The 52,906-nt window shown below is 63.5% G+C and carries 61 protein-coding genes and 6 pseudogenes (1 of these 67 running past the window's edge); 31 read left to right on the forward strand and 36 right to left on the reverse strand.

Going from position 1 to position 52,906, the window contains the following annotated elements; translation table 11 throughout:
• From ABIE57_RS14950 to ABIE57_RS14970, 5 genes are all read left to right on the forward strand, one after another.
• On the forward strand, positions 1–1,010 hold the 3' portion of the coding sequence (locus tag ABIE57_RS14950; RefSeq protein ID WP_354539836.1) for an amidohydrolase family protein. The gene continues 397 nt to the left of window position 1, outside the view; the window shows 1,010 of its 1,407 coding nt (coding positions 398–1,407); the start codon falls outside the window, past its left edge; the stop codon is at positions 1,008–1,010.
• A 15-nt stretch (positions 1,011–1,025) separates the two neighbouring features.
• Entirely contained in the window at positions 1,026–1,784 is a 759-nt protein-coding gene (locus tag ABIE57_RS14955; protein ID WP_354539837.1) for an ABC transporter permease, read from the forward strand.
• Positions 1,784–2,608, forward strand: coding sequence for an ABC transporter ATP-binding protein (locus ABIE57_RS14960; RefSeq protein WP_354539893.1), 825 nt, complete (start codon positions 1,784–1,786; stop codon positions 2,606–2,608). The genes ABIE57_RS14955 and ABIE57_RS14960 overlap by 1 nt, the downstream gene beginning before the upstream one ends.
• 27 nt (positions 2,609–2,635) lie before the next feature.
• Entirely contained in the window at positions 2,636–3,607 is a 972-nt protein-coding gene (locus ABIE57_RS14965) for an ABC transporter substrate-binding protein (RefSeq protein WP_354539838.1), read from the forward strand.
• A 66-nt stretch (positions 3,608–3,673) separates the two neighbouring features.
• Positions 3,674–4,420, forward strand: coding sequence for a sulfite exporter TauE/SafE family protein (locus ABIE57_RS14970; protein WP_354539839.1), 747 nt, complete (start codon positions 3,674–3,676; stop codon positions 4,418–4,420).
• On the opposite strand, the pseudogene ABIE57_RS14975 reads toward ABIE57_RS14970, so the two are convergent.
• Positions 4,418–4,609: pseudogene (locus ABIE57_RS14975) on the reverse strand (IS6 family transposase); the annotation flags it as partial. The gene ABIE57_RS14970 and the pseudogene ABIE57_RS14975 overlap by 3 nt on opposite strands.
• A gap of 1 nt (position 4,610) precedes the next feature.
• Entirely contained in the window at positions 4,611–4,865 is a 255-nt protein-coding gene (locus ABIE57_RS14980) for a hypothetical protein (protein WP_354539840.1), read from the reverse strand.
• A gap of 25 nt (positions 4,866–4,890) precedes the next feature.
• Here ABIE57_RS14980 and bla point away from each other — a divergent pair, with 25 nt between their 5' ends.
• On the forward strand, positions 4,891–5,775 hold the full coding sequence (bla, locus tag ABIE57_RS14985; RefSeq protein WP_354539841.1) for a class A beta-lactamase: 885 nt from the start codon (positions 4,891–4,893) through the stop codon (positions 5,773–5,775).
• Between the two features lie 34 nt (positions 5,776–5,809).
• Here the strand turns inward: bla and ABIE57_RS14990 are convergent, their stop codons facing one another.
• The 4 genes from ABIE57_RS14990 to ABIE57_RS15005 are packed head-to-tail and all read right to left on the reverse strand — an operon-like array spanning position 5,810 to position 10,286.
• Positions 5,810–6,127: an AtuA-related protein gene (locus ABIE57_RS14990; RefSeq protein WP_354539842.1), complete on the reverse strand. Its 318-nt coding sequence runs from the start codon at positions 6,125–6,127 to the stop codon at positions 5,810–5,812.
• Positions 6,114–7,457, reverse strand: a complete 1,344-nt coding sequence (locus tag ABIE57_RS14995; RefSeq protein ID WP_354539843.1) for an acyclic terpene utilization AtuA family protein — start codon at positions 7,455–7,457, stop codon at positions 6,114–6,116. The genes ABIE57_RS14990 and ABIE57_RS14995 overlap by 14 nt, the downstream gene beginning before the upstream one ends.
• The gene (locus ABIE57_RS15000; RefSeq protein ID WP_354539844.1) at positions 7,454–9,313 is read right to left on the reverse strand and encodes a TRAP transporter permease; all 1,860 of its coding nucleotides are present in this window, start codon (positions 9,311–9,313) and stop codon (positions 7,454–7,456) included. Before ABIE57_RS15000 ends, ABIE57_RS14995 begins: the two co-directional genes overlap by 4 nt.
• A 10-nt stretch (positions 9,314–9,323) precedes the next feature.
• On the reverse strand, positions 9,324–10,286 hold the full coding sequence (locus ABIE57_RS15005) for a TAXI family TRAP transporter solute-binding subunit (RefSeq protein WP_354539845.1): 963 nt from the start codon (positions 10,284–10,286) through the stop codon (positions 9,324–9,326).
• Between the two features lie 98 nt (positions 10,287–10,384).
• Between ABIE57_RS15005 and ABIE57_RS15010 the strand changes: the two genes are divergently transcribed.
• Positions 10,385–11,326: a LysR family transcriptional regulator gene (locus ABIE57_RS15010; protein WP_354539846.1), complete on the forward strand. Its 942-nt coding sequence runs from the start codon at positions 10,385–10,387 to the stop codon at positions 11,324–11,326.
• Between the two features lie 479 nt (positions 11,327–11,805).
• Here ABIE57_RS15010 and ABIE57_RS15015 read toward each other — a convergent pair whose 3' ends face one another.
• The 16 genes and pseudogenes from ABIE57_RS15015 to ABIE57_RS15090 form a co-directional block, all read right to left on the reverse strand.
• A complete protein-coding gene (locus tag ABIE57_RS15015) occupies positions 11,806–12,351 on the reverse strand; it encodes a carboxymuconolactone decarboxylase family protein (RefSeq protein WP_354539847.1) in 546 nt (181 codons plus the stop codon).
• Positions 12,352–12,402: 51 nt separating this feature from the next.
• Positions 12,403–13,611: an ABC transporter substrate-binding protein gene (locus ABIE57_RS15020; RefSeq protein WP_354539848.1), complete on the reverse strand. Its 1,209-nt coding sequence runs from the start codon at positions 13,609–13,611 to the stop codon at positions 12,403–12,405.
• A 46-nt stretch (positions 13,612–13,657) separates the two neighbouring features.
• Positions 13,658–14,560: a branched-chain amino acid ABC transporter permease gene (locus ABIE57_RS15025; protein WP_354539849.1), complete on the reverse strand. Its 903-nt coding sequence runs from the start codon at positions 14,558–14,560 to the stop codon at positions 13,658–13,660.
• Positions 14,557–15,420, reverse strand: a complete 864-nt coding sequence (locus ABIE57_RS15030) for a branched-chain amino acid ABC transporter permease (RefSeq protein ID WP_354539850.1) — start codon at positions 15,418–15,420, stop codon at positions 14,557–14,559. The genes ABIE57_RS15025 and ABIE57_RS15030 overlap by 4 nt, the downstream gene beginning before the upstream one ends.
• The gene (locus ABIE57_RS15035; protein WP_354539851.1) at positions 15,417–16,133 is read right to left on the reverse strand and encodes an ABC transporter ATP-binding protein; all 717 of its coding nucleotides are present in this window, start codon (positions 16,131–16,133) and stop codon (positions 15,417–15,419) included. Before ABIE57_RS15035 ends, ABIE57_RS15030 begins: the two co-directional genes overlap by 4 nt.
• Positions 16,126–16,899: an ABC transporter ATP-binding protein gene (locus ABIE57_RS15040; protein ID WP_354539852.1), complete on the reverse strand. Its 774-nt coding sequence runs from the start codon at positions 16,897–16,899 to the stop codon at positions 16,126–16,128. The genes ABIE57_RS15035 and ABIE57_RS15040 overlap by 8 nt, the downstream gene beginning before the upstream one ends.
• Positions 16,896–17,552 (reverse strand): TetR/AcrR family transcriptional regulator, encoded by a 657-nt coding sequence (locus ABIE57_RS15045; RefSeq protein ID WP_354539853.1) that lies wholly within the window; start codon positions 17,550–17,552, stop codon positions 16,896–16,898. Before ABIE57_RS15045 ends, ABIE57_RS15040 begins: the two co-directional genes overlap by 4 nt.
• A 261-nt stretch (positions 17,553–17,813) precedes the next feature.
• Positions 17,814–18,068, reverse strand: a pseudogene (locus ABIE57_RS15050) (hypothetical protein); the annotation flags it as partial.
• 240 nt (positions 18,069–18,308) lie between these two features.
• Positions 18,309–19,352 carry a patatin-like phospholipase family protein gene (locus ABIE57_RS15055; RefSeq protein ID WP_354539854.1) on the reverse strand — a complete coding sequence of 348 codons (1,044 nt, stop codon included), beginning with the start codon at positions 19,350–19,352 and terminating at the stop codon, positions 18,309–18,311.
• Between the two features lie 42 nt (positions 19,353–19,394).
• The gene (locus ABIE57_RS15060; protein ID WP_354539855.1) at positions 19,395–20,138 is read right to left on the reverse strand and encodes an acetoacetate decarboxylase; all 744 of its coding nucleotides are present in this window, start codon (positions 20,136–20,138) and stop codon (positions 19,395–19,397) included.
• A gap of 198 nt (positions 20,139–20,336) precedes the next feature.
• On the reverse strand, positions 20,337–20,594 hold the full coding sequence (locus ABIE57_RS15065) for an alpha/beta fold hydrolase (protein WP_354539856.1): 258 nt from the start codon (positions 20,592–20,594) through the stop codon (positions 20,337–20,339).
• Between the two features lie 53 nt (positions 20,595–20,647).
• A complete protein-coding gene (locus ABIE57_RS15070) occupies positions 20,648–21,088 on the reverse strand; it encodes a DUF6789 family protein (protein ID WP_354539857.1) in 441 nt (146 codons plus the stop codon).
• Positions 21,089–21,248: 160 nt separating this feature from the next.
• Positions 21,249–21,422 (reverse strand): CsbD family protein, encoded by a 174-nt coding sequence (locus tag ABIE57_RS15075; protein WP_354539858.1) that lies wholly within the window; start codon positions 21,420–21,422, stop codon positions 21,249–21,251.
• Between the two features lie 2 nt (positions 21,423–21,424).
• Positions 21,425–21,583 (reverse strand): hypothetical protein, encoded by a 159-nt coding sequence (locus ABIE57_RS15080; RefSeq protein ID WP_354539859.1) that lies wholly within the window; start codon positions 21,581–21,583, stop codon positions 21,425–21,427.
• 121 nt (positions 21,584–21,704) lie between these two features.
• A complete protein-coding gene (locus tag ABIE57_RS15085; RefSeq protein WP_354539860.1) occupies positions 21,705–21,896 on the reverse strand; it encodes a Thivi_2564 family membrane protein in 192 nt (63 codons plus the stop codon).
• Between the two features lie 95 nt (positions 21,897–21,991).
• The gene (locus tag ABIE57_RS15090) at positions 21,992–22,204 is read right to left on the reverse strand and encodes a DUF3185 family protein (protein ID WP_354539861.1); all 213 of its coding nucleotides are present in this window, start codon (positions 22,202–22,204) and stop codon (positions 21,992–21,994) included.
• 177 nt (positions 22,205–22,381) lie between these two features.
• Between ABIE57_RS15090 and ABIE57_RS15095 the strand changes: the two genes are divergently transcribed.
• The 3 genes from ABIE57_RS15095 to ABIE57_RS15105 all read left to right on the forward strand — a co-directional run bounded on the left by ABIE57_RS15095 (position 22,382) and on the right by ABIE57_RS15105 (position 23,324).
• Positions 22,382–22,567, forward strand: coding sequence for a hypothetical protein (locus ABIE57_RS15095; protein ID WP_354539862.1), 186 nt, complete (start codon positions 22,382–22,384; stop codon positions 22,565–22,567).
• An 88-nt stretch (positions 22,568–22,655) separates the two neighbouring features.
• Complete coding sequence (locus tag ABIE57_RS15100) at positions 22,656–22,931, forward strand: glycine zipper domain-containing protein (protein ID WP_354539863.1); 276 nt, start codon at positions 22,656–22,658, stop codon at positions 22,929–22,931.
• Positions 22,932–22,934: 3 nt separating this feature from the next.
• Positions 22,935–23,324: a hypothetical protein gene (locus ABIE57_RS15105; protein WP_354539864.1), complete on the forward strand. Its 390-nt coding sequence runs from the start codon at positions 22,935–22,937 to the stop codon at positions 23,322–23,324.
• A gap of 467 nt (positions 23,325–23,791) precedes the next feature.
• On the opposite strand, the gene ABIE57_RS15110 is transcribed toward ABIE57_RS15105, so the two are convergent.
• Positions 23,792–24,139, reverse strand: coding sequence for a hypothetical protein (locus ABIE57_RS15110; protein WP_354539865.1), 348 nt, complete (start codon positions 24,137–24,139; stop codon positions 23,792–23,794).
• Between the two features lie 128 nt (positions 24,140–24,267).
• Entirely contained in the window at positions 24,268–24,789 is a 522-nt protein-coding gene (locus ABIE57_RS15115; protein ID WP_354539866.1) for a hypothetical protein, read from the reverse strand.
• A gap of 631 nt (positions 24,790–25,420) precedes the next feature.
• Between ABIE57_RS15115 and ABIE57_RS15120 the strand changes: the two genes are divergently transcribed.
• Positions 25,421–26,845 carry an OmpA family protein gene (locus ABIE57_RS15120; protein ID WP_354539867.1) on the forward strand — a complete coding sequence of 475 codons (1,425 nt, stop codon included), beginning with the start codon at positions 25,421–25,423 and terminating at the stop codon, positions 26,843–26,845.
• A gap of 119 nt (positions 26,846–26,964) precedes the next feature.
• On the opposite strand, the gene ABIE57_RS15125 is transcribed toward ABIE57_RS15120, so the two are convergent.
• Positions 26,965–28,170 carry an AI-2E family transporter gene (locus tag ABIE57_RS15125; RefSeq protein ID WP_354539868.1) on the reverse strand — a complete coding sequence of 402 codons (1,206 nt, stop codon included), beginning with the start codon at positions 28,168–28,170 and terminating at the stop codon, positions 26,965–26,967.
• A gap of 94 nt (positions 28,171–28,264) precedes the next feature.
• Complete coding sequence (locus ABIE57_RS15130; RefSeq protein WP_354539894.1) at positions 28,265–28,498, reverse strand: hypothetical protein; 234 nt, start codon at positions 28,496–28,498, stop codon at positions 28,265–28,267.
• Between the two features lie 159 nt (positions 28,499–28,657).
• Between ABIE57_RS15130 and ABIE57_RS15135 the strand changes: the two genes are divergently transcribed.
• Complete coding sequence (locus ABIE57_RS15135) at positions 28,658–29,401, forward strand: Crp/Fnr family transcriptional regulator (RefSeq protein ID WP_354539869.1); 744 nt, start codon at positions 28,658–28,660, stop codon at positions 29,399–29,401.
• A gap of 56 nt (positions 29,402–29,457) precedes the next feature.
• On the opposite strand, the gene ABIE57_RS15140 is transcribed toward ABIE57_RS15135, so the two are convergent.
• Together ABIE57_RS15140 and ABIE57_RS15145 are read right to left on the reverse strand one after the other, a co-directional pair.
• Positions 29,458–29,652: a hypothetical protein gene (locus tag ABIE57_RS15140; RefSeq protein ID WP_354539870.1), complete on the reverse strand. Its 195-nt coding sequence runs from the start codon at positions 29,650–29,652 to the stop codon at positions 29,458–29,460.
• 360 nt (positions 29,653–30,012) lie between these two features.
• Positions 30,013–30,753, reverse strand: a pseudogene (locus tag ABIE57_RS15145) (hypothetical protein); the annotation flags it as partial.
• On the opposite strand from ABIE57_RS15145, the pseudogene ABIE57_RS15150 reads away from it, so the two are divergent.
• The 5 genes and pseudogenes from ABIE57_RS15150 to ABIE57_RS15170 form a co-directional block, all read left to right on the forward strand.
• Positions 30,748–31,163, forward strand: a pseudogene (locus tag ABIE57_RS15150) (DUF6927 domain-containing protein); the annotation flags it as partial. The pseudogenes ABIE57_RS15145 and ABIE57_RS15150 overlap by 6 nt on opposite strands.
• On the forward strand, positions 31,117–31,614 hold the full coding sequence (locus tag ABIE57_RS15155) for a type II toxin-antitoxin system PrlF family antitoxin (RefSeq protein WP_502950137.1): 498 nt from the start codon (positions 31,117–31,119) through the stop codon (positions 31,612–31,614). The pseudogene ABIE57_RS15150 and the gene ABIE57_RS15155, both read left to right, overlap by 47 nt.
• Positions 31,611–32,129, forward strand: a complete 519-nt coding sequence (locus ABIE57_RS15160) for a type II toxin-antitoxin system YhaV family toxin (RefSeq protein ID WP_354539871.1) — start codon at positions 31,611–31,613, stop codon at positions 32,127–32,129. Before ABIE57_RS15155 ends, ABIE57_RS15160 begins: the two co-directional genes overlap by 4 nt.
• A gap of 146 nt (positions 32,130–32,275) precedes the next feature.
• A complete protein-coding gene (locus ABIE57_RS15165; RefSeq protein ID WP_354539872.1) occupies positions 32,276–32,422 on the forward strand; it encodes an antitoxin PaaA2 family protein in 147 nt (48 codons plus the stop codon).
• 93 nt (positions 32,423–32,515) lie between these two features.
• Positions 32,516–32,698 (forward strand): AbrB/MazE/SpoVT family DNA-binding domain-containing protein, encoded by a 183-nt coding sequence (locus ABIE57_RS15170; protein ID WP_354539873.1) that lies wholly within the window; start codon positions 32,516–32,518, stop codon positions 32,696–32,698.
• A 211-nt stretch (positions 32,699–32,909) separates the two neighbouring features.
• On the opposite strand, the gene ABIE57_RS20610 is transcribed toward ABIE57_RS15170, so the two are convergent.
• Entirely contained in the window at positions 32,910–33,473 is a 564-nt protein-coding gene (locus ABIE57_RS20610) for a hypothetical protein (protein ID WP_454283752.1), read from the reverse strand.
• Between the two features lie 18 nt (positions 33,474–33,491).
• Between ABIE57_RS20610 and ABIE57_RS15180 the strand changes: the two genes are divergently transcribed.
• From ABIE57_RS15180 to ABIE57_RS15190, 3 genes are all read left to right on the forward strand, one after another.
• Entirely contained in the window at positions 33,492–33,740 is a 249-nt protein-coding gene (locus ABIE57_RS15180; RefSeq protein WP_354539874.1) for a hypothetical protein, read from the forward strand.
• Positions 33,741–33,862: 122 nt separating this feature from the next.
• A complete protein-coding gene (locus ABIE57_RS15185; RefSeq protein WP_354539875.1) occupies positions 33,863–34,882 on the forward strand; it encodes a nucleotidyltransferase family protein in 1,020 nt (339 codons plus the stop codon).
• 255 nt (positions 34,883–35,137) lie between these two features.
• Positions 35,138–35,791 carry a hypothetical protein gene (locus ABIE57_RS15190; protein WP_354539896.1) on the forward strand — a complete coding sequence of 218 codons (654 nt, stop codon included), beginning with the start codon at positions 35,138–35,140 and terminating at the stop codon, positions 35,789–35,791.
• An 804-nt stretch (positions 35,792–36,595) separates the two neighbouring features.
• On the opposite strand, the pseudogene ABIE57_RS15200 reads toward ABIE57_RS15190, so the two are convergent.
• Positions 36,596–37,075 (reverse strand): annotated as a pseudogene (locus tag ABIE57_RS15200) (transposase); the annotation flags it as partial.
• A gap of 81 nt (positions 37,076–37,156) precedes the next feature.
• Between ABIE57_RS15200 and ABIE57_RS15205 the strand changes: the two are divergent.
• Positions 37,157–37,339, forward strand: a pseudogene (locus ABIE57_RS15205) (transposase); the annotation flags it as partial.
• A gap of 185 nt (positions 37,340–37,524) precedes the next feature.
• Here ABIE57_RS15205 and ABIE57_RS15210 read toward each other — a convergent pair.
• From ABIE57_RS15210 to ABIE57_RS15230, 5 genes are all read right to left on the reverse strand, one after another.
• The gene (locus ABIE57_RS15210; protein ID WP_354539876.1) at positions 37,525–39,249 is read right to left on the reverse strand and encodes a SulP family inorganic anion transporter; all 1,725 of its coding nucleotides are present in this window, start codon (positions 39,247–39,249) and stop codon (positions 37,525–37,527) included.
• A gap of 71 nt (positions 39,250–39,320) precedes the next feature.
• A complete protein-coding gene (locus tag ABIE57_RS15215; protein ID WP_354539877.1) occupies positions 39,321–41,003 on the reverse strand; it encodes a bifunctional protein tyrosine phosphatase family protein/NAD(P)/FAD-dependent oxidoreductase in 1,683 nt (560 codons plus the stop codon).
• Between the two features lie 22 nt (positions 41,004–41,025).
• A complete protein-coding gene (locus ABIE57_RS15220) occupies positions 41,026–41,910 on the reverse strand; it encodes an MBL fold metallo-hydrolase (RefSeq protein WP_354539878.1) in 885 nt (294 codons plus the stop codon).
• A 23-nt stretch (positions 41,911–41,933) separates the two neighbouring features.
• Positions 41,934–42,146, reverse strand: a complete 213-nt coding sequence (locus ABIE57_RS15225) for a YgaP family membrane protein (RefSeq protein ID WP_354539879.1) — start codon at positions 42,144–42,146, stop codon at positions 41,934–41,936.
• 132 nt (positions 42,147–42,278) lie between these two features.
• Positions 42,279–42,749: an RrF2 family transcriptional regulator gene (locus ABIE57_RS15230; RefSeq protein ID WP_354539880.1), complete on the reverse strand. Its 471-nt coding sequence runs from the start codon at positions 42,747–42,749 to the stop codon at positions 42,279–42,281.
• 228 nt (positions 42,750–42,977) lie between these two features.
• On the opposite strand from ABIE57_RS15230, the gene ABIE57_RS15235 reads away from it, so the two are divergent.
• From ABIE57_RS15235 to ABIE57_RS15280, 10 genes are all read left to right on the forward strand, one after another.
• Entirely contained in the window at positions 42,978–43,604 is a 627-nt protein-coding gene (locus ABIE57_RS15235) for a peroxiredoxin (RefSeq protein ID WP_354539881.1), read from the forward strand.
• A 57-nt stretch (positions 43,605–43,661) separates the two neighbouring features.
• The gene (locus ABIE57_RS15240; protein ID WP_354539882.1) at positions 43,662–45,071 is read left to right on the forward strand and encodes a cytochrome ubiquinol oxidase subunit I; all 1,410 of its coding nucleotides are present in this window, start codon (positions 43,662–43,664) and stop codon (positions 45,069–45,071) included.
• A 12-nt stretch (positions 45,072–45,083) separates the two neighbouring features.
• Positions 45,084–46,088, forward strand: a complete 1,005-nt coding sequence (cydB, locus tag ABIE57_RS15245) for a cytochrome d ubiquinol oxidase subunit II (RefSeq protein ID WP_354539883.1) — start codon at positions 45,084–45,086, stop codon at positions 46,086–46,088.
• Complete coding sequence (locus ABIE57_RS15250; protein ID WP_354539884.1) at positions 46,088–46,189, forward strand: DUF2474 family protein; 102 nt, start codon at positions 46,088–46,090, stop codon at positions 46,187–46,189. Before cydB ends, ABIE57_RS15250 begins: the two co-directional genes overlap by 1 nt.
• A 21-nt stretch (positions 46,190–46,210) precedes the next feature.
• Positions 46,211–46,639, forward strand: a complete 429-nt coding sequence (locus ABIE57_RS15255; RefSeq protein ID WP_354539885.1) for a DsrE family protein — start codon at positions 46,211–46,213, stop codon at positions 46,637–46,639.
• Positions 46,640–46,748: 109 nt separating this feature from the next.
• Positions 46,749–47,972: an HlyD family efflux transporter periplasmic adaptor subunit gene (locus ABIE57_RS15260; RefSeq protein WP_354539886.1), complete on the forward strand. Its 1,224-nt coding sequence runs from the start codon at positions 46,749–46,751 to the stop codon at positions 47,970–47,972.
• Positions 47,969–49,141, forward strand: coding sequence for an FtsX-like permease family protein (locus ABIE57_RS15265; protein ID WP_354539887.1), 1,173 nt, complete (start codon positions 47,969–47,971; stop codon positions 49,139–49,141). Before ABIE57_RS15260 ends, ABIE57_RS15265 begins: the two co-directional genes overlap by 4 nt.
• Before the next feature lie 9 nt (positions 49,142–49,150).
• Positions 49,151–49,843, forward strand: coding sequence for an ATP-binding cassette domain-containing protein (locus ABIE57_RS15270; protein WP_354539888.1), 693 nt, complete (start codon positions 49,151–49,153; stop codon positions 49,841–49,843).
• A 148-nt stretch (positions 49,844–49,991) separates the two neighbouring features.
• Complete coding sequence (locus tag ABIE57_RS15275; protein ID WP_354539889.1) at positions 49,992–50,864, forward strand: MBL fold metallo-hydrolase; 873 nt, start codon at positions 49,992–49,994, stop codon at positions 50,862–50,864.
• Positions 50,865–50,867: 3 nt separating this feature from the next.
• On the forward strand, positions 50,868–51,809 hold the full coding sequence (locus ABIE57_RS15280; protein WP_354539890.1) for an MBL fold metallo-hydrolase: 942 nt from the start codon (positions 50,868–50,870) through the stop codon (positions 51,807–51,809).
• Positions 51,810–51,812: 3 nt separating this feature from the next.
• Here the strand turns inward: ABIE57_RS15280 and ABIE57_RS15285 are convergent, their stop codons facing one another.
• Positions 51,813–52,838 (reverse strand): YeeE/YedE family protein, encoded by a 1,026-nt coding sequence (locus tag ABIE57_RS15285; RefSeq protein ID WP_354539897.1) that lies wholly within the window; start codon positions 52,836–52,838, stop codon positions 51,813–51,815.
• Positions 52,839–52,906: the final 68 nt, after the last annotated feature.

The following is a 52,906-nucleotide window of genomic DNA, read 5'->3' on the forward strand; positions in this document are numbered from 1 at the left end:
TGCTAGACGGCGAAAAGGCTGCGGCGCTGCACCAGGCGGCGGTGGATGTTGGCATCAGGCTGGTATCGGCCACCGGGGCCGCGCTGCCGCTCGACGGAGTGCAGACGCCCCGCCCCTGCGACATAGCCACTGCGACCGAGGCGGCGCTGCGCCGCGCCGAGGCGCATATCGCCGCCTGCAAGGCTCATCCCCTCATCACGCCATCGCTGTGCGTCCCCGCCGTGCAGTCCGCCCCCGGTGCGATGCTGCGCGCGCTCTCGGATTACAGCGCCGAGACCGGCGTGCTCTTCCAGATCCACACCAACGAGCACCATGTCGAGGTGCATTGGAGCGTCTGCACCCACGGCATGAGACCGCTGGAATTCTTTGCCGAGCACGGCGCGGTGGGGCCGCACACGCTGCATCATCATTGCACGCTGGTGACCGATCGCGAGATCGAGATCCTGCGCGAAACCGGCTCGGCGGTCAGCTACAATCCGCTGGCGAGCGCGTGGAAGGGCGACCGGGTCGCCCCCGCACTGGCCTTTGCCGCGCGTGGTGTGCGTTTCGGCATCGGCACCGACAGCACGCGCTCGGACGCTCTGCGGCTGCTCGAAAGCGCCGAGACCGCGCAGCGGTTGTCGCAGGGTATGCAGAACGCCGATTTTTCCTGTGGTGCGGCCTGGACATGGATCGACGCCGCCACCCGCGGCAGCGCCGACGCGGCGGGCCTCGCGGGTGTGACCGGCGAACTCAAGCCTGGGTGGCGCGCCGATTTCCTCGTGCTCGACCGCCGCCAGCCCGAGGTCATCCCGTCATGGGATTTCGAATGGGAACTGGTCCGGCTCTATAATCGCGACCAGATCGAGGCGGTGATCATCGACGGCAAGACCGTCATGGAACATTCGCAGCCCGTCGGCTGGGATTCGACGGCATTTCTCGAAGCCAACAGGAAACGCGCGCACAACGCCGTCAGCAGCGCACCTATCGTCCGCTGTCATGGCCGTTCGACCGAGTTCCGCAATAAATGAAGGGAGGTATCCGGGATGGAAGCGCAGCTTAAAAAATACGCCCAGCTCGTCATTTCGCTGTCGGGCGTGGTGGCGGTCTGGTGGATGGTATCGGGCTTCGGCCTGGTCAACCCGACGCTGTTCCCGGCCCCGCCGCAGGTGCTGGCGGCGGCGGTTGAGCTTTACCGCGACGGCGTGCTCATCAGTGACCTGAAAATCTCGCTCACGCGGGCGGCCATCGGCTTTGCGATCGGCTCCACGCTCGGCGTGCTGATCGGGCTTCTGACGGCACGGGTCTTTGTCTTCTCGCTGGCGCTTGAGCCGTTCCTGACACTTCTGCGTCCGATCCCGGCCATCGCGCTGGTGCCCATCGCCATCGTCTGGTTCGGGATCGGCGAGGGGTCGAAGTATTTCGTCATCTCCTACACCGTGTTCCTTGCCGTCTGGCTCAACACCCATGCCGGAGCGGCGGGCGTCGCCGAGACCTATATACGGGCCTCACGCTCGCTCGGGGCCAACCGGTTCCGTGAGTTCTTCGAGGTCGTGGTGCCCGCCGCCGCGCCGCATATCGTGGTCGGGCTGCGGCTCGGCGCGGCGCTGGCCTTTCTCAGCCTCGTCGCGGCCGAATTGAGCGGCGCGTCTTCGGGTATCGGCTTTCGCCTTCAGGATGCCCGGCAATTCATCCAGACCGACCGCATGTTCGTGGGGCTGATCGAGCTTGGCATCCTCGGTGCCCTGCTCGACTCGGTCTTCGTCATCATCAGCCGCAGGCTGGTCCACTGGGAGAGCGCGTGATGCAAGCCGCCCTGAAAATCGTTGAGGAAACCGAAACCATGCCCAATACCGAGGTCGGCCGGATCGACATCGAAAACGCTTCTGTCACCTTCACCGGGCCCGGCGGCGAGAGGATCGAGGCCCTTGCACCCACCGACCTCGTGATCGAACCGGGATCGTTCATCTCGCTGATCGGTCCGTCGGGCTGCGGCAAATCCACCCTGCTCAACGCCGTCGGCGGCTTCGTCGCACTGTCGGACGGCAGCATCCGGCTCGATGGCGAGCCGGTGACCGGCATCAACCCCGACGTGGGCGTGGTGTTCCAGCAATACGCGCTGTTTCCGTGGTTCACCGCTCTGGGCAACGTCATGTTCGCGCTCAAGCGGTTCCCGATGTCGAAAAAGGAACGCCGCGAACGCGCCATCGAGGCGCTGCGAGAGGTCGGCCTGCAAGGCCGCGAGAACACCTATCCCGGCCAGTTGTCCGGTGGGATGCGCCAGCGCGTGGCGCTGGCACGGACCTTCGTGACCTCGCCCAAGGTGCTGCTGATGGACGAGCCGTTCGGTGCGCTCGACGCCCAGACGCGGGTGGTCATGCACGAGATCCTGCTCCGGGTCTGGGAGGCGCACAAGGCCACCGTGATCTTCGTCACCCATGACGTGGACGAGGCGCTGATCCTCTCGGACAAGGCCCATATCATGAGCGCCGGGCCGGGTCGCATCATCGAGACCCTCGACATCGACGATGAGCGTCCGCGCCGCGCCCACCAGGTATCCGAGAGTTTCCTCAATAACCGCAACCATGTCATCGGCCTGCTGCGGCAGCCCGGTGCCGAGGATCACTGACACCCTTCAATCCAACAGGAGGACACGATGTTCCATTCCCTCAGATCAGGCATTTTCGCGGCAGGCCTCGCCGCGATCGCCACCGCCACCCCGGCGCAGGATACCAGGATCACCTTCGGCGGCGGCGCCTATCCCGACATCCCGCAGCTTTCGGTGGCGATGGATCACGGGCTGTTTGCCCGCCACGGCCTCGACGTGAACGTGATCCCGTTCCAGTCCGGCCGTGCCGCCTTCGAGGCGCTGCTCGGCGGACAGCTCGACATGGCGGTAATGGCGGAGTTTCCTGCAGTGATCGGCGCGATGCGCGCGCAGCCGTTCAAGGTCGTCGCCGAACTGTCGCAATACCGCGCTACCCGGATCATCCACGCAGGCCCCGCCGAGATCGACACCGTGGCCGAACTCGAGGGTCAGAGGATCGGGGTGACGGCGGGCACCAACGTGCATTTCTGGCTCGAGAACGAACTCGAAGCCGCGAATATCGAGGCCGAGATCGTCTCGGTCGGCCCGCCCGACATCGTGCCGGCACTGGCGCGCGGCGACATACTCGCCGGGGCGATGTTCCCCTCCTTCTACGGCGGCGCACGAACGACGCTGGGTGATCGCTACCGCGAAATCCCGATCTCCAGCTACAACACCCGCTTCATCCTCGTGGCAACGCAGACGATCATCGACGACAAACCCGACGCCGTCTCCGCCGCGCTCTCCGCGCTGCTCGAGGCCGAAGGCGTGGTGCTCTCCGATCCTGCCGAGTCGCACCGGGCGGTCTCGCGGGTGCTGGGCGGCACGCTCAAGCCCGAGGACGTGGCGTCAGCCTCGGGGAATTACCGCTTTCACATCAATCTCGACGCAGGCCTGCTCGACCTGATGGTCGACGAGGGGGTCTGGATCAACGCACGCGGCTCGATCAAGGGCGACGTGCCTACTGCTGCGTCGATCGGGGCCTATATCGACGACAGCTTTCTCTCGGGGTTAGATGCTAACCGCGTCTCGCTCGACTGAACCGCCCTTCCCTTTCCCGTGGCCGGATCAGCCTTCATGCTCGGGCCCTTTTCCCGGATGACAGAAATGGACCCGGCGCTCCTCACAGGTCTCGCCCTCGCGGTGTTCGGGGCGTCGATGCTTCAGGCCGCCACCGGGATCGGCTATGGCGTGATCGCCGGGCCGATCTTCCTCGTGGCGCTGAACGGGGCCGAGGCGATCCAGATCAGCACGGTTCACAACTTCCTCATCGCGATCCTGCTTGTGCCGACGCTGCGCGGCGCGGTGGAACGACGCGTGCTCGGGCTCCTCGTACTCGGCGGCACTGCGGGCATCGGGGCGGGGCTGGCGCTGCAATCCGCGCTGTCAGTCACGGCGCTCAAGCTGACCGCTGCGGCGATGGTGGCCTTCGTCGCGCTGACCCTCGTGGCCGACATGCGCCGCGCCCGAACAGGGGCTGACCCCGCAAGGCGCGCCACGACCGAGGTGACGTGCATCGGCGCGCTTGCCGGGATCATGGGCGGGCTGCTGGCCATGCCTGGCCCGCTCGCCGCCACGTGGATGTCGCTGCGCGGGTTCGGCAAGGACGCCGTGCGCGCCACCATCCTCGCCTTCTTCATCTTCGCCTACGGGGCCAATACCCTGTCCTACGTAGCGCTGTCGGGTTTCCGGTCGGCCGCGCTCGCGCAAGCGCTCATCCTTCTGCCGCCGCTCCTGATCGGCGTCGCATCGGGCGGGGTGCTGGCACGCAGATTGTCCGAGGCGGTATTCCGCAAGGTGCTGCTCGCGGTGCTGACTGCAACCGTCACCGTGCTACTGGTCAGCCTGTGGTGACTGCGCCCTGGCGGCGATGAGCGGCGCGAGCTTCACCACCCGGCGGTTCAGGGTGGCGTGGTCAACCGTGACGCCGCGCGCGACCAGAATTTCTTCAAGATCACGGCAGGGCACGGCGTAGCGGAGGTAGAAGAATACTGCGTGCGGGATCACAGACTTCGGACAGTGGACGCCTCTGAACTCGATCACGTCAACCGCCTTTCACCAACTCACTGACAATGCGGACATATTCGGGGCCACCACGGAACCGGAAACTTTGCGACATTACCAGCTCTTCACGTTCTTTGCCCTCGGCAATCTGTTCCGGCTGCGACGCAAGCTGACGGCATGAGGACGAGTCCGCCCAAAGTCCGTCGAACCGTCGGCGCGGAGGCCCTGAATCCGGGAAATCGGCGCAGCCGAAGCCGTTGACCAGGCGTTCCTCAAACCGATACAGACGCGGCACAGTCCGCCGCCATAAGGATGAACAGATGTTTCGTCACCCTGCTTTACGCTCGCTGATGCTTGTCAGCCTCGTCTTTGGTATTTTGAATGTCACACCCGCCATTGCCCAAGATCCAGAGCTGCGCTTGCTCGCGGCAATCGAGAATATCGAACAAAGGCTTGATGCCCGCGTCGGATTGCTGGTCCGTGACAGCGGCTCTGACTGGTCGATCAGCCACCGCGCGGATGAACGGTTTCTGATGTCCAGCACGTTCAAGCCGATGCTCTGCGGTGCCGTCCTGAAGCTCGCGGATGACGGCATGCTTGATCTGGACGAACACATCGCAATCCACCCGCAGGATATTCTCGAGTATGCGCCGGTCACGCGCACCATGATCGGCAACACGATGACAATCGGCGATCTGTGTTTTGCCGCGCTCGACATGAGCGATAACACCGCGACCAACCTTTTGATCGACCGCATCGGCGGCCCCGAGGCCGTGACGGCCTTTATGCGCGAAATCGGTGACCCGATCAGCCGCCTGGACCGGCGCGAGCCTGAGTTGAATACATTTGCCCCCGGCGATCCCCGCGACACGACAACGCCCGAAGCGATGGCGGCGACGCTGGAAACGATGCTGACCGGTGATGCCCTCTCGGCGCGGTCGCGTGCGCAGCTGACCGACTGGATGAGCCATGGCGGCGTCACCGGCCCCTTGATCCGGGCCAGCACACCGGCAGACTGGCTGATCGCCGACCGGTCGGGCAGCGGGAACTTCAACCGCAACGTGATCGCCATGGTGACGCCGCCGGATCAGGCCGCTTACTTCATCACGGTTTTCCTGTCAGACGCCGATGCGGATTTTGCAACGCGCAATGGCGCGGTGATCGAATTGTCGCAGGCCGTCATGGATGTTGTCACGAACCGCTGAGGGCCGACGGGGCGCGCCCTTTCGGGCCTGTGCATCATGACCTGACCTGCGGCGTGATCTCCATCTCCAGCAAGACTGAGGCGAGGCATTTCCCATGCGCATCGAGCGCGAGAGAGCGCGTCACCCCGCCGGTCAGGGCACCCCGAATGACGAAGTTCAGCGCGTGGAGCTGGGGCAACTCGTAACGGGTGATCGTGTCCGGGGCAAAGCAGCCGAAATGACACGCCACGCGGTCAGGCGTGATCGTGTCGCGGATAAGCGGCCAGTGTGCCGGGTCATAGGCGATCAGCGAAATGTTCGAAATATCGCCCTTGTCACCAGTGCGGGCGTGGGCGATGTCATGCAGTCTCATCCAGCACCTCCTTCATCTCGACAACGGTTTTGACACGCTCGGCGGGTATCAGGGTAGAGGCGATGGCCAGAATCTCGCGCTGGCTGGCGCTGACCCCGCCGCCCCCGGCTGGCCCGGCGAGATAGAGCCCTTCAACCTCCTCGCTCACCCTGCGGGCCGTCTCAACGCTGTCGCAACGGGCGGCAAAGCGCATCCGAACCTCGGGTGCCCCGGCAACGGCCTTGCCTTCGGCCCAGACCGAGTTGACGCCAATCAGCTCTCTCCGCGTTTCGCGGATGGCCGTGCCAAGCGGGCTTAGTCGTGCCTGCACCAGTTCGATGGCAAGCGCGCCACGGGCAACGCAATTGGCCCCGGCATAGCTTATCTGCCCCTCGCCCAGCCAGCCGTCGCGGTAGCCGACCGAGACCTTCAGATGGCCGGTTGCGGGGTGGCCAGTGCCGCCGGAAACGGCGATGCGGTCGGGGCCTGTCTCGTCGAATGTGACGCCCGAGAAATCGGCGACGACGTCGGGTTGCAGATAGCGCGCCGGGTCGTGGATTTCATAGAGCAGTTGCTCGATGCAGGTGGCGCGCGAGATTCGCCCGCCGGTGCCGGGCAGCTTGGTGAGGACGGCGTTGCCCGTCGCATCCACCTCGGCCAGCGGGTGGCCGATATGCGCGAGGTCCGGCACGTCCTTCACGCCGGGATCGGCAAAGTATCCGCCAGTGATCTGGGCCGCGCATTCCAGCAGGTGACCGACAAGCACGCCGCGGCCAAGCCGCGTCCAGTCGTCACGCGCCCAGCCGAACTCATGCACCATCGGGGCGAGAAAGAGCGCCGGATCAGACGCGCGCCCACAGATCACCACATCGGCCCCCGCCTCCAGCGCGGCGACGAGGCCGCCGCAGCCGATATAGGCATTGGCGGAAACGAGACGGGCCCCCAGGGCCGCCGCCGGGGCACCGGTCTCGTCCAGTACGCAGGGTCCGATCCGGTCCAGCACGTCATCGCCGGTCACCGCTGCGACCTTCAGCCCGATCAGGCCAAGCTCTTTCGCGATCTCGGCGGTTTTCCTTGCCGCAGCAAGCGGATTGGCCGCCCCCATGTTGGTGACGATCCGGGTGCCGCCGCGCGCACAGGCCGACAGCACCGCGCGCATCCGCCGCTCCAGCAGCGGGTCGTAGCCGCGGGACGGATCGCCGATGCGGGCCTTCTGTGCCAGGGCAATGGTGCGCTCGCCCAGACATTCGAACACCAGGTAGTCAAGCGCGCCACGCTCGGCGAGGTCGATTGCAGGTGCCAGCCTGTCGCCCTGAAAGCCGGCACCGGTGCCGATCCGGATCACGCTCATGCCACGGCCCTCCGCTGGGTTCGCCCGACCCGGTAGGCGGCAGCCAGAAGCGCCAAAGCGACGAAGGGCGTGACCGGGTGCGGGTAGATCGCCAACGCGATAACCACCATATAGATCGTGGTATCAAGGAGCCTTTGCCCGAAAAGCGACATCCCGGCCAGAAGGGCGGGCACCGCGACAACCAGCGCCAGTCCGGCCGCGATTGCCTCAAGAATATCCATCGGCCCGCCGCCAAGCAGCATACCGGGATAGAGCAACAGCAGAAAAGGCACGATATAGGTCACCGCGCCGAGCCTCACGGCCTCGCCCGAGGCAGGCAGCCAGTTCGAACCGGCGATACCCGAGGCCACAAAGACCGCCACGCAAACCGGCGGGGTGATCACCGAGATCGTGGCAAAGTAGAAGACGAAGAGATGGGCCGCCAGCGGGTCCACCCCCACAGCCGTCATCGCAGGTGCCAGCACGGCGGCGACCAGCACATAGGCGGCGGTGGTCGGAAGGCCCATGCCCATGATCAGGCAGACCACACCGACGATCAACGCCACCAGAACCACGCTGTCCCCCGCGGCCGAGACGATCAACGACGAGAGGGTTACGCCGATTCCGGTGAGATTGATCATCGACACCAGCACCTGCGCCCCGGCAAGCAGCACGCCGATGATCACCAGCCCCTTGCCCGCGTCCTCCAGCCCGTTGACCAGCTTGCCCGCCATCTGGCGCAGCGACAGCCGCCCGGTCTCGGTGCTGATGAAGGCGACAAGCAGGCCAAGGACGCCGTAGAAAGCCGAGGTGGCAATAGAGCGCCCGAGCCAGATACCAAAGCCCAGACCACCAAGCGCGGCAAGGATCGGCAGCACCCGGCGCGGGGCGAGGATGCTGTGCCATTCCGGCATTTCCGTTTCGGGGACCACGGCAAGGCCGCGCCTGAGGGCGACGAAATGCACCGTCATGAACACCGAAAGGTAAAAGAGCACAGCAGGCAGGATCGCGGCGATGATGATGGTGAGGTAGGGCACGCCGAGGATCTCGGCCATCACGAAGGCAGCCGCGCCCATGATCGGCGGGGCGATCTGCCCGCCGGTAGAGGCCACAGCCTCGACTGCGGCGGCGAAGGGGCGGGGATACCCCAGTCGGATCATCATCGGGATGGTAAAGTTGCCGGTGGTCGCCACATTGGCCACGGCAGAGCCCGAGATCATCCCGAAAAGCCCGCTGGCGATGGTTGCGATCTTGGCCGCGCCACCCGGCTGGCGGCCACCAAGCCGCATGGCGAGATCCATGAAGGCCTGTCCGCCGCCGGTGTGCAGCAGCAGCGCGCCAAAGAGGACAAATGCCGCAATCACGGTGGCCGCGACGCCGGTCAGCATGCCCCAGATCCCGAGATCGCCGAGAAAGATGGTTTCGGTCACGAAATCCACCCCGAAGCCACGATGCCTCAGCGGTCCGGGCAGAAGGTTGCCGAACAGCGCATAGCCAAGACCCGCGAGCACCAGGATGGGGAAGATCAGCCCGACCGTGCGCCGCCCGAGTTCCAGAACGGCCAGCACCAGCCCTGCCGTCAGCGCCATATCAAGCCCGCTGGCCCAGGGCAGCTCGGTCATGATGCGGTCATAGTTCACCACCACATAGGCGCAGGCCGCCACGGTCACGGCACTTAACCCAAGGTCCACCGCCAGCCCCACAGGCCGCCAGGGTTTGCCCGCACCCAGCGGGTAAAGCGCAAAGCCCAGGGCGATGACGAGCGCAAGAAACAGCGCTCGCTGGATCAACCCTTCGAAAGGGCCGGTCGCGGCGGTGTAGAGAACGAAGAGACCGACGAGGATCGCCAGCCCCTTCTGGATGCGCAGGGCTGTCATGGCAGCCCGCTTACTCGGACGGCTGAAGCTTGGCAGGCAGGTCGATGCCCTGTTCCGTGAACCAGCGCGCCGCACCGGGGTGCAGCGGCACCGTGCCGAACTGAAGCGTGATATCGGCAAGGCTGGCCCCCTTCAGGCTGGCCATGGCATTGGCCTGCGCGGTCTCGTCCTCCATGATCGCCTTGACGATCTTGTAGGCGGTGTCCTCGTCCATCGCGGCGGGCGCGGCGACCCCCACGCCAAAGCTCCATGTGGTATAGGCAGGCACGCCGTCGGCGGCCCCTTCGGGAATGTCGACCACAGAGATATCGGGCATCTCGACGCGCAGCTTGTCGGCCTGTTCAGGGCTGAGGCCCAGAATGGCGATGTCGGTCGAGGTGGCGATGTCCATCGTGGAGCCGTCGAGCTTGTTGCCCGAGCCAGATTTCACGTAGCCTGCGATGCGATTGTCCTTGATCATGCCCACCACATCGGTGGTCGAGCCGCGCACGTAATCCGCGCTCAGGCCGAGGGTGCTGAATACCGCCTCGGTGGTGGCCTCGGTGGCCGAGCCCTTGATGCCGGGATTGAAGCGCACGCCCTTAAGCCCCTCAAGCGTTCCCACACCGGCGTCGGCCCGCACCACGACATTCTGCGGCGCGCCGGTGTAGACCCAGAGCAGCCTGAGGTCCTGAGGGTTGCCGTCAAAGGCGTTGGTACCTGCGACGGCGTGCTGGGCAACGTTGGTGGTGACCAGCCCAAGGTCAACCTGATTGCGGGCCATGCGGCGGATGTTGTCCATCGTGGCACCGGTCTCAACGACCGAGGCGCGCAACCCTTCGGCGTTTTCGTTGATCAACTGGCCGACGGCGACGAAATAGCCGTAATGGCTGGACGACGCCGAGGTGGAGCCGATCAGCAGATCCTTATCCTGCGCAACCACCGGCCCGGCCAGCAGGGTCGCCCCCAACAGGGCGTGAACGAGATGTTTCATGACTATCCTCCCTTGGTGCCCGCATAGCGGGGTCTGCGCCCACCATGGCAGAACTCATCTGTTGCGAGAATTGCGATTTTTGTGATAATTGATGCATAATGAACAACAGTCCATCGCTCACCGACTACCGTACCGTCCTGACCTTGAAAGATCAGGGCTCCTTTCGCACCGCCGCGGAAACCCTCGGCATGTCGCCCTCGGCCCTCTCGCGCCAGCTTGCGGCGCTCGAGGCGCAACTTGGTGCCCGGCTCTTTGATCGCGACACCCGCAACGTCTCTCCTACCGTGTCCGGGCGGGCCTTTGCGCGTCTGGCGGAGCGGATGCTGAACACTGCCGAAGATGTCATGGCAGAGTTTGACTCACACCTTTCGGCCAGCCGCGGCAGGTTTACCATCGCTGGATTGCCCTCTGTCACCGCCGGCCTTCTGCCAAGGCTGCTGAAGAACTTTACCGAGATCTACCCTGGAATCGACCTGCGCATCGTCGATGCGCTGTCGGAAAGCGTGGTAGACGCGATCGAGGCCGGACGGGCAGATATCGGCTTTACGGCGGACACGGTCTCGGCACGCCAGCGCCTCGCCTTCCATCCGCTTCTTGACGATCCTTTCGTTGCCGTCGGTGCGCCCGATGGTCCGTTGGCCCAAGAGAGAAGCTATGCAATGGCAGAGCTTGTCGCCATGCCGGTGATTGCCATGGAGGTGGGCACCAGCGTGCGCGAGCTGCTCGACGGCGCCTGCCAACGCGGTGGCGTCGCCCTTGCGCCGCGCTTCGAGGTGGCTCACCTTGCCACGGCGGGGGCGCTGGTGGCAGAGGGGCTTGGCATCTCGATCCTGCCCACGCTTACGCTGCCGGTCCTGCCGATGGAGCGGTTGGTGCAGCGTCCCGTCCGCGACTTCGGTGCCAAACGCCGCATCGGCCTTGTTCACCAGAGCGGTCGCTCGCTTTCCCCCGCCGCCACGGCATTTCTGGAACACGCCAAGCAGAACCTCACCAAGCTGCGTGAGGCTTGCCCCGGACAGGGCGAAACGACATGCGCCTGAGCTGACGCGGTTCGGCTTAATGTGCTGTCGATCCAAACCATCGAAATGCCGTGGAGCAACGGCCAAACCGAAGGTCAGATCAACCGGCTGAAGGCCCCCAAACGGGCAATGTACGGAAGAGCAGGACCGAAACTGCTCAGAGTTCGATGCTACCTCTCAACCACACAGACTGAGGATGACCCTGAAAATCCGTTATCATCACGGTAGTGTAGTCCTGCTGTCGATATCACTGCAACGCGACGCCGGTTCAGCGGCGGACCGGAAACAAAGCGTGTTTCTTCGAAACCCGGACATTCCAGACGATCAATACTAGCACGGCTTCGTGGGGGTATATCGTGCAGATGCGCCATGCCAAGTCTTTCGTAATACGCCGCTTGTCGAGGACACTGACGGGAACCGGCGGCGGGTCAAGTCGTGGCGGCGATCCAGAGCCTGCGCTTGAGGTGATCGACCGTTCCGAATGCCCCCGCCGCCGTCGCTCAGGCCATCATCGGCACCACGCCGTCCTCCATCTCGATCTGGAGTGAGTCGTTGAACCGGTTGAAGAACCCGCACAGCGCGATGCGCAGGGTCAGTTCCACGATCTGTTCCTCGGTGAAATGGCGCTTGAGTTCGTCAAAGATCGCGTCCCGCATGGTGTTGAAATTATTGGTCACCTGCACGGCGTAATCGCGCACCAGCAGATCGACCGTATCGAACCCGTCAGGACTTTCGTCGAGGATGTTCTCGACCGCCGCCGCGCTCAGTCCGTGCGTTACGGCGCGCGGCGCGTGGTGGCTGATGCAATATTCGCATTTGTTGATGGTCGAGACGGTGACAAGCGCGATCTCCAGATAGCGTTTCGGCAGCACCGCCTCATCATAGAGTTCGAGCAGCAACCCCATGATATGCTTGACCGCCGGGGGCCGGTGGGCAAACACCTTCACCTGATTGAGAAAGGGACCGTAATCGCGCGCGAAACGCTCGTAAACGGGCCGGATTTCCTCGGGCACCTCGTCGATGCCGACATCTCTTACACGGGCCATGGTTCCTCCGTTATGGCTGGGAGAGGGGCCGCGCCCCCCCTCCTGTTGGTTTCAGAATTCAAGACGTTGCAGGACGACATCCTTGCCGTCGCTGATTTCCGAGAGCTGGAAATCGCGCCCGAGCACCATGCCCTCCTCGTCGAATTCGAGGCTGCCGGACGCGCCGGAATAGTTGATCTCCTCCCCCGCCCGCAGCGCAGCGAGCCCGTCGGCGATGTTGTAGACCGTGGTCTTGCCCTCGCCGGTGGTCACGTCCCAGACGGCGCGCGCCACGGCGGCGCGGTCGGTCGTGCCGGCCTTCTCGATGGCCAGCAAAAGCGCCGACATCTGGTCGCGCCCGGCGGTGCCGAACGGGTGCTGCACCGATCCGGTATCTTCCAGCCCCGCCTCGCCCAGATATTCCTTGTAGGCAGGAGAGTTGATCGCCGGGACGGGAAAGCCGTGGATGATCCCGTCTGCCGCCGAGCCGACCGCTTCCTTGAACTGATCCCCGGTCGAGAGCGAGGTGGTGATCACGATGCCCTCATATCCCTGCCGGTAGAGTTCCTTGTAGACGGCGGTGAAATCGGTGACGTAGGACGGGATGAACACGGCCGCCGGGGATTTCGCGATCAGTTGCGTCACCTCCGAGCGATACGAGGATTGCCCGGCATTGTAATAAAACGGCTCCTGCACAAGCGCGCCTTGCCCCACCTTCTCGGTAAAGCCGTCCATCATCGAGCGCGTGAAATCGTTGTTGAGCGCCATCAGCGCATAGCTCTCGATGCCCCGGCTCAGCACCAGATCGGCGATGGCGCGGCCCCAGATCGGCGAGAGCGGCTGAAAGTTGAATACCAGCCCCTTTTCATCGGCCACCGGGATGTCGGAACTGGACGAGGTGCACATCTGGATCACGCCCGCGCTCTGGCATTTGGGCATGATCCCCAGCGTGACCGAGGATGACCATGTGCCGAGGATCGCCAGCACCTGGTTGACGTTGATGAGCTTGTCGGCGGCGCGCACCGCCGTTTCGGGATTGGTTTCGGAATTCTCCTGATAAAGCCGGATCTGACGGCCCAGAATACCGCCTGCGGCGTTCACCGCCTCGGCCACGCGCTTGTGCGAGGCGGTGATATTGGGGCCAAAGGGCCCGCCGCCGCCGGTATTGGGCGTGAGCGAGCCAATGGCGATATCGCCCTCCTGCGCGCGCAGGATCGACGGTGTCGCAAGCGCGGCCACGCCGCTGGCGAGAAGCGTTCGTCTGGTCCATTCGGTTGTCATGGCACTCTCCTTGATGGGTGGGGTCAGGCGCCTTCTGTCGGGCGCTTCAGTCGGTAGAAACGTGGAATTTCCGCTCCGGCAGCAAGCCGCGCGGCCGCAGGCGCAGGGTGATGATGAGCAAAAGCCCGATGGCGATGATCCGCAGCGCCGACATCTTCTCGGCATCCAGCGCGTCGGTGAAATCGCCGACAAATCGCGTTCCCTCAAGGAACACCATCACCGCGCCCGCCCCGAGCAATATGCCGCGATTATTGCCCGCGCCGCCGACGATCACCGACATCCAGATGAACATCGCCACCACAGGCATGAACACCTCGGGGCTGATATTCTGGACGTAATGGGCATAGAGCGCGCCCGCGAGCCCCATGAAGAACCCGCCCACGGCAAAGATCTGCACGCGGTGCCGCAGCACGTTCTTGCCCAGCACCTCGGCCACCACGTCATCCTCGCGGATCGCGCGCAGCGTGCGGCCCATCGGCGCGCGCCGGATCGCCTCGCAGATGACGAAGGTCAGCAGCACGCAGGCCGCGACAAGGCCAAGATAGAACAGCGGATAGTGTTCCGGCGGTATCACCGTGCCGAAGGGGCGCGCCTCGATCCGCAAGCCGCGCGGGCCTTCGGTGATCTGATCCTCGTTGAGCACGATCAGCCGGATCATCTCGCCCACGCCCAGCGTCACGATGGCAAGAAAATCCTCGCGCAATCGCACCGACAAAAGCGCCACCGCGCCGCCCAAGACCAGCCCCGCAAGACAGGCCGCCGGAATGGCAAGGCCCACCGGCACGCCCAGCTTTACCGTCAGAAGCCCCGAGGTATAGGCCCCCAGCGCATAGAACCCCGCGATGCCGAAATTGACCATCCCGGTGATGCCCCATTGCAGGTTGAGCGCCAGCGCGAGGATCATGAAGAACCCCACATAGGTGCCCATGGAGACGAGATAGGCGGTCATTTCTTGATCTCCGCCGTCCCGAACAGGCCTTGCGGGCGCACCAGCAGCAGCACCGCGATGATGACGAACCCCACCGCGATCTTGTAGGTCGAAGGCAGCACGAGGATCGTCGCCTCCTCCGCCAGCCCGACCAGAACCGCGCCGAGGATCGCCCCGTAAGGCGAGCCAATGCCGCCGAGAATCGCGGCGGCGAAGATCGGGATCGTCAGGTTCCAGCCCACCAGCGGCTCGATCACCAGATCAAGCCCGGCAAAGACCCCTGTCAGCCCGAACAGCGCGCCGCAAAGCGCGGTGGTAAAGGCCGTCACGCGGGCCGCGTTCACCCCCCGGATCGCCGCCAGCGTCGGGTTGTCCGCGACCGCCCGCATCGCCCGCCCGATGCGGGTATGCGCCAGCAGCAGATGCAGCATGACACCGATCACAAGGCTCCAGACGATGATCTCCACCTGCTCGGGGGTGATGCGGGCACCGAACACCTTCCACGGGCGTTGCAGCGGGATGTCAAACCCGCGCACATCCGCCGAATAGATCAGCCGGATCACATTCTCGAGGATCAGCGTCACCGCGATCGAGACCACCAGCAACGTGATCGCCGATTGCCCCTCCATCGGGCGGAACACAATGACATGCGCCCCCCAGACCACCAGCGCGGTAAAGGCCATCGCCCCCGCCGCCGCCAGCGGCAGCGGCAGACCCAGCGCTACGTTGAGCGTATAGGCGGCAAAAGCCCCCACCGTGATATAGCCGCCAATCGCGAAATTCGGAAACCGCAGGATCCCGAAGAGCAGCGAAAACGCCATCGCGGGCGGCGCGATCAGCGCGGCGTTGACCAGCCCGTTGACGATCATCTGAAGGCTCATGCCCGTGTTCCCAGATAGAGTTCCGATACGTCGCTCGATGTCAGCAGCGATTCGGCGCTGCCTTCGAGCGCGACGCGCCCCGCTGCCATGACCACCCCGCGATGCGCGATGCGCAGCCCCTCGATGGCGTTCTGCTCGACCATCAGGATCGCCACACCATCGCCGTTGACCCGGCGCACGATGTCGAACATCTGCCGCACCATCAGCGGCGACAGCCCCGCCGACGGCTCGTCGAGCAACAGCACCCGCGGCTCCAGCATCATCGCCATGCCAAAGGCCACCATCTGCCGCTGCCCGCCCGAGAGGTTGCCCGCGCGCACCCGGCGCAACGGCTCCAGATCGGGGAACATCGCGTAGACCCGTGCGCAGGCATCAGCGGCGCGCCCCGGATCGGTCCACGCCCCCATGGTCAGGTTTTCATGCGTGGTCAGTTGGCGAAATACGTTGGCCTCCTGCGGCACATAGGCCATGCCCGAGCGCGCGATCACCGAGGCGGGCAGGCCCGCGATCTCTCGCCCGGTAATGCGCACGCTGCCCGAGATCGGGCGCACCACCCCCGCGATGGTCTTGAGCAGGGTCGATTTGCCCGCACCGTTGGGGCCGATGATGCAGGTGATCTGCCCCGCGCACAGCGCGAGCGACACGTCCTGACAGATCACCGCCTTGCCATAGCCCGAACTGAGATCTGCCACCGAAAGCACCGTCTCAGGCATCGGCCGCTCTCCCCAGATAGGCCTCGATCACCGCCGGGTCGCGGCGCAGGTCGTCGAAATGCCCCGATGTCAGCAGGCTGCCTTGCGTCATCACCACCACCGGGTCACAGAGCTGCGCGATCATGTCCATGTCATGCTCGACGATCAGAAAGCTCTTGCCGTGGTCCCGGTTCAGGCGGCGGATCATGTCGGTGAGCGTGTTCATCAGCGCCGGATTGACCCCGGCCCCCGGCTCGTCGAGCAGGATCAGGTCGCAGTCGATCATCAGCGCGCGGGCAAGCTCCAGAAGCTTCTTCTGCCCGCCCGAAAGATCGCCGGCATAGTCGTCGCGCAGATGGCTGAGGGTGGCGATGTCCATCACCTCGCAGGCGCGGCGATACACCTCCGCCTCTTGCGCCCGCACCGCGCCGCGCCGCAGGAAGATCGGCAAGAGCCGCTCGCCAAGCTGGGCCTGCGGCGCAAGCATCAGGTTTTCCAGCACGGTCATGCGCTGGAACTCGCGGGCCAGTTGGAACGTGCGGATCATCCCCAACCGTGCCCGCCGCCACGGGGCCAGCCGCGTTACGTCCTGCCCGTTGAGACGCACCTCACCGGCATCCGCGCGCACCACGCCGCTCAGCAGGTTGAACAGCGTCGATTTGCCCGCGCCGTTGGGGCCGATAAGACCGGTGACACTGCCCCGGTCCACGTCAAGCGACATCTCGCGCACCGCCTGCACGCCGCCAAACCGTCGGCTCATGCCGCGCGCTTGCAGCAAGGTGGTCATGTTTGCTCCGCCTCCGACAACCTCAGCCGGATCAGGTCGGCCAGCAGGGCAAGCGTCGCCCGCGCCCGGACCGGATCGGGTTCGATCATCTGCCCGACGCGCAGCCCGCGCAGGCAGGAGGTCACCACCAGCATCAGCGTCTCGGCATCGCGTGCGGACAGACCCGACGCGCCGAACACCTCGCGCGCGGTCTCGCGATAGCTCTCGAACATGCGGCGCATCCAGCTTTCGACATGCTGGCGCAGGTCCGGGTCGCCCCGCGAGGCGGACATCATGTCGATGGTGACCGCCACATAGGCATCGGTCATCAGCCCGGTCCAGGCGCGCTCGATGACGTTCTCCGCCGTCAGACCCCTGGCCATGTGATCGGCGCGTATCGCGGCAGCGGCCTCCACCACGGCCGCCCACATGACGCCGGTCGCGCGCTTCACGAGGTCCGCTCGCGTCTCGAAATGATGCAGGATCGCGCCCCGCGATATCTCCGCACGCTCTGCGATCATGGTGGTGGTGATATTGGCATATCCGACCTCCGCGATAAGCGCGACCGTCGCCTGACACAGGGTGTCGATGGTCGCGGCCGAGCGCTCGTCCTGCGTCCGGCGGCGCGGTGCCCCGGTGCGACCGGCTGCGGATTTGCGTTGCTGCGCCATCATCACATGCCCCTTCGGAGTGAGCACAGCACAGGCGTTCCGTTTTGACAAGAAACATTCACGACTGTATGTAAGATTTCCGCGTCTCGCCCGCTACTGGCTGAGTTTTTGCGCAATGGGATGATCATAACACGTTCAAAGAACCACGACGCAACGCCCATTTTAAAGGCTCCCCGGAATCACTGGCGTAGATACGATGGATACGGGAACGATGAGAGCCGACTTTTGCGTTGCAGTTTGCTGAAAGGCTCGGTCCAGCGTGGTTCATCCTATTGCAACCCGCCACATCCGATACCTTCCCTGCTCGGTCACCTCGCGGACCAGGCCCCGCGCTTCCATGCAGGCGAGGTTGCGTTGGACAGCGGCGCGGCTCGCACCGGTCAGAGCCTCGGCCATCGGGGTGGAGACAAGCGGCCATTCAGCTAACAAGACGCGCAAGGCTGGGGGCGTTTTACCCGAGAGCATAGTCATCTCGGCTTCCAACCGCGCTGACCGCGCCTCGTTTCGCGTTGCCGTTAACGACGAGACAGAACGCTTTGGCAGCCCTTTTGTTCCCAAAATCTTACCCATAAATATGAGATGACCGAGCTAACAACATGACTTTAAAGGTTTTAGCTGACCCAGCCCGCTAAAGCACTGTTTCAGCATTATGGGCAACGATATCGCAGTTAAGGCGAAAATATCATATTTAATGGCAAAGGGACGGCATTGTTTTTATTGGATTATCTACTTCAGATTTAACAGCAACGCGACAACGACTTATCCCTGATGCTGGCCGCCGATGCCCTCGAACATCTCACGCAGATCGACCGTGCCGCGCTCGCCGATGAACGGAAACGTCTCGTCGAGCCAGCGCGCGGCCGTCTCGCGGCCCATGTCGCGCAGCTTGGTCAGGAATGCCCATTCGGTGTTCATCTTCGACGACGCCCCCAGCGGATTCATCTCCGCCTGGTTCTCGATGATGTGCACCCGCACCTGCCGGTAATCGTCCCTGGACAGCTTGCCCTCGCGGATCAGCCGGTCAACGAAGTCGATGGCGCGCAATTCCTTCAGCAGGCTGCCGTTGAAGCTGATCTCGTTCATCCGGTTCTGGATGTCCTGCGGCGTTTTGGGGGTGCCCTCGCGCTCGATCGGGTTGATCTGGATCACCACGATGTCATCGGTGCCGGTCTGGCCGTGGAACGGAAAGAGTGCCGGGTTGCCCATGTAGCCACCATCCCAGTAGGGCACGCCCTCGATCTCGACCGCCTGGAACATCGTCGGCAGGCAGGTCGAGGCCATGACCATATCGGCCGTCAGTTCCTCGCGCGGGAAGACCTTGACCTTGCCCGTCTTTACATTGGTGGCCGAGATATAGAGCCTGAAGGCCGTGCAGTTGCGCACCATCTCGAAGTCGATGCTTTCCTCCAGCAAATCGCGCAGCGGGTTGAGGTTCATCGGGTTGAGCTGATAGGGCGAGGCCAGCCGCGTCAGCGCATCCATCGCGTGATAGACCGGGTTGTGTTCCAGCCCCCAATAGCCGGTGAGCTTGTCATAAATCGTGCGTTTCAGCGGGCTGTTCCTGGCACCCTCGCTCATGCAGCGCCAGAAATGATCGAGGGCGGCGCGCGCGCCGTCCGGCCCGTCGCGGGTATAGCCGTCAGCGAGGGCCACGGCATTCATTGCGCCCGCCGAGGTGCCGGAGACACCGGCAATGGCGAGCCGACCGTCTTCGAGAATGCCGTCGAGCACTCCCCAGGTGAAGGCACCGTGCGCACCGCCCCCCTGCAGGGCGAGGTTCACGAGTTTGGGTTTGGTCGCCATCGGATTGGTCCTTTCAGGACAGACGGGGCCCGCAAGAGCGCTTCAGGCAAGATAGTCGTGCACGACGCGGCCATAGGGCAGTGACAGGTCGGCGATGATGTGCTGGCCCTCGATCACGCGGCGCACCGGCAGGTCCGCGACCGGCGCGTTGACATGCGGCACCAGATGCAGGCGGGCGCGGCCACGCCAGAATCCCTTGATGGTGATATTGATCATCTCGAAGGCGACCAGTTCGGCGACACGCGGTTTGCCGGTCACGCAGGGGATCAGCTTGAGGTTGACGGCGGTCTTGGCCAGCTTCGCCGCGCAGTCGGCAGGGTCGTCGCACATGGTCTCGTGCTTGTAGACCATGGTGCCCATGGCCACGCGCTGCCCGGCATAGGCCAGCGTTCCGGTCAGCGTGTCCCGCTCCACCCGCAGGTCCGGCTCGCCCCAGCGTTTGGGAAAGCCCCAGATCTCGCGCCCCGCCGTGATCGGCGGCTCGTCGTTGAGAAACATCATCGCGGTGTAATTGACCGGCTTGCCATCCAGCAGGCAGGGAATCACAACTCCCGATTCCTGATAGGCCCCGAAACCGGAGCTGTCGGGCATGTCGATCCACTCATAGACCACCGTGCCTGATCCGTCAGGCTCCAGCGGTTCGGGCACCATGGCGCGGATCGCGTCCGGGTCGCTCTCGTAGATGATGTTGAAATATTGCCGGTTGATGAACCGATACGGGCCATGCGGATAGCTCGGGTTGCCCGGCGGCATTCCGGCGAGGGAGAGGATTTCATCTCTGGTCATGCGTGGGTTTTCCTTGTCGCGGTGCGATCGTTCGGGTGGCTCGGGTCAGCCCACCCGCCAGCCGTGGCTGACGACGACGCGTTGCCCGGTCAACGCGTTGCTGGGGAAGCTGGCAAGAAAGAGCGCCGTCTGCGCGACATCCTCCAAAACCGTGAATTCCGTGCCTTGGCGAAAGTATAGGAGATTTCCAGCCCGATGCTACCGGCACTCCCGGTGATGATGCAGATCGTTTCGGAGAGAGACATGCATCGCCCCCATGATGGTTGGCTGTCCGGGCCGAGATGGTCCGGACACCCGACGGGACTTTGCCAGCTCCGGGATCACCTCGCGCCACAGAAGGCTCGACGTCGGGATGCCGTGCAGCAGGACAAGGGGCGGGCCCGCGCCCTCGTCGAGATAGGCGATGCGGTGGCCTTCGACCATCGCGAAACGGTGGGTCGGGTTGGGGTGTGTCATCGGACCGCCCTTTCGTGTTTCATGGGGGCAGACGGCATCGGTGCCCGGAACGTTCACGCTGTCACGGGATAATAGCTGCGCAGCGCCGCGTAACTTGCCCCGAGCGCTGCGCCGAAGATCGCGTGCAGCATCAGCGTTGCAACGGGCACCATCATTCCCGATGGCATCGCCGCGCCAAACAGCCCGCCGCCTGCCATCGGCAGGAGGACCACCATCATGAAAAGCCATCCGGCCAGCCCGAGCACGATCCCCCGGATCACGGCGCTTGATGTCTCGATGTTACCGAACACAAACGCAAAAACGAGGCCGTAGAGCGCCCCTATGACGAAATGTGCGCCCCAGCCCATGGCCAACCCGGCTCCCATCATGCCGTCAATCATGCCGATCACGTCGAGATCGGGCATCAGCCCCATCATCCCCTTGAGCAGCATCAGCAGGGACAGGATCGCGGTGGCGATCAGCCCGGCGAGTATTCCGGCGATAGGTCTGGTCACTTTGTCATCCTTTGGTGATGGGGGGCGGGACAGGCAGGGTAGGTAGTCGGTTCAGGGCCTTGCGAACATTCGCCCGGGTCGCATGCCAAAAGGCACCGTGTCGGGCGGAGGGCCGCACGGCTGGCGATAGATTGCGAAGAGGGCGGGTTGGGTGAGGACATCACTTTTTTCGCATCGCATCCTTCACGCCGCCCACGGCGTTCTGGGCCTTGCCGACCTCTTCTTCGACAAGGCCCTCGATGCGCATCTTTCGATCGCCCAGCAAGCGCCCGAAGAAACGCCGGATCGCGCCGCTGATCTGTTTTGCCGATCCGTCGATCCGGTCCTTGTCCAATGTCAGTATCCCTTGTTCTTCACGGCGGACTCGGTTACCGCATCCGCGCCGGCCGATACGTCCCGACCGATGCCCGCGGTCGTGTTGCAGGCTTGAAGCGAAAGTGACGCAGCCAGAACGGTTGCAATCATCGTCACCGTGGCAATCCTTGGCGTCTTCATGTTGTTTCTCCTGATACCGGGATACGAGCGGCGAATGCCGCGATCTCTTCGATCCTCAATACCCTTCCTACGGAAGGACGGCACTTACCTGCATCAGTTCAGAAATGCGCGTTCTCTTGTGTCAGCCACCGACCCGAATCGCGCCCAGATCACCCAGAAGACCAAAGCCTTGCAACAGCCACACGACCACCAGGATCACGACGACCACGTTCAGGATCGACTTGATCTTGCGGTCCATCGGCAAGTAGGTGTTGATTGCCCAGAGGGCGACGCCGACGACGACAAGCGTGACGATCAGATTGAGTAATGACATGAATGGTTTCCTTGTGTTGTGCCCATGGGCGTGGGTCGGCGGAGCGACCGGGCGAAGCCTGTGACTGCATGCACTCCGATGCATCGGCGCTCGGATCAGGAGCGAACAAGGCCCCGCAAGAACAGCGCGCCCCCCGCGACGACACCGATCAGGCCGACGATCATGAACCACATCGTGTTTCCCGTGAATCGACCGGTCATCACCTCGGATAGCTGATCCGCCGGAGCGTTGCTTCCCCTCCAGGCGAAGAGAAGCAGCACGGCACCGACGACAAGCGCAACGAGGCCGATGATTTTCGACTGTGTCATTATGTGATCTCCAGAGACGGGTCTCTCCCCGCAAGAATGTGCTTCGGGAGGGGCAAGGGCCCGACCGTTGGCCGCCGTGAGATGCAGCGGCGAGCGCGCAGTATGGCGGTTTCCCGTGCGACGGCACTCACATGGATCAGTCTCTCCGGGAACCGCCCGCGCCGTCACAGACACTTCGTGAACCTGATTGCGCCGATACTGATCCATGTTGTTCCGCCTTTTGGGCGGGGTGATACATTGCTCGAAGGGACGCCAATTTCGGCGATCCGGGAATGGACAGGCATCGCGATGAACCGGCTGATCTACATCATCGGACTGATTGTGGTCATCGTATTTGTCATGGGGTTTCTGGGATTGCGCTGAGTGCAACGGCCAGTCCGAGGGCATCCGACCATGCCGAAGTGAACCACGGCACGACCCGTGGTACCCGCCCCACGTCTGGAGACCTGTTATGAGCACATCCGCCCCCCTGAACACCAAGACCGCGCTGCCCGAGCACGACATCGCCCAGCAGATCGAGACCTTGCGCGCCGATCTTGCGCGATTGACCGCCATGATCTCCGAAGACGTGTCCGACGGAATCGAAACCGCCGGACGCAAGATCGGCCAGACCGGTCGGGACGCACAGGCGACAGCCACCAATGCGGTGCTTGGTCATCCGTTGACCGCAATCGGTATCGCCGCCGGTATCGGCCTCTTGCTTGGCTTGGTCGCGCGAAAGGGCTGATCCGTGACCGGCCTTCCGCTCCTTGCGCCGCTGCGTGATTTCCTTGTGGCCCGAACCGGCGCTGCCGCCGTCCGGGCGGCGATGGCGGCCGTGACGGCCGCGCTGGTTGTTCTGGCGGCGCTGCTTCTGCTCGCATCGGGTCTGGCCGCGCTGACCGATCGGTTCGGTTTTCCGGTTGCGGCACTCTTGGGGGCGATACTCGTGGCGATGCTGGCTTTCGCGATGCATCTGATCGGGCGTGCGCTTGTGGCCCGACGGAAGGCACGGGTTGTCGAGGCGCGCTCCCGAACAGAGGCCGATATCGCCCTGGCAATAGCGCTGACCCGGTCAGCCCGTCCACTCCTGCCGCTCGTGGCCTTTCTCGCGGCCTTCATTCTGGCGCGCCGGTCCTGACCGGCCCCCGCGATGGTCCCTGCACTGATCCAGGTTAGTGCCGGGGCCGTCGCGCCAGATCAAGCTGTTGGTGAGTGATGCGCTTTTCCGGGCGGGCGGACAGACGGCTCGCGCACCCGGAGGCATCCTAGAGAAGGTATTCGGCACGGGACCGGGCCGCACTGTGCAAAGCTCGGCCCCGCGCCGGATGGCCCCGCCGCTTTTTACCTCGTGCGGCGGGGCCACGAGTCCATGACCGGCACGCAAGATCGCCGCATCCGCTGCAATGGTCATTTCATGATAGGCCGTCCCGCGTGTCCCTTCAAACGTGCGGCCAGCACAGGAAGCTGTGAGGCGGGCACACCAGACCGGGCTGACAGTGCCACGGATCGACATTCGCGCGGCTGATCCAGGTTAGGGGGCGTGCCGTGTGTGAGGCCGTTTCAACGTCCGTGCAACGCGCGGCGAAGGGCGCAGAGGTGCCGAGGTCAGGACGACGGCGTTTGCTGGTGCACGATCCGCAGCCATGTGCCGGCATCATTGACATAGGACGAAGTGCACAGCGCCTCATGGATCGGGGTGTCGTCGCGTTCGGCGGACACGTGATAGGCCAGAACGGCCACGTCCTTTTCCCGGGCAAAGCACCGTTCCGAGAAAACCACCGAACGCCAGCGCTGTGCGACCTGGCGTTCCCGCCAGACTGTATTGCCCTGCAGAATGCCCACCGGATATGGAAAGACAAAGACCGCGTCTTTGGTCGTCATCAGCCGGGCGCTGTCGGCACCTTCCGTCCAGAACCGCTCTTCCATGGCCCAGATCGTGTCTTCATCTGTCATGGTTCAATCCTTCATCGTGCTTTCCATTGCAGCAGATGGCCCCTGCGCCGGTCGTTGCTGTCGGAAACCTGTCCCGAGTTAAAAACCGCCGGTCTGCCATTTGGCGGACCGGCGGTTCATGTCAGCGATTATTCCGCGATGCGCTCGACGATCGCCGTGGCGTAGGCGTCGATCAGGGCATTGTAGAAATCGTCCTGCGACGGTGCCACCACGACCCAGTCATCGGGAACCTTGCGCTCTCCGCTGACTGCCGTCATGTAGAGGGGATAACTGCCAGTCAGAGCATCCGTGGTTGTTGCCTTGGAATTCGAACCGGCATTGTTTGCTCCCGCATGGGTGGTCACGGTCCCCTCGAGCGTGTTGAATTCGCCCGAATCCGGCAGCACCGTATCGCCGTCGATCGAAACCTTGTTGATCTCGACCGAGATCCGCGGCGCGTCGGCCTTGTCATCAATGGTGAGTTTCGAGGCGATGGCCGTGGCAATATCCTCGTCCAGAGACGGCCAGAACTTGAGGACATTGTTGTCTTCATAGGCGGTGAGGTTGGATGTGACCTCGAGGCCGGAAAGAGTTTTTTCCAATGCGGCCAAGGGGCCGGCGGCGGCCAGTGCGACTATGCTGCAAAGGGCTGTAGTCTTGAGAAGGTTCATCGTGAGTGTCCTTGGTTTTATCATCATCATCGACAGATACCTGCGCACCGCCGTGACGGGCGGGTCGCACAGTCCCTGTCTGGATGTGAAATGTGAACGACTGCGAGCGTCATGTCGGTTTGTCTGCTCGGTCGTTGCTTGTCGCAGGAAATACGTCCCTCGGCACTTACCTGCATCAGCGTGCCGACACCGTTTTTGATCTAGGAGTTGCGCAGTTGAAAACTCAGATCGCGGAACCGCCTGTAGGAAATACGATGCCTCGTATTTGCCCCGGTCCCGCGCAGGAGCGGCCTGAGATATCGCCGTAGCATATCATGGGAAAGCCAATGAAATTCGAGTGTGGGTGTCATAGCCGCGTCCCATGAGATGATCGCGCTCGTTACCCGACCGCTGTCAAGTTGCCGAAATGATATCCGCGACACTAATTCTGACCGCAGATTGCTGCGCCATTTAAGAGGAAAACGACATGACGAATCATTCTCTGAAATCAACCACCGCAATTCTTACCATCATGTCCTTGTTGCAGCCGGGACCTCTGCTGGCGCAATCCAATCCCAACGCAAATGGAAACGCCGCAGGTGCCGAAGCGCTCACTGAGATCATAGCTGAGACTGACGCCTTGGCAGACGCAGTGACCGCCAGGATTCAGGCCGAGGTCGACGCTGCGGCGGTGGCGCTCGCGGCTGAGGAAGAGGCTGCCAGGGTTCAGGCTGCGGCGGACGCTCAGGCCGAGACGGATGCCGCCGCCAAGGCTGCGGCCGTGGCACAAGCCGATGCAGCGGCGGCGGCAGCGGCAGCCGAGGCTCAGGCGGTAGGGGATGCTGCGGCAGAGGCTGAGGCCGTAGCACAAGCCAAGGCAGAGGCGGCAGCGGTAGCGGCAGAAGAAGCCGCGGCTCTGGCTGCGGCGGACGCAAAATCCACGGAAGAACAAAAGACCGAATCCGCGACACCCGATCAGGGCGTTATCGAAACACTGACCGGTGCGCCGCTTGAAGCGCTGGCCACAGCGGCGGATACCGAAACCCCGGGTGACGTGACAACCGAGACCGTCACGGAGCAGACAAGCCGCGCGAGCAGTGAAGAATTCGAGGAATGGCGCCCTGAGAATCAGGGCGGCACCACAACCCAACAGAGTGTTGCGCAAAACTCGAAATCCAGGAACGGAATGAGCGATTTGCAAAAGGCCGGTCTGGTGGCGCTTGGTGCGGTCGTGGTGGGCGCGATCCTGTTGAACGGTCAGCGTGTAGCAGCGAATACCGGCGACCGGGTTGTTGTGGTTGATGATGACAACGATTACCGGATCCTCAAGGACGATGACGCGTTGCTGCGCCAGCCCGGTTCGGAGGTCCGCACGCAGCGGTTCAGCGATGGCTCCACGCGCACCAATGTCCTGCGCAGCGATGGCACCGAGATCGTCACCATCCGCGATTCCGACGGGCGTGTTCTGAGACGCGTTCTGATCGAGACGGACGGGCGCGAATATGTGCTGTTCGACGACACCCAGACCTTTGCGCCGGTGGTGGTGCGCGACCTGCCCAAGCCAGCCGTTGAGACGTTCGACTATCAGGCGGCCAGCGACGGCGAGAGCCTGCGTGCGGCCCTGCTTGCTGCCGACCGGCGCGACATCGGTCGCAGTTTCAGCCTGCAACAGGTGCGCGACATCAGTGAAGTGCGACAGTTGAGCCCCGAGATCAACCTTCGGAATGTCACTTTTGCCACCGCCTCATCCGCGATCCAGCCCTCGCAGGCCGAGCAATTGCGCCAGATGGGCATGCTGATGCGTGACGTCATCGCCGAGGATCCGACCGAACTGTTTCTGATCGAAGGCTATACCGATGCGATCGGAGAGCCGGGTTACAACCTGCTGCTGTCTGACCGGCGCGCTGAATCCGTCGCGCTCGCCTTCAACGAGTATTTCGATGTGCCGACCGAGAACATGGTCGTGCAGGGATATGGCGAACGCTTCCTGAAAATCCGGACGCAGCAGGCCGAACGGGTCAACCGCCGCGTCGCCGTCCGCCGGATCACGACGCTCATGCGGCAAAGCGGGCAGTGACATGGCGGCGTCTCGTTCTGCAACCCTCATGCAGGCCAATGAGATGTATCGTTCACCGGCAGGCGTCAGCTTCGCGTTCCGCATGAGCAGACGACATCAGGAGAGCTTCGCAGTCCGTGTCACTCCGTCTGGTTCCGGTTGTTCTGCTGGTATCGGGACGGTGGGGGCCGCCCAGCCGAGTTGAGCCGTCGCACGAAGGCCGCAGCGACAATCAACGCCGGTGTGGCGATCAGCGCACCTGCGGCACCCCAGAGCCAGGCACCCGAAGCGATGGCCACGAAAATGGCGATAGGTGCCATTCGAATGCGCGCGCCCACGATCATGGGTGTGATCACATTGGCCTCAATCGCGTTCAGCGCCACGACCACGGCAAAGGGCAATAAAGCGACGGCCGGATCGTTGAAGGAAACGATGCCTACTGCAAGCGTGACAACCGCCAGGATGGCAACCCCGATAATGGGCATGAAGTTTGCGAGCGCAGCAGCGACACCCCAGAGAGGCGCATGCGTCATGCCGATCAGATGGAACGCCGCCGCAACCAAGGCCCCGAGGCTCAGGTTGACAACCGTGATGGCCAGAAGGTAGCGCGCGACATTCGTCCGAACATCGCGCATCGCCCGGCCAACCGCCCGGCGCGTCGATGCCTGCGAAATCAGCGACAGGCCCTGACGCGCCAGCATGACGCGATCACGCAGCAGAAAAAACGTCAGCATGGCCCACAACAAGGCTCCTGCCGCGACGCCCGGCGCCGCGATGGCCCAATCGGCCAGCAGCCGCTGCCCTCCGTCCACCAGCTTGTCCACGGCGTCGTCGCCCGTGGCTTTTCCGTCGTTGGTATCCAATGGGGGAGGATTGTCGGGATTCGTGACCAGGCTCCTTTCCACCACCACAGGAAACCCGCGTTCCGACAACGGCGACAGGTCCGAAATGAGCTGGCGGGCGCGCACTTCCGCCTTGCGCAGAATCTCCGGCCCGCTCGTGGTCAGGGCCTCTGCCGAGGGCGCGAACGCATAGACCGTGGCCGCCATCCCAACCAGAAGGCCGCCGACAACAACAGCCGCGCAGAGAGAGCCGGGCGCGCCCGTGCGTTCCAGCCATCGGACCGCTGGCGCAAGAGCAATTGCGCAGAGCAGCGCCAGAACCGTGGGAACGGCGATCAGACTGGCTGCATCCAGAGCGGCCAGGGTCATCAGCCCGGCGATGATTCCGAGAAACGCCGTCTGCAACGTGCCAAGCCCGAGCGTGGAGAACCATCCCCCGCTCCCGAATGCCCTGGGCTTTGGACTTGATGCAATCAATGCCGGTTCCGGTTGGTCATCTGCCATTTTGTGCGCCGACCTTTCTGGTGGACGAGGGCATCAAGGGGCTGATGGAGGATCGGGAAAAATCATGACTCTCGCAGTCGCTGCCTGGTTGGCGTCAGTGTCGACGCACGGAATTGCCGCCGGCCAGAATGCCCTTGATCAGCACAACCACCGCCGCGTGCAGCGCATCCTGATCGCCTGCCGGTGCGTTTTCGTGCGCGGCCGCCGCATCCTTCAGAATGCCGACGATCTCCTGTTCGGGCAGGATATTGCGATCATTGAGCGCGAGCAGCAGTGATTCGCAAATGGCCAGCGCGGCGGTTCCGGCTGTATCAACGGGTGGGGACATGTCAGGTTCACTTTCAACTCGGGATAGATGCGCGGTTCTCATGAACCCGCAACATCGTGCGATCATAAGCGTCTTCGGTTACTCTGGACTGATGCAAAGCAGCTTTGTCCGCGCATTTTCCGGATATCCGTATCAGTGAGCCCCTCGCCAGCGTTGGCAATGGAAGCGAAAGTATTGCCCTTGGACAGTCCGTTGACCAGAAAACTCTCGGCGTTCGTCGCCTTGTCCGATGTCGATCTTGAAACGCTCAAGCGCTTTCACCGCCAGCGGCGAACCTTCTTGCCTGGGCATGAATTGATCCATGAAGGGCAATCCAAGGCATCGGCCTTCATCCTGGCCGAGGGCTGGGCGCTGTCCTACAAGGTGCTGCCCGATGGCGAGCGGCAGATCGTGGATTTCCAGGTTCCGGGTGATTTTCTCGGCCTGCGCAGCATCCTCTTCCGCACCGCCGATCACAGCATCGAGGCCGCGACGCGCATCGAGGCCTCCGAGGTTCTCGCCTCGGATATTTTCGATGCCTTCGCGCATGCGCCGCGTCTGGCCACCGCCGTTCTGTGGGCGGCGTCACGCGACGAGGCGATGGTGGTCGAGCATCTGGTCAATCTGGGGCGTCGGTCGGCCGAGGAACGCATGGCGCATTTCCTGCTCGAACTCGGGGCACGTCTGATGCTTGTGGGGATGGGCGACAAGACCGGCTATGCCTGTCCTCTGACGCAGTACCACCTTGCCGACGCGCTCGGGCTGAGCGCCGTGCACGTCAATCGCGTGCTGCGTCATCTGCGCGATGACGGCCTCGTCACCTTCCGAAAGGGCCAGGTGGTCTTCAACGATATCGACCGGCTCCGGGACCTTGCGGGATTTGATACCGACTATCTCGATCATGACGGGCCGCTTCTGCGCTGACGCACCGCCCCGGCGAGGCCTTTGCCGGAGGGGCACCGTTCCGGCCGCAGTGCAGCTTATGCCAGCGCGTGCCTGGCCGCGTCGAGTTCGCGGTTGCAGTCGCTGTCATTCTTCGCCGTATGCGCCTTTTCGGCTGCGTGGAAATGCTTCATCGCCGAGTCCTTCTTGGGTCCGGCAGTGGCCTTGTCGCAGGCGGCCTTGACGCTCTTCATCTTGTCGGCTGTGTTCGGCGCAGGTGTTTTCGAGTCCATGGTATGGATCCTTTCAAGTGTTTGTACGAATTGACAAAGCTCCCCGCCGGGCCGGGCTGAAGACCGGTTTTGCCCCGGCAGGAAACCTTGTCGGCACTCGTAACAAACGTCCGACGGCTAATGAGTTTGCCGTCACCAAGACCCCTACCCGGTTTTCTCTGGCGCAAGACTGATGCAGGTTGGTGCCGAGGTGATTTCTTGCACCTTGTTTAGCCCGGCAATAAAGGGCAGGGCGCGAGGTTTCACGCGCGCGATCGCCGCGTCCTGCGGGCTCGGCGGAAGATGCCGGTGTGTTCATGATGGCTTTCTCTGCGTCTACTGCTGACTTTTCCGTATATGAAGTGAAGTCTACCGCGGCCTTCAGTTCGCCGCGCTCCACATCCGATACCGCCCCTGCCCGGTCATCTCGCGGATCAGACCACGGGCTTCCATCCAGGCCAAGTTGCGCTGGACGGCGGCGCGGCTGGCGCCGGTCAGGGCCTCGGCCATCGGGGCGGAGATGATGGGCCATTCGGTCAGTACGGCGCGCAAGGCCGGGGGCGTGCGGCCAGAAAGCGATGCCGTCTCGGCCTCTGCCCGCGCTGACCAGGCCTCGATGTCGTCGAGGTGCCGCATTGCGGTCAAACATGCGGTCTCCATCCCCTCAAGCCAACGCGCCAGACGGTCAGCCGCTGGGCCAGCGGCGCGCAGCCCCCCTGCCCCGCCCATGGCCAGAGGTGCAAAGACTGCGCCCTTGCCTTCACTAGCCGCGGTCCGCGCTGCCGTGACGGCCGCTTCCACTCGATCACCCTGCTGCCCGAGGCCCGCGAGGCTCCAGAGGTGAAAGCCCATGCAGGCGCGGGTGATCGGGTGAAGAACGGCGGCTTGTGCCATCAGTTCCAGCCAACCGCCCGCGCGATCCGCGAAGGGTTCTACCTCATCGCCGAGGGTCGCGGGGGCGCGGCGGTCGAGGAATGCGGACAGGTCGACCTCTGGGTCGGGACCGTCTGTCAGACGGCGCACCGCCCAACCGATACGAGCGAGCGCCGCGGTGTCGTCCTGAACTCCGGACAGGCGCATGGAGATCCAGAGCGCCAGCCGATCAGGGCCGATGCGGTCACCCGATATGATGACGGCTGCTGGGGCTACAAGGACATGGAGGAAAGCGCTGGCCCGAACGAGTCTCGCGCTCCCCTTGCGTTGATCGCGCTCCTCTCCGAATTGAAGGACCTCGACAGCTACGCCCAGGACTGGCGCCAGCGCTGCCGGGACTGGGCGTCGATTCCGGACTACCAGGAAAGCGACAAGATCAAGCTCGCGGCCCCTGTGACGCTCACCGATGGCAGCACCTGCCAGATCGTCACCGCGACGCACTACAGGCGGGGTCGGCAGAAACGCCGCTGCTACCGCATCGAGGAAACCGGTGGGCTCGTGCGGCTGTCGAAGGCGACACTCGTGGCTCGGAGGTGCTCAACTCCGCGAAAGGTGCTGCCAGCCCGGTGCTGGCGGAGTTCCTGGCGGGGCGAGATTAGGTGCTGCGCCGGACCGTTGATCGACCTGCCGGCGACAGCAGATCCTGCGGCTTGGGTTGACAAGGCAATGCAAATGCATTACCTATTGCAGGCAGCAAAGACCCTTTTCTTTCAGGAGACTGCCATGACCGCGCTCGCACAAGATGTCTCGAAACTCACGGATCGGTATCAGACGACCGTGCCGGCGGGTGTGCGCAAGCAGCTCAAGCTGGGGAAGGGCGACCAGATTCGCTACTGCACCGAGCCGAGTGGCAGGGTCTATATCGAGCCGGTGCGCAGCGACGAGGAAGATCCCGTGCTCGGCGCGTTTCTCGATTTTGTCGAGGCCGATATCAAGGCGCATCCGGACCGCATTCGGGCGTTCGATGGGGCTTTGCATGACCGTCTTGCAGCACTGGTCGGAGACGTCGACGTCGATCTCGATGCGCCGCTATCGCTCGAGGATGAATGAGCGGCGATAGCGTGCCCGCCCAAGCGCCCCTTGTCGTAAACGGATGGTCGATTTATGCGCATCCGCTCTTTCTGGACCAGATCGAAGGGCTGACCCTGGAGGTCGAGGCGCGCAAATCGCGCGATCCCAAGACCTGGCGCAAGAAAAATTGCACGAAACGGCTGGCCGCCATCTTCAAGCTGGTCACCGAGGCCATACCGGCAGATCCCGGTGCCGCCGCTTTCCGGCAAGGTGGAACACTCGGCGATCACCGCAAGCACTGGTTTCGGGCAAAATTCTTCCAGCAGTATCGGTTGTTCTACCGGTTCAACAGCGATGCGAAGGTCATCGTGGTGGCCTGGGTGAACGACGACAAGACCCTGCGCGCCTATGGCAGCAAGACGGATGCCTATGCAACATTCAAAGGGATGCTGGAAGATGGCAATCCACCTGACAATTTTGACGCACTCCTGAAAGAAGCGGCGGCGGCGCACAAGCGGTTCGAAACGTCCCTTGAAGCGGTGCCCGATCGGTAAGTGGGCCAGCTTGCTGTGACCCTATGGCATTATCGTTTACGACGCCACGCTGGAAAATGTAGCATCGGTTGATAATATGGTCGGAGAAAGCGCGATGAATGAGACGGAAAAGGATGGGCAGCACCTCTGTCTCGAGGGGCGTTTCCGTGGCCGCTGAAGTCAATTCGTATGAAGCTTGGTTTCGCGCGCAGGTGCAGGATGCGCTGGACGATGCGCGCGCCGCGACACCTCATACGCAAGCGATGCAGGCCGCGCAGGCGTTGATTGACGCGATGCGCCGGGGCCGTTCTTGACAGTGCGCGCGCGCCACGTATGTACATCCGTGTAACCCCACGAGGCCTGCAACGATCAAAGCCAAAATCCGCAAAGTCGGCAACTCCGCCGTCATGACGCTCAGCACCGAGATGCTTGCGCTGCTCGATGCCAATGAAGGGGATACCCTCTATGCGGTGCGCACGGATGACGGCGGGCTGAAGCTGATGACGGAAAACCCCGAACTGCAGGCGGCCTTGGCGGCGGCCGAGATCGTCATGGATGAGAACCGCGATCTTCTGCAAGCTCTTGCATGAGCGATTGGGTCTGGGTTCCGCTGGCCGCCTTGCACGTTGTTCATGATCGTCAGATCGCGCGCCATGGTGGTGCAGCAGGGACCCGCGATCCGGCCCTTCTGGAAATGGGATGCACACGGGCGCAGAACCGTGCCGCCTACGAGAACGTGGATGCGTTCGGCATCGCGGCGGCCTATGCCCACCCAATGCAACGACGAGCGCAAACGCGCGGTCAGTTGTTCTTGACCAGAACCGGGCCGGTCCGGGTGTCAGGTGTGCGTCCGGGTGCTGCATGGCGTTCGCGGGCACCCTCGACAAGCGGAATGCTGGCGGTTGTGCAGCCCATGTCGGCCAGGAAGCTGACAAGGCCGACGATGGTCTTGAAATCGCGCAGCTTTAGGACGCTGCGGCTGGTGACGAGCATCTTGTCGTCCCGCCCGTCCGGGGCGACGGCCCGGATGACCCAAGAGCCGTACCAGCTGTTGTGACGCTTCTCGGCGCCTTCCTTGCAGACCACCTCGATGAGATAGCCTGCGGCCAGGAGGCCGCGCAGCCCGTCTTCTGTAACCACATTCGGTGCTTCTTCTATCATGGCCTTCCCTTGGGTCTTTCTTCTGCCTGAGGTGCAGTTTCGGGCCCACGGGATCGTGACACCGCGGGCGATACAAAACAACATGAACGATGTCAAAGCAATAATAAAAGCTTGACGAAGCTCGCCTTGCTCCAATAACAATGATAGCCGACAAAATTGCGATCTTAAAGACGGCAAAGGAGTTTTGCCCTGCGCATTCTCCATGCGTGCAACATCCCCCTCATGCTGCTGATCACCGTGCTCGTGGTGGCTGGTCCGGCACATGCCTGCATCCCACCCGAGCGGCCGTTCCTGCCTGCGTCCAGAGAGGACATGCGCACCTACGCGGATCTGATCCGGGGGGATTTCGAGAGCTACATCGCCGATGTGCAGGACTACGTCCGCTGCCTCGACGAGGAACGCGCACGGGCCTTTGTCGAAGCCAGGGAGGTGAGCGAGGAGTACGGGCGTTTCGTCAGCGCGGTTGAATGACGGGGTCGGTCAGCAGGTATTACGCGGGCAGCGTTCATGTGCATCAAAAAATACTTTGCTGCACATTTACTTTGTGTGCATCATGAAGGTGTTTGCTGCACACGCCCCGTGAGAAGAATCGCATGACTACCCTATCGCATTCGCGTGCCGCGCAAGTGGCCTATCAGGATTTGCTCAGGCTGCACCTCGATGAGGCCGCCTCGGGCGTTGTCGGCAGTATTGAGGAGCGTCATCGCAACGGGCGCATCTACCTATACGACAAGTTCCGGATCGGCACGCAGATGAAAAGCCGATATCTGGGCGAAGACTCTCCCGAATTGCGTGCGCGGCTGGCCCGGACGACCGACCTCAAGGCGCAGGGCGAAGAGCGCAAGAAACGGATGTCGCGGCTGGCGCGCACACTGCGCGCGGAAGGATTCATCGCAACCGACCGCGATACCGGCTCGATGCTGCTGGCCTTCGCGCGGGCCGGAGTGTTCAGACTCGGGGGCACTTTGGTTGGCACCAGCGCTTACGGTCTCTATCAAGGGGAACTCGGCGTAAGGTTTGATTCCGATGAGCTCGCACAGACGGGCGACATTGATTTTGCCAGTTTTGAGCGGCTGTCGGTCGCCCTCGGCGACCGGGTTGAGGAACATCCCGGCGAGATCCTCAAAGCCATGCAGTTCGATCCCGTGCCCGGGGTGCACGACCGACAGGTCTGGAAGTGGCGCCAGACCCGGGGCGAGGCCATGGTGGAGTTCCTGACGCCCGCGTTCGGAGACGAGCGCGTCAAACCCCTGCCGGCTCTGGGGGTGAGCGCGCAGGCGCTGAATTATCTGAACTTCCTGATTGCGGATCCGCTTCAAGCCGTGGCGCTCTATCGCTCCGGTGTGCTGGTTCAAATCCCGCGACCGGAACGTTTTGCGATCCACAAGCTGATCGTGGCGGATCGCAGACGCGGGGGCCCCGACCAGGCGAAGGCGCGAAAGGATCTCGGCCAGGCCGCGTTCCTTGTCTCTGTCCTCGCCGAGGATCGGCCCGATGATCTGATGGAGGCCTATCAAGATGCCGTCTCACGCGGACCTCGTTGGCGTGAGCGGATCACGGCGAGCCTTTCGCGCTGTCCGGTCACGGCGGATATCCTGCGCGGGCTTCAGTGACGGATTCCCCGCTTTGGCGGGAAGGCGCATTTCTGAGGTCTCGATGTCGCCAATCTCTGCCGACAGATCACCAAGCATCCGCACATGATGACATACAGCAGCGGATACTGCTGATATCTGGTGCTTGGCTCGAGACGAAGCCAGTGACGAGCGATGATCAGCCCTTTCGGGTTCGTTCGAAAAAATCCTCTTGATAGCACGAGTAGGGCATTGTGTCGCCGCACCATTATAGACGGAGTTGGTATCTTGAAGCACGTGGTTCGAAATCTGGCCGCCGCCGCGGTCGTCACCGTATCGACTTTCTCGGGGTCAGCTACACCGGCACACGCCTATCCGGTCGATTGCGCGATCCTGCTCTGCCTGGCTGGCGGCTGGCCTGCCTCCGCGCCCTGTGCCCATGCGCGCGCCGTGTTCATCCGGCGGATCACCCCTTGGCCGATCGAGCCACCTCTGCAAATCTGGCGCTGTCCAATGGGTGTATCCTTCGAGAATCCCGAGCCCGTCGATCGTCTTCTCAGGCTTGCCAGGATGCAGGCGGAACCCCACTCGTCCTCCTTGCCAGAACCCGACGCAATGCACCTTGCGCAAGCGGTCGGCGCTGGTGCCGATATCGATATCAGCGGTCCGACCTTCGCGTTCATCCGCTCGATCAACGTCTTTGATGTGTATCTGCGCCAGGGATTGGTCGGCGAGGGGGAGGATTGCCGCCGAACGGCGCGGATCAGGCATGGCAGCTATGATGCCAACGGCCGATATCACTGGCGTGATGGCTCCTCAGCAGCGCTGCCGTCGGCGTTTCGCGGTGACGAAGGGTTCGGGACGACGTGCCCCGGTGTCGCCGTCCGTGCGGTTTTTGTCGAATGGTTGGATCACAACGGCGGCTACGGCTTCGAGCAGGTCGATTACTGACATCTTGCGGATCCGCACGCACCGGGTCCGCCCCCACCAAGCCCTGCACCGGAGACTGTGCGAACAACAAAAAAGACAAAAAACGCCAGACCGTAAAGTCTGAGGCCGCGCTGAAAACCCCTGAACAAGGTTCTTTTAGCGCGGTGCCCCAACCTCTGCAACCCGCAATGTAGTTTTGCTGGCAAGAGTGTATTTGCCTCGCGGCATGGCGTCGGCTCTCGCTGGAGACCCGATCATGGAACCAACAAGCGGCCTGATCCTGCGACGGATCACTCAGACCGAGCTTTCCGTATCCGCCCACAAACTGGCCACGATCATTCTCGATGGCATCGCCTGGAAGGAGGGCTACAACGGGTTGTCGCGCGGAACGGACGCCTTCACCCTCGCGGGCCTGGCAGAAAAGATGGGCGTCGCGCGCCAGTATCTGACCGTGCTCTTGGGCGAACTCGAAGCCTCCGATCTGAAGTTGCGCCGCGAGAAGCCAAACGGCAAATATGCGCCCTGGCTATTCCGGTTCGCGGCCTTCGAGGACGACGGCGAACCACAGGATGGTGAGTCAGGCACAGGCGACACATCACTATATAGAGAAGATTCTAACAAAACTATATTTTCCGGGCATATCAACATTGATGCCGGTTCCAACGTCTTCCAGACCCGTTGGGCGGCGCTGATCAGGGCAGCCAAGACGGCTTTGCCCTGCTGGAACATCGATACGCAAGTGATCTGGGACCGCTTTCTCGCCTTCAACCGCGCGCGGGGAAATGCCCGGGTGCCGGCGGGCTTTCTGCTCGGTTTCATGCGCGGGTGGCCGCGGTAGCCGCGGTCGACAAAGGCCATGTCCGGGCGCTGATCGGTCAAGGTCTCCACCTGCTCCAGCGCCTCGTGCAGGGTGTGTCCGTCATAGGGATTGCCCTGCAGTGACCGCATGCCGACGACGAAGCCGCCTTCGGTGGTGGTGGCGGCGGTGATCTTCGTGCCGAACTCGTAGCGCTTGTGCACCTTACCTTTCGAGATACAGTCCACCGCCGGTTCGTGCAGACTGTAAAGCTTCTTTCGGTCCTTCGGCTTCTGCGCCAGCAGCCGCTTCGCCAAGGCCACCAGATCTTGCAGCCGCAGCTTAAGCGGTCCCTCGGCCACCTTGTCCATCTGCCGTTCGATGTCCCGCAGCACGCGCCCGGTGTAGCCCTTGAGCCGACGCAGGGCCTTGCGCATCCGCTTGAATTGCCGGGCATGGGCATAACGGCCGACCTGCCCGCAAAGCCGGGGGCCAAGGCGATTGTAATTCGTTCACCCTGAACAGCTCTTATCCTGCTGAAATAATATCAAACGCTGCATCCAAAACCTAAGGAAAATGCTGCGTTATCACGCAAAATCAGCAGGATAAGAGCTGTTCAGGGTGAACTAGTTAGGGCCAAGTTCGAGCATCCGTTCCGGGTGATTAAACGCCAGTTCGGCCATATGAAGACCCGCTACCGGGGCCTCGCCAAGAACTGCGCTCAACTCTTCACGCTTTTCTCCCGTGGCAACCTTTTGCTGCTCCGACTAAGGCGGATCGCATGTGGACGAGTCTACCCAGAAGTCGGGAAACTGCCCCTGCGGCGAACCTTGAAACGGCGAAATCCGCCCCCAACATGTCGTCTCATACCCGACAAGACGATCAGCCCACCATCTCGCCACAGCCGGACGCGGTGCTCAGACGTTCCTTAACGTTGCAGTCCTTTTTTACTCCGGGGCTATTCCGCCGCGCGATCCTGCAACGCGGACCAGGCATCGTATTGCGACAGGAACACGCGGCCGGTCAGATCGTCGAGCAAATGGCTGCGTTTCAGGCGGTCCATCACCGGGCCCTTGACCTCGGAGAGGTGCAGCGTGATGCCGATGCCGCGCAGGCGGTCGTTGATCGCCTCGAGGCTCTCGAGCGCGGAAAAGTCGATCTCGTTCACCGCCGAACACATCAGCACCACGTGCCGGATCGGGCAAGCCTCGGCCACGCGGTCCTGGATCATGTCCTCGAGAAAGCGCGCGTTGGCGAAATAGAGGCTCTCGTCGATCCGCAGGGTCAGCACCGTCGGAACGGTCTTGACCCGGTGGCGCAGCACATTTCGGAAATGTTGTGTGCCGGGCACCAGCCCGACCTCGGCCACATGCGGGCGCGAGGTCTTGTAGAGGTGCAGCGCGACCGACAGCAGCACCCCCGCCGAGACGCCCGCCTCCACCCCCATCCCCAGCGTGAGCACGATGGTGGCGAGCACGGCGGCGAAATCGGCACGCGAATAGCCCCAGGATTTGCGCAGGATCGAGAAATCGACCAGCGTCAGCACGGCGACGATGATCGTCGCGGCCAGCACCGCCTTGGGCAGGAAGAAGACGAGCGGCGTCAGCGCCACGGCGGCGATGGCCAGCCCCACGGCGGTAAAGGCCCCGGCGGCGGGCGTCTCGGCACCGGCATCGAAATTCACCACCGACCGGGCAAAGCCCCCCGTCACCGGATAGCCGCCGGTGAAGGCGGCGCCGATATTGGCCGCGCCAAGGCCGATCAGTTCCTGGTCGGGGTCGATGCGCTGGCGGCGTTTGGCCGCCAGCGTCTGCGCCACCGAGACCGATTCGACAAAGCCGATGAGCGAGATGAGCGCGGCGGGCAGCACCAGCGCCGAGACGAGATCGGGCGACAGATCCGGCAGGGTGAGCGGCGGCAGGCCCTGCGGGACGGCGCCCACGATGGCCACGCCCTGCCTGTCCAGTCCGAAGAGCCAGACGACAAGGGTCGAGACCGCGACCGCCGCCACCGGCCCGGTCCGCGCCAGCAGATCGGCCAGGCGCGGCGCGAGCCCCGCGCGCAGCAGCAAAGGCCTCAGCCCCTTGCGCACCCAGAAGAGGAACCCGGTCGCCAGCACCCCGATCACCAGCGTCGGCCCGTTCACCGCGCCCAGCTGCGCCCCGAGCCCGGCCAGCATCCCGATCAGCGTATGCCCGCCCGCAGGCACGCCGAGGATGTGCCTGAGCTGGCTCGTGGCGATCAGCAGACCGCTGGCGGTAATGAAGCCCGCGATCACCGGGTGGCTTAGGAAATTGGCGATGAAGCCCAGCCGCAGCAGCCCCAGCGCCAGCAGCATCGCCCCCGACAGCAGCGCCAGCGTCAGCGCGGCGGCGGCATAACCCATGCTGCCCGCCTCGGCCACCTGGCCGATGGCGGCGGCGGTCATCAGCGACACCACCGCGACCGGCCCCACGGCCAAGGCCCGGCTGGTGCCGAAAATCGCGTAAAGGATGATCGGCACGATCGAGGCATAGATCCCGGCCTCGGGCGGCAGGCCCGCCAAAAGCGCATAGGCCAGCGATTGCGGGATCAGCATGATCGTGACGATCACCGCCGCCATCGTATCATTGCCAAGCGCGCCGCGGTCATAGCGGCGGCCCCAGTCAAGAATGGGTAGATAGCGGGCAAGCGGTCGGAGCATGGGGCAGGTCTTTCAATGCAGGTCAGGCAGGGCCGTTTCGCCCCGCCCGGATCGAGTGTGCGTGGTCGGGGTCAGGTGCTTTCGTTTGCGGTGATCTTTTCGGGCTTGGCCATCCATTCGCGCCCGCGCAGCATTGCCTTCCAGTAGATCGGCGGCAGCAGCCGTTCCTTGAGCAGCCAGGCAAGGCGGCTTGGCCTTGTGCCGTCGATCAGGAACTTAGGAAAGCTGGGCTTCATCACCCCGCCATAGCCGAACTCGGCCAGCACGATACGCCCGCGTTCCACCGTCAGCGGGCAGGAGCCATAGCCGTCATATTGCGCCACCGCCTCGCGGCCCGCGATGTCAGCGACGATATTCTCGGCGACCACCGGGGCCTGTATCCGCGCCGCAGCGGCCGTCTTGGCATTGGGGGCGTTCATTACATCACCCAGCGACCAGATATTGTCGTGGGTCTTGTGGCGCAGTGTCGCCTGATCCACGTCGATCCATCCGGCGGCATCGGCCAGGGCCGAGACGCGGATGAAATCGGGGGCGCATTGCGGCGGGCAGACATGGATCATGTCAAAATCCATGGTGATCCGCTCGGGCGCTGTATCAGGTTTCTTCACCTCGAAGGTGGCGGTGCGGGCCGGGCCGTCAATGGCGACAAGATTGTGAAAGAAATCAAGATTGGCGCGGTATTTGTCCATATAGGATTGCAGGGCGGGCACGTAATCCTTGACCCCGAAGAGCACGCCACCGGCATTGCAGAAATGAATGTCGATATCGTTCAGAACACCCGTGCGGAACCAGTGATCGGCGGAGAGATAGAGCGCCTTTTGCGGCGCGCCCGCGCATTTGATCGGCATTGGCGGCTGGGTAAAGAGCGCGCGGCCCGCCTTCAACCCCTGCACCAGTTGCCATGTATAGGGTGCCAGATCGTAGCGGTAATTCGAGGTGACGCCATTGCGCCCCAGCGTTTCTTCCAGCCCCTCAACCTTGGCCCAATCGAGCTTTAGCCCCGGACAGACCACCAGGCGGTCGTACTTCACCACCCGGCAGCCATCGAGGATCACGGCGTTGTCCGCAGGCTCGAACGCGGCCACGGCGGATTTGATCCAGTGCACGCCGCGCGGGATCAGCGCGCCCATGGTCTTGGCCGTCTCGGGTGCGTCAAAGATGCCACCACCCACCATGGTCCAACCCGGTTGATAGTAGTGGATATCCGCCGGGTCGATGACCGCGATGTCCAGATCGGGCTTGCGCGCGTGCAGGCTGGCGGCCACGGCGATGCCGCCCGCGCCAGCGCCCACGATCACCACGTCGAATTTGGCATCGCCCGTGTCGGTGGGCGTCTTGCCGCCGTTGATGATGCGCCGCGCAACGCCCGCCATGTCATAGCCTGCCGCCTTGGTCGCGGCGAGGATCTCGGGCACCGGGCGGCGCGTGGCCTCAGAGAGCGACCAGAGCGTGGCCGAGCGTGTGCCGGTGCGGCAATAGGCCAGAACCGGGCCGGGCAATTCACGCAAGGCGCGCCCGAAATCGCCCGCGTCCTGATCGCGCACCATTCCGGCGGTGATCGGCAGATAGCGTGCCTCAAGCCCTTCGGCGTGGGCCGCCGCCTCAATCTCCTCGAAATTCGGCTGATCGGCGCCTTCGCCATCGGGGCGGTTGCAGATCACCGCGCGAAACCCCGCCGCCTTGATCGCCGCCAGATCGCCGGGGGCAATCTGAGGGCTGACCGACAGCGCGTCGGTTATTGTCTTGATGTCCATGGTTCACCCCTTGGGCGTGTGTTTACAGCGCGTTGACCGGCAGTTTCAGCATCGGGCGACCATCGCTGTCCTTTGGCACCTCGCCCGCGCGCATGTTGACCTGCAAGGACGGCAGGATCAGCCGTGGCATGCCAAGCGTTGCATCGCGTTCGGTGCGGAAGGTGATAAAATCCTCGCGCGTCTTGCCGGCACCCACATGGATGTTGTGGGCCTTTTCCTCGGCCACGGTGGTTTCCCACGCGATATCGCGACCGTTCGGGCCGTAATCGTGGCACATGAAGAGGCGCATTGCGTCCGGCAGGGCCAGCACCTTTTGAATGCTGTCATAGAGCGTGCCCGCATCGCCGCCCGGAAAATCGGCCCGCGCCGATCCGCCATCGGGCATGAACAGCGTATCACCGACAAAGGCGGCATCGCCCATCACATGGGTCATGCAGGCTGGGGTGTGGCCGGGGGTGTGCAGGGCGAAACAGGGCATGGTGCCGACAGTGTAAGTGTCGCCATCCTTGAACAGCGCGTCAAACTGGCTGCCGTCGCGCTGAAACTCGGTGCCCTCGTTGAAGATTTTGCCGAACACCTCCTGCACGGTCAGGATGTTCTCGCCGATGCCGATCCTGCCGCCCAATGCGCGCTGGATATAGGGCGCGGCCGAGAGGTGATCGGCGTGGACATGGGTTTCCAGAATCCAGTCCAGCGCCAGCCCGCGTTCGCGGACCCGCGCAATCAGCATATCGGCGTGATCAAAGCTGATCCGCCCGGATGCGGGATCGAAATCCATCACCGAATCGACAATCGCACAGGCGTCTGACGCCGGGTCCTTGACGATATGGCTGATGGTATTGGTCGCCTCGTCGAAAAAGCTTTCGACCTCGGGGCGGATGGTCATGTCAACAGGATAAGCGGTCATGATGTTCCTCCGGTCTTTGGGGATCAAAGCTTGCAAGTGCGGATGCCGAGGATGCGATAGAGCAGGCAAAAGCGCATGCCTGCGGTGGCAATCAGCACGATGCCCGCAATTGCGGCGATCCATTTCGGCGCGCCTGCGGCAAACATCGCCGAAAACCCGCCAAAGGCGAGCGCCAGCAGGGCAAGGCCCAGAACGATACGAATGATGCGGTCGACAGACCCGATATTGGCAGTCATGACGGTCCTCCGGTTAAAGTTAACTGCTGAATAGAGGTTTTCACGGAACGCGTATGTGATGAAGTCACCAAGCGGTGCGAAAACGCAGCCAGCCCTCTGCCGGATCAGCCCGCGCAGACCGGTCCGCGACCGTTACGCGCGCGCCCTTTTGGGGGAAACGATGCCCTCTTGCAGCGGCAGGATGCGGTCAAGCAACTGATCGCGATTGGACGCGATATCGGCGATGGTCACGCCGTCGAGCACGTCGAGAAAAGCCCGTGTCGCTGCCTGAAAGGTCTGCGACAGCTTGCAGATGCCGATCAGCGGGCAGGTGTTGGTGGTGCGGTTGAAACACTCCACCACGTCGAACGGTCCCTCGGTCAGGCGCACGACCTCGCCCACGCGGATCGTCTCGGGCGCACGGGCCAGCCGAAAGCCGCCACCGCGCCCGCGCTGCGTGTCGATGAACCCGGCCTTGCCCAGTTCATGCACGATCTTGACGATATGCGGGCGCGCCAGCCCATGCACCTTGACCACATCATCCACACGCACCAACGCAGGCGCTTTCAGCGCCGCCAGTTGCAGCGAGCGCAGGGCGTAATTGGTATAGCTGGTCAGCCGCATGGCATCGAATTCCTTTCATTGATCTAATTCCCGTAGAGCTTTTCTTCAAGCAAAGCCAGAAAAACTGTCATGGCGGTGTAGGGTTCGGCGACCAGCCCACCAATGGAGCGCCAGAATGCCGCACCAAAAGTATATTTTACTTATATCTTATGATCAAGAATCGTTCTAAATGTCTGCTATCCGGTTGGGGCAGGTCGCCCCGCCCGCAACCCTGAAGGAACATATCACATGGGTATCCATATCGGCGACACCGCCCCCGATTTCACCGCCGACACGACGGCCGGCCCGATCAGTTTTCACGACTGGATCGGGGACAAGTGGGTTTTCTTCTTCAGCCACCCGGCAGATTTCACCCCGGTCTGCACCACCGAAATGGGGCGCACCGCGCAGCTTTCTGCGGAATTTGCCAAGCGCCACGTCAAGCCGCTTGGCCTGTCGACCGATGGCGTCGAAGAGCATCAGGCCTGGATCAAGGACGTGAACGACACGCAATCCACCACGGTGGATTTCCCGATCGTCGCCGACCCTGACTGCGCAATCGCGCGGCTTTACGAGATGATCCACGCGAATGAGAGCGAAACCGCCGCTGTGCGTTCGGTCTTCATCATCGACCCCAACAAGCGGATTCGCCTGACCATGACCTATCCGATGAGCGTGGGGCGCAATTTCGACGAGATCCTGCGTGTGATCGACGCGCTTCAGACCGGCGACAAAAACCGCATCGCCACCCCGGCCGATTGGGTGCCCGGTGGCAAGGTGATCATCCCGCCCTCGATCCCCAATGCCGAAGCCGAAAAGCTGTTCCCGCAGGGCTTTGACGAACTGCGCCCCTACCTGCGCACCACGACCCTTTGATCAAGGTGCCCCGCCGGGTTTCCGGCGGGGCCGACCCTGCATAACCGGAGGTGTTCCATGTTCGACAGTTTCAGCGCCGAGACACTGGCGCGTGTTCAATTCGCCTTTACCATCTCGTTCCACATCATCTTTCCCGCCTTCACCATCGGGTTGGCAAGCTGGCTCGCGGTGTTGAATGCGCAGTGGCTGCTCACGCGCGACGCAACATATCTGACGCTGTTCGAGCATTGGAAAAAGATCTTCGCCGTGGTGTTCGGCATGGGCGTCGTGTCGGGCATTGTCATGTCCTATCAGTTCGGGACCAACTGGGCGGTGTTTTCCGACAAGGCCGGCCCGGTGATCGGCCCGCTGATGGCCTATGAGGTGCTGAGCGCCTTTTTCCTCGAGGCCGGGTTTCTTGGCATCATGCTCTTTGGGCGCGAGAGGGTGGGCGACCGGTTGCACATGTTCGCCACCGCGATGGTGGCGGTCGGCACGCTGGCCTCGGCCTTCTGGATACTGTCGGTCAACAGCTGGATGCAGACACCTGCGGGCTATGGGATCAACGCCGATGGCCAGTTCGTGCCCGAGGACTGGTGGGCGGTCGTCTTTAATCCGTCCTTCCCCTACCGCTTGGTGCATATGGTGATGGCGGCGTATCTGACCACCGCCTTCGTGGTCGGCGGGGTCAGCGCGCTGCACCTCTTGCGCGACCGCACAAGCGCCACGGCGCGGCGCGGTTTTTCGATGGCGATGTGGATGGCGGTGATCGTGACGCCGCTTCAGATCGTGGCGGGCGATTTCCACGGTCTCAACACGCTGGAGCATCAGCCGGTCAAGGTCATGGCGATTGAGGGGCACTTTGACAGCCACCCCGAGGGCGCGCCGCTCTATCTTTTCGGTATCCCCGATCAGGACAATCAGCGGCTCGATTACGCGGTTGGTATCCCGAAACTATCCTCGCTGATTCTCAAGCATGATCTGAACGCGCCGCTGGCTGGCCTCGATACCGTGGCGCGCGAAGATCAGCCCCCGGTGGCCATCGTGTTCTGGTCGTTCCGCATCATGATCGCGATCGGTTTTGCGATGCTGGGCATCGGCCTTTGGGCGGGTTTGCGCCGCGTGCAGGGGCGGCTTTACGACAGTGCGATGCTGCACCGTGCCGCCGTGGCGATGGGGCCTGCGGGGTTTGTCGCCGTGCTGGCGGGGTGGGTGACGACAGAGGTCGGCCGCCAGCCCTATACCGTCTACGGCCTCTTGCGCACCTCTGACAGCCTGGCACCGGTCGCGGCCCCGGCGGTCGCCGCCTCGCTCATTGCCTTCATCGTGGTCTATTTCTTCGTCTTCGGCGCGGGCACCTTTTATGTGCTGCGGCTGATGAATCGCGCGCCCGATACGGGCGGCGAGGATGATCATGGCCCGACCCGCACCGCCGGGATCACACCCGTTGCGCAACTGCATGCCAGAACCTTTGTTCCCGGCGAGTAAGGAGAACTGACAATGGAATTCGATCTTGCGTTCATCTGGGCCGGGCTCATCGCCTTTGCCGTGCTGACCTATGTGGTGCTGGACGGCTTCGATCTGGGTGTCGGAATCCTCTTTCCCTTAGCCGGATCGGAACGCGACCGCGACACAGCGATGAATACGGTCGCCCCGGTCTGGGATGGCAATGAGACATGGCTGGTGCTGGGCGGCGGCGGGCTGTTCGCGGTGTTTCCGCTGGCCTATGCGGTTGTGATGCCGGCGCTTTACATGCCGATCACGCTGATGCTGCTGGCGCTGGTGTTTCGCGGCGTGGCGTTTGAATATCGCTGGAAAACGCGGCGCTGGAAACGGGTGTGGGATCACGCCTTCTTCGGCGGCTCGCTGGTTGCGGCATTCTGTCAGGGCATTGTCCTTGGCGCGCTGGTGCAGGGCATAGAGGTCACGGGCCGGGCCTATTCGGGCGGCTGGTGGGACTGGCTGACGCCGTTCTCGGTGCTGACCGGGCTGGCGGTGGTGGCGGGCTATGCGCTTCTGGGCGCAACCTGGCTGGTGCTCAAGACCGACGGGCCGCTGCAACTGGGCATGCGCCGCCGGGCATGGTGGCTGGGGTTTGCCACGCTTGGCTTCATGGGGATCGTCAGCCTTGCCACCCCGTTTCTGGAGCCGGTCTATTTCCAGCGCTGGTTCAACCTGCCGGGCAGCGCCTTCAGCATCGTCATGCCGGTGCTGGTGCTGGGCGCGGCCTGGGCGCTTTTTACCGGGTTGAACGACAGCCGCGATCTGCGCCCGTTTCTGGCGGCGCTGTCGCTCTTCGTGCTGGGCTTTATCGGGATTGGCATCAGTTTCTATCCGATGATGGTGCCGCCTTCGCTGACCATCTGGCAGGTGGCGGCCCCCGATGAAAGCCTGGCCTTCGCATTGGTCGGCACGCTGTTTCTTGTGCCGCTGATCCTTGCCTATACCGCCTACGCCTATTGGGTGTTTCGCGGCAAGGTGCGTCCGGGAGAGGGGTATCACTGATGTCCCCCATCTTGCGGCACTTCGGCTGGTTCGTTCTGCTCTGGCTGCTTGGCATCGGCGCGTTGGGTGCCGTCGCCACCCTCATACGACTGTTTATCTGACCCTCATGACTGGAGATACTCATGAAAAAGACCCTTCTCGCCGCCGCGACCGTGGCGGGCCTTGCCACGGGGGCACAGGCCTCGGAAAAGGCGCTCGTGACCGTCGTCACCTCGCCCGAGCCGCAGACGCAACTCATGGCCATGGTGCTGACCATGCAGGCCGTGCAGCAAGGCGCGCAAACCCGTATCCTGCTGTGCGGACCGGGCGGTGACATCGCCCTCAAGGACGCCCCGGCAAGCGTCACCGCGCCGCAACCACCCCGCGACATGAGCCCGCAAGGCCTGATGCAGAAGATCATGGAGGCGGGTGCCACGGTCGAGGTCTGCGCGATCTATCTGCCCGGTCGCGGTGTCGGCCCCGAGGTCCTGCTTGATGGCGTCGGCGTCGCCAAGCCGCCAGAGATGGCGGGTGCCATGCTGAAGGACGACACCGTGCTTTGGTCATTCTAACCAAAGCACAAAAAAAGACCTGCGGCGACTAGGCGCAGGTCACCCCCCTTTGGGCGGGAACCTTCCCTGGTCTTCGCGGTATCGTTGTTCAACCCAACCGGAACGCACCATGTCTGACCCGCAAGCCTCCGACCTGCCTTTGCAGGTTATCCCGCGTGACATAGACCCATCCGGCGCGCCCCCGCGCCGGATGCGGTTTCGGCGCAGCTATCTGTTGGTGCTTCTGATCCCGGTTTTCATGTTCTCTGGCGCGGTGATCGGCCTGTATTTCCAGCCGATGGGGTTGCAGAAATTCTATGCGCTGACCGGGCTGCAACCGGGGGGCGGATCGTCTTCGCCGATTGCCCTGCCGCCCGAAATCGTCCTGCCAAAGGACATGGCCGAGACCATGCAACCGAGTGATGTGGTCGGCCTTGCGCGGCTGATGCCACAGGGGGACGTGTCGATCGTTGCGGCCCCGTACGGCGCGGGCGATGCGCGGATCGCTGAAATTCTGGTGGCGGTCGGCGACCGGGTGGAAAAGGGTGCGGTGTTGGCGCGGCTTGACAACGAGGATCAACTGGAAAGTGCGGCTTTGATCGCGCGCGCCAATGTCGCGGTGCGCGAGGCGGCATTGATCCAGACCCGCGCGGCAGTTCAGAATAGTCAGGACGAGGCCCGCGCTGCATTCGAGCAGGCCCAATCCGCCGCAGTCGAGGCCGCCAGCACCCTTGCCCGCACCCAAGGGCTGTTTCAGCGCGGTGTCACCACGCAGGCGGTGCTGGATGGCGCCGTGGCCGCCGATCAACAAGCCCGACTGGCGGTTGAGAAAGCCAAGGCGACGCTGGCACGTTATACCGCCGAGGAGGCCGACATGCAGCCCGATGTCATCGTCGCGGCCCGCAACCTTGATGCCGCCAAGGCGGAGCTTGCACGGGCGCAGCGCGATCTGGCGCGCGCCGCCGTTATGGCCCCCATCAGGGGCACCGTGCTTGACGTGAACGCCCGCGCCGGCGAACGCCCCCCCGCAGATGGCATCATGCAGATGGGTAACACTGACCGCATGATGGCCGAGGTCGAGATCTATCAGGATCGCATTGCACAGGTCAGCATCGGCCAGCCGGTCGAACTGGCGGCGGCGGCCATTGGCCAGACATTGCAGGGCCGGGTGCAATCCATCGGGCTGATGGTCGGGCGGCAGGGTCTTGTCGCGGATGACACGGCGGCCAATACCGATGCGCGGGTGATCACCGTGATGGTCGCGCTGGATGACGCCTCATCCCTGATCGCCGCGCGCTACACCAACCTTGAGGTCATCGCCCGCATCGACACCCGCGCGCAGGCAGCGCGGTGAGCCGCCTGTTGCAATGGCTGTTCGGACGGCTGCCCATTGGCTGGCTGCAACTGACCCACAGCCGCCCGCGCTTTGCCGCCGCCCTTGCCGGGGTGGCCTTTGCCAATGTGCTGGTCTTTGTCCAGCTTGGCATCATGAACTCGATGGCGACGGCGACGATGAAGCCCTACGGGTTCTTTCAGGCCGATATCATGATTTCCGCCTCGGACGCCAATTCGATGACCGAAGGCGGCAATGTCGCGCGGCAATGGCTGTTTCAGGCGCTGGCCGACCCGGATATCATTGCGGGCACCGGGCTTTTCGTGGGCAACGTCAACTGGGCGCGCCCGGAAAAGACGCTGGGACTGACCACCTATGGCATCGACCCGGCACAGCCCGGTTTCCTGTCACCCGACATGGCGGCCAAGGCCACGACATTGCAATTGCAAAACGCCGGCATCCTTGATCGGTTCAGCCGGGGCCTGCCGCGTGACGAGGCGGCGGCGATCCGCCCGCAAACCCCGCTGTCGTTTGAGGTGACCGGCACAACCTTGACGCTTTACGACACCTTCGCGGGTGGCGGTGGCTTTGGCGGCGACGGGTTCATGATGGTGTCGGATCAGACCTTCCTGACCCTCTTTCCCGCCCGCACATCAGCGGCCCCCGATCATATCCTGCTGAAACTGGCCCCCGGTGCCGATGCTAACCGCGTCGCTGCCCGGCTGCGAAATCTGATATCCGACAAGAGCCTGCGCATCCGCAGTTACGCGCAGGCCGCAGCCGAGGATCTGAGCTATCAGCAGACCAAGCGACCGACCGGCATCATATTCGGCTTCGGGGTGATCATCGGTGTGCTGGTGGGGATCGTGATCGTCTATCAGGTGCTGTCGACGGACGTGGCCGACCATCTGAGCGAATATGCCACCTTCAAGGCAATGGGGTATCCGCAACGTTTCTTCATCGGCATCGTTCTGGAAGAGGCACTGATCCTCGCGCTTCTGGGTTTCATCCCCGGTTTTGCCGTGGCCAGCGCCCTGCTGGCGGGCATGGCCAAGGCTACCAACCTGCCGCTGGAAATGACCTCCGCGATGGGGGGGACGGTGTTTTTCGGCACGCTTGCGGCCTGTGCGATCTCGGGCGCGATTGCCACGCGGCGGCTGGCCTCGGCCGACCCGGCCGATCTGTTCTGAGGCGCAGTAATGACCGACGCTCCGCCGATCATCGTCAACGCGCTGAACCACTGGTTCGGCACCGGCGAGGCGCGCAAGCAGGTGATTTTTGACGTGAACCTTGCCGTGCAGCGCGGCAGCCTGACGGTGCTGATGGGGCCGTCAGGGTCGGGCAAGACCACGGTGCTGACACTGATGGGGTGCCTGCGCGATGTGCAGGACGGCTCAGTCCGTCTGCTGGGGCATGAACTGAACGGGGCAAGCCGCGCGCAGACCGAGGGTCTGCGGCGCAGGTTGGGCTTCATCTTTCAGGCGCATAACCTGCATGGCAGCCTGACGGCGTTGCAAAACGTGCTGATGGGGGTGCAGGTGCATGGCCTGATCGACCCGGCGGCGCAGACCCTCGCCGCGCGCCATGCGCTGACACTGGTCGGGCTGGCGGACCGGATGGACTACCTGCCCGCCAACCTGTCTGGCGGCCAGAAACAGCGCGTCGCGGTGGCGCGCGCCCTTGTCGGCAACCCCGATGTGGTCTTTGCCGATGAACCCACCGCAGCGCTCGACCGCGAAAGCGGTGCCAATGTGGTTGCCCTGCTCAAGAAACTGGGGCAGGCGCGCGGCACGACGACGGTAATGGTCACCCATGACACCCGCATCCTGGAGATGGCAGACCGGATCGTGACGCTGGAGGACGGCCGCATCGTCAAGGACACCGGGGCCTGACGCTGTCCACAATCGTCTTGCCGCTGATTTTACGGGGATCAGGTCTGTGCTTGTCTTTTCCATCGGTTTCCCGCAATCATATTCTGAATAACGAATATGGAGGCCCGCGATGCCCATCACCCGACGCAGATTGCTTGAACTTGGGGCCATGTTGCCTCTGGCCCTGACGGCCACGGGTGTTCGGGCGCAGATGCTGACCCTTGGCACGGGACGGCTTGACACGCTCAGCGACGGGCATCTTGTTCTGCCGCGCGATTTCGTTCTGGGCGATCTGCCCGAGGCGGAAGCCGGGCCAATCCTTACCGGTCTGGGGATCACCGGCGACACGGTGATGCCGCCCTGCAACCTGACGCTTTGGCGGGACGGCGCGCGCAAGGTTCTGTTTGATGCCGGGTCCGGCGCAGGCTTCATGCCAAGCGCGGGCAAGCTGGCCGAGGCGCTTGACGGCGTGGGCGTCGGCGCGGAGGAGATCACCCATGTGATCTTTACCCATGCCCATCCCGATCATCTTTGGGGGGTTCTGGACGAGTTCGATGATCCGGTTTTCGCAAATGCCAGCTATATGATCGGGCAGGCGGAATGGGACTATTGGACCGACCCCGCCACCGTCGACAGCATCGGCGCGGCGCGCGCCGCCTTTGCCGTGGGGGCCGCGCGGCGGCTGGCCGAGATCGAGGATCGGATGGAATTTATCAAGGCCGGGCAAGAGGTGCTGCCCGGTATCATGGCGCATGACAGCCCCGGTCACACGCCCGGCCATATGGCCTTCGAGATCCGGCAAGGGGGCGACGCGGTGATGGTCGTTGGTGATGCGATCGGCAATGGCCATCTGGCGCTGGCGCGCCCCGATTGGCCCGCCGGGGCCGATCAGGACCCCGACACCGGCATTGCCACCCGCACCCGCCTGCTCGACATGCTGGCCAGCGAGGGCATGGCGATGGTGGGCTTTCATTTGCCCGAGGGCGGTCTGGGCCGTGTTGAGCGCGCGGATGGCGCCTATCGTTTCGTGGCGGAGGTCTGAACCATGCGCGCCTTTCTGATGATCCTGTGTCTTGCGACCCCGGCCCTTGCCAGCGAGGATATCGCCGACAAATACCCCGGCTCGCCGCTTTACGACAAGCCGGTCGAGGTCATTCCCGGCGTCTGGTCGGCCATCGGGGCCACCGCGCCGCCGACGCATGACAATGCAGGCCACAACAACAACCTCAGCTTCATCGTCACCGGCGCGGGTGTGGTGGTGGTCAATTCCGGCGCATCCTATGCCTTGGCCGAGGCGCTGCACGCCGAAATCCGCGCCGTGACGGATCAGCCGGTGCGCCTTGTGCTGACCGAGAACGGGCAGGGGCATGCCATGCTGGGCAATGGCTATTGGGTGGATCAGGGCGTGCCGGTGATCGCCCATGTGGACGCGGCAGAGGAATTTGCCGATCAGGGCGGCGGTGATCTGGCCGCGGCGCAGCGGGTCATGGGTGCGCAGGCCGCGCGCACGCGGGTGGAGCCGCCGACCGAGACGTTTCAAGACGAACATATCGTCGAAATGGGCGATTTCCGCATCGAGGCGCGGCATCTGGGTCCGGCGCACAGCCCGGGCGATATCGTCGTCTGGTTGCCCCGGCAGGGGCTTGTGATCTCGGGCGACATGGCCTTTCACGAACGCATGTTGCCGATTTTCGAGAACACGATCACCGCCGACTGGCTGGAAACCTGGGATACGGCGTTTGAGCCGCTTGGCGCGACCTATGTGATCCCCGGCCACGGCCACCCGACGAACATGGATCAGGTGCGCCGTTACACCAAGGGCTACCTCGAATATCTGCGCGCGCAAATCGCCGAGCATATCGAGGCGGGCGGCGATCTGGCGGGGGCCTATTACGTCGATCAATCGCCCTATCGGCGGCTGGATACGTTCGAGGAACTGGCCACCAAGAATGCCGGTCGCGTGTTCGAGCAGATGGAGTGGGAATAGCGCTCAGGCGAGCGCGGGGCGGGTGGACAGATAGCGCAGGCCAAGATGCGTGGCCATTGCGCCCAACCACATGGCCGTAACCGCGACCCACGCGGTGAGCGCGAAAATCGCACCGCCCGTCATGCCCGCGCCAACCGCGCAACCGCCCGCAAGCATGGAGCCGAACCCCATCAGCGCGGCTCCGATCAGATAGCGCTCGGTCGGGGTGTCAGAGCCGAAGCGCTCCAGTTTCCACTCACCCGTCACGAGAGCCGTGGTCCCCGCGCCGACAAAAACCCCCGGCACCAATCCCACGCCAAAGCCAAGCGGTAGCGCGGCCTCGTTGACAAGCCCCATCAGCGTGTCGGTTGACGGGCCGGTGAAGGTGACCGAGGAGATCGCCACCACCTCGAAAGAGCTTTGGGCGATGGCATAGGTGGCCAGCCAGCCCAGCCCGATGGCCAGCCCGACAAGCGCCGCCGCAATCGCGTGCGAGGGGCGCACCTGACGGGTATGGGCAAGCACGAAAGCAGCCAGCAGCACCAGCGCCGCGATGCCGGTGGCCACCTCGGGAGACAGTCCGAAGAGGCTCAGAAGGTTGCGCCCCGCGCCGCCCGGCACCGTCCAGAGCGCGGCCAGTGCTTCGCGCAGAGGTGACAGAAATCCGCGCAAAGAGGCCTGCGCCACCAGCGTCAGAACCAGCCCCGCCACCAGCGCCCGCAGGTTGCCGCTGGCCGAGAGCACCAGCAGGCGGCTGGCACAGCCGCGCGCAAGGATCATGCCCGCGCCAAACATCAGCCCGCCAAGGATGGCACCCGAAAGGCTTCCGGTTGCGGCAAGCGGGCGGGCAGTGCTGACATCGAGCCAGCCAAGCGCAATGGCACCCTGCACCGAAAGAACGCCAGCCGAAAAGGCGATAAGCCAGACAGCAAGGCGCGACCCCACATGGCGTTCGGCCAGTTCCACCGTTGCCGCGCGCAGGCAAAAGCGTGAATGCTGCGCTGCCGCCCCAAAGACAAGGCCTGTCCGTCGTCGAATGATTTGGAACAGGCGGCGTGATTTTGGTCTGGAGGGCTCCGGCTCTGTTGGTTGATGTTATGCTGCTTGGCGCTGATGGA

This window comes from Roseovarius sp. MBR-6 (assembly GCF_040547525.1).
Taxonomy (GTDB): Bacteria; Pseudomonadota; Alphaproteobacteria; order Rhodobacterales; family Rhodobacteraceae; genus Roseovarius.

What these genes read in the sequence shown, in the direction of transcription:
- cydB (WP_354539883.1), top strand. Translation starts at nt 45,084, where the DNA reads ATGGAATTCGATCTTGCGTTCATCTGGGCCGGGCTCATCGCCTTTGCC.
- ABIE57_RS15110 (WP_354539865.1), bottom strand. Translation starts at nt 24,139, where the DNA reads ATGACAGATGAAGACACGATCTGGGCCATGGAAGAGCGGTTCTGGACG.
- ABIE57_RS15210 (WP_354539876.1), bottom strand. Translation starts at nt 39,249, where the DNA reads ATGCTCCGACCGCTTGCCCGCTATCTACCCATTCTTGACTGGGGCCGC.
- ABIE57_RS15015 (WP_354539847.1), bottom strand. Translation starts at nt 12,351, where the DNA reads ATGGCCCGTGTAAGAGATGTCGGCATCGACGAGGTGCCCGAGGAAATC.
- ABIE57_RS15100 (WP_354539863.1), top strand. Translation starts at nt 22,656, where the DNA reads ATGAGCACATCCGCCCCCCTGAACACCAAGACCGCGCTGCCCGAGCAC.
- ABIE57_RS15045 (WP_354539853.1), bottom strand. Translation starts at nt 17,552, where the DNA reads ATGATGGCGCAGCAACGCAAATCCGCAGCCGGTCGCACCGGGGCACCG.
- ABIE57_RS15020 (WP_354539848.1), bottom strand. Translation starts at nt 13,611, where the DNA reads ATGACAACCGAATGGACCAGACGAACGCTTCTCGCCAGCGGCGTGGCC.
- ABIE57_RS15030 (WP_354539850.1), bottom strand. Translation starts at nt 15,420, where the DNA reads ATGAGCCTTCAGATGATCGTCAACGGGCTGGTCAACGCCGCGCTGATC.
- ABIE57_RS15275 (WP_354539889.1), top strand. Translation starts at nt 49,992, where the DNA reads ATGTTGCCTCTGGCCCTGACGGCCACGGGTGTTCGGGCGCAGATGCTG.
- ABIE57_RS15235 (WP_354539881.1), top strand. Translation starts at nt 42,978, where the DNA reads ATGGGTATCCATATCGGCGACACCGCCCCCGATTTCACCGCCGACACG.
- ABIE57_RS15160 (WP_354539871.1), top strand. Translation starts at nt 31,611, where the DNA reads ATGAGCGGCGATAGCGTGCCCGCCCAAGCGCCCCTTGTCGTAAACGGA.
- ABIE57_RS15240 (WP_354539882.1), top strand. Translation starts at nt 43,662, where the DNA reads ATGTTCGACAGTTTCAGCGCCGAGACACTGGCGCGTGTTCAATTCGCC.
- ABIE57_RS15035 (WP_354539851.1), bottom strand. Translation starts at nt 16,133, where the DNA reads ATGCCTGAGACGGTGCTTTCGGTGGCAGATCTCAGTTCGGGCTATGGC.
- ABIE57_RS15065 (WP_354539856.1), bottom strand. Translation starts at nt 20,594, where the DNA reads ATGACACACCCCAACCCGACCCACCGTTTCGCGATGGTCGAAGGCCAC.
- ABIE57_RS15255 (WP_354539885.1), top strand. Translation starts at nt 46,211, where the DNA reads ATGAAAAAGACCCTTCTCGCCGCCGCGACCGTGGCGGGCCTTGCCACG.
- ABIE57_RS15280 (WP_354539890.1), top strand. Translation starts at nt 50,868, where the DNA reads ATGCGCGCCTTTCTGATGATCCTGTGTCTTGCGACCCCGGCCCTTGCC.
- ABIE57_RS15185 (WP_354539875.1), top strand. Translation starts at nt 33,863, where the DNA reads ATGACTACCCTATCGCATTCGCGTGCCGCGCAAGTGGCCTATCAGGAT.
- ABIE57_RS15260 (WP_354539886.1), top strand. Translation starts at nt 46,749, where the DNA reads ATGTCTGACCCGCAAGCCTCCGACCTGCCTTTGCAGGTTATCCCGCGT.
- ABIE57_RS15270 (WP_354539888.1), top strand. Translation starts at nt 49,151, where the DNA reads ATGACCGACGCTCCGCCGATCATCGTCAACGCGCTGAACCACTGGTTC.
- ABIE57_RS15230 (WP_354539880.1), bottom strand. Translation starts at nt 42,749, where the DNA reads ATGCGGCTGACCAGCTATACCAATTACGCCCTGCGCTCGCTGCAACTG.
- ABIE57_RS14960 (WP_354539893.1), top strand. Translation starts at nt 1,784, where the DNA reads ATGCAAGCCGCCCTGAAAATCGTTGAGGAAACCGAAACCATGCCCAAT.
- ABIE57_RS15215 (WP_354539877.1), bottom strand. Translation starts at nt 41,003, where the DNA reads ATGGACATCAAGACAATAACCGACGCGCTGTCGGTCAGCCCTCAGATT.
- ABIE57_RS14965 (WP_354539838.1), top strand. Translation starts at nt 2,636, where the DNA reads ATGTTCCATTCCCTCAGATCAGGCATTTTCGCGGCAGGCCTCGCCGCG.
- ABIE57_RS15225 (WP_354539879.1), bottom strand. Translation starts at nt 42,146, where the DNA reads ATGACTGCCAATATCGGGTCTGTCGACCGCATCATTCGTATCGTTCTG.
- ABIE57_RS15130 (WP_354539894.1), bottom strand. Translation starts at nt 28,498, where the DNA reads ATGTCCCCACCCGTTGATACAGCCGGAACCGCCGCGCTGGCCATTTGC.
- ABIE57_RS15115 (WP_354539866.1), bottom strand. Translation starts at nt 24,789, where the DNA reads ATGAACCTTCTCAAGACTACAGCCCTTTGCAGCATAGTCGCACTGGCC.
- ABIE57_RS15140 (WP_354539870.1), bottom strand. Translation starts at nt 29,652, where the DNA reads ATGGACTCGAAAACACCTGCGCCGAACACAGCCGACAAGATGAAGAGC.
- ABIE57_RS15055 (WP_354539854.1), bottom strand. Translation starts at nt 19,352, where the DNA reads ATGGCGACCAAACCCAAACTCGTGAACCTCGCCCTGCAGGGGGGCGGT.
- ABIE57_RS14990 (WP_354539842.1), bottom strand. Translation starts at nt 6,127, where the DNA reads ATGAGACTGCATGACATCGCCCACGCCCGCACTGGTGACAAGGGCGAT.
- ABIE57_RS15060 (WP_354539855.1), bottom strand. Translation starts at nt 20,138, where the DNA reads ATGACCAGAGATGAAATCCTCTCCCTCGCCGGAATGCCGCCGGGCAAC.
- ABIE57_RS20610 (WP_454283752.1), bottom strand. Translation starts at nt 33,473, where the DNA reads ATGGAGAATGCGCAGGGCAAAACTCCTTTGCCGTCTTTAAGATCGCAA.
- ABIE57_RS15220 (WP_354539878.1), bottom strand. Translation starts at nt 41,910, where the DNA reads ATGACCGCTTATCCTGTTGACATGACCATCCGCCCCGAGGTCGAAAGC.
- ABIE57_RS15180 (WP_354539874.1), top strand. Translation starts at nt 33,492, where the DNA reads ATGCTGCTGATCACCGTGCTCGTGGTGGCTGGTCCGGCACATGCCTGC.
- ABIE57_RS15040 (WP_354539852.1), bottom strand. Translation starts at nt 16,899, where the DNA reads ATGACCACCTTGCTGCAAGCGCGCGGCATGAGCCGACGGTTTGGCGGC.
- ABIE57_RS14995 (WP_354539843.1), bottom strand. Translation starts at nt 7,457, where the DNA reads ATGAGCGTGATCCGGATCGGCACCGGTGCCGGCTTTCAGGGCGACAGG.
- bla (WP_354539841.1), top strand. Translation starts at nt 4,891, where the DNA reads ATGTTTCGTCACCCTGCTTTACGCTCGCTGATGCTTGTCAGCCTCGTC.
- ABIE57_RS14970 (WP_354539839.1), top strand. Translation starts at nt 3,674, where the DNA reads ATGGACCCGGCGCTCCTCACAGGTCTCGCCCTCGCGGTGTTCGGGGCG.
- ABIE57_RS15025 (WP_354539849.1), bottom strand. Translation starts at nt 14,560, where the DNA reads ATGACCGCCTATCTCGTCTCCATGGGCACCTATGTGGGGTTCTTCATG.
- ABIE57_RS15135 (WP_354539869.1), top strand. Translation starts at nt 28,658, where the DNA reads ATGGAAGCGAAAGTATTGCCCTTGGACAGTCCGTTGACCAGAAAACTC.
- ABIE57_RS15085 (WP_354539860.1), bottom strand. Translation starts at nt 21,896, where the DNA reads ATGTCATTACTCAATCTGATCGTCACGCTTGTCGTCGTCGGCGTCGCC.
- ABIE57_RS15005 (WP_354539845.1), bottom strand. Translation starts at nt 10,286, where the DNA reads ATGAAACATCTCGTTCACGCCCTGTTGGGGGCGACCCTGCTGGCCGGG.
- ABIE57_RS15090 (WP_354539861.1), bottom strand. Translation starts at nt 22,204, where the DNA reads ATGACACAGTCGAAAATCATCGGCCTCGTTGCGCTTGTCGTCGGTGCC.
- ABIE57_RS15080 (WP_354539859.1), bottom strand. Translation starts at nt 21,583, where the DNA reads ATGAAGACGCCAAGGATTGCCACGGTGACGATGATTGCAACCGTTCTG.
- ABIE57_RS15010 (WP_354539846.1), top strand. Translation starts at nt 10,385, where the DNA reads ATGAACAACAGTCCATCGCTCACCGACTACCGTACCGTCCTGACCTTG.
- ABIE57_RS15250 (WP_354539884.1), top strand. Translation starts at nt 46,088, where the DNA reads ATGTCCCCCATCTTGCGGCACTTCGGCTGGTTCGTTCTGCTCTGGCTG.
- ABIE57_RS15000 (WP_354539844.1), bottom strand. Translation starts at nt 9,313, where the DNA reads ATGACAGCCCTGCGCATCCAGAAGGGGCTGGCGATCCTCGTCGGTCTC.
- ABIE57_RS14955 (WP_354539837.1), top strand. Translation starts at nt 1,026, where the DNA reads ATGGAAGCGCAGCTTAAAAAATACGCCCAGCTCGTCATTTCGCTGTCG.
- ABIE57_RS15170 (WP_354539873.1), top strand. Translation starts at nt 32,516, where the DNA reads ATGACGCTCAGCACCGAGATGCTTGCGCTGCTCGATGCCAATGAAGGG.
- ABIE57_RS15125 (WP_354539868.1), bottom strand. Translation starts at nt 28,170, where the DNA reads ATGGCAGATGACCAACCGGAACCGGCATTGATTGCATCAAGTCCAAAG.